Raw genomic sequence first — 57,671 nt, forward strand, 5'->3', positions numbered from 1 at the left:
GCACGCCCTCGCCGTCGGCCTGTCCGTGCTGTGCGCGGTGCTGGCGCTGATCCTCGTCGTGCGCCCCGCGGTGGTCGTGCTCGCCGCGGGGGTCGTGGCGGCGACGGTGCCGGCCGTGGCCCATGCCTACGGCGGCTCGTTCTCCGACGCCGCCCTGCCGAGGGCGGTCGACCTGGCGCTCGCGCCGGACTGGCTCGCCACCTCGGCCGCGATCGCGGCGGCACTGCTGGCCCTGGCGGCGCTGGTGGTCCGCGTGGCCGCCCCGGCCCCGGGCAGTCGCTGGTCCCCGTGGCCCCCGGCGGAACCGCACCACGCCGCGGACTGACCGGACCGAGCCGTCACCGGCGGTGGCAGGGAGACACCCGCGGCGTCACCCACGGCGTGCCCCCTTCCACCGCCCGGCGCCATGCCGTGGCGCCAGGGTCACCGCTTGTCCGAAGGCTCCGCCTCCGGCTCGGGCGCCGGGGCCGTCTCCTCCTGGGAGGACCGTCCGCGGCGGGACACGCCCGGCTTCAGGCGCTCCAGCGTGCGGGTCAGCTGCTGGAGCGGGGCGGGGGTCCGCGGCCGGGGAGGCTGAGCGGCCGGGGAGGGCGCGGCGATCCCCGTCTCCCGGTAGGCGGCCAGCGCCTCGTGGGCGCGTTCGGCGGCCTCGCGGTACAGATCGCGGGACTTCGTCATGGCGTCCAGCGCCTCGGCGTACATCGCCACCAGCGCCCGCTCCCGCTCCAGTTCCTCGGCGAGGGTGAGCAGGTGCCAGTCCTCGCGCAGTGCCGTCAGCGCCTCCTCGGCCCGCTCCGGCAGCTCCCTCGGCAGCGCGTCGTGACGCAGCACCGCGTCCACCAGGTCCGTGGGCTCCGTGCCGTCGAGGAACACCGCGCGCACGGCGAAGGCGTCCGGTTCGTACCCCTCGGGGACCGGGCGGCCGGGCAGCACCGCCGCGCCGCCCCGGGGGACCTCCACGCCGAACTCCCGCAGCGCCCAGTTCGTCACCCGCGCCTGCTGCGGGGTGGCCCGGTGCTCGACGACCCGGTGCCGCAGCCCCGGCGGCAGCCAGTGGGCGAGCGGGACGTACCCGCGCTCGTCCGGGGTCATCGCCTCGTGGACGACGACATGGACGTACCAGGGGTCACGGGCGCAGTCCCGCAGCCGGCGCCGTACGTCCTTGTCGTCCTCCGGGAGCGGGTTGATCGCGCCGGGGCGCAGCCCCGACGCGGGGTCGTGGTTCCAGGCGGCGTCCGGTTCCTGCGGCCAGAACATCGTGACCGGGGACGGCCAGGAGGGGTCCCAGGGGCGTTCCGCCTCGGCGACCAGGAGCCAGTCGCGCTCCGGTCCCTTCCCCTTGGCGGGGGAGAGGGACAGGCGGGCGCGGACGGTGACGCCGTCGCCGAACCGAGCCCGGGACTCGAACACCAGGTCGGGCTTGGTGTCGTCCGCCGGAAGCTCCAGGAAGTCGTCGATGCTCCCGGCGTCCTTGAGGGCGGCAAGGCTGCGCCGGAGCGTCTCGTCGGCCCGCTCCCCGATGTGGCGGCCGCGGGTCGTCCGGACGGTGGGAGGGACGGTGGGGCGGGCTGTGGCAGAGATCGGCATGGGTCCAGTCGTCAGCGGGGGCACGTGCTGCACTCAGTATCGTCGCCCGCGCCGGACGACGGGACGCCGGGTTCCGCCGTACGGCCGCCCGGCCCGCCCGGACGGACGACACCCCGGGCCGCACGCGGCATGACCCGTGCGGGGTGTGTGCCACGCACACCGTCACGCACACGGTACCGGGGGTGAGAAGCGCGGACCTTATCAGCGTCCTGACCCCCCTGTCGCATATTCCACCGGAAAACGCCAAAGCTCTCACCCCGGTCGAGCACACACCGTAGCGTCGACGTCACGTTCGCGGTACAGCCGTGCGAGGAGGGGGATCCGGCGTGCCCGGAATCGACGAGAGTCTGTTGGAAGCCATGCGACTGCCCGGGGCGCGTGGCGCCCTGGTGGTCGACTGGATCAGCGGGCTCGCCCTGGGCGCGGTGGGGGAGGCGCCGGGCGGCGACGTGGAGGCGACCGCTGCCGAGACCGCCGAACTGGCCCGGCTGGCGATGGAGAGCGGCGCCCTCGCCCCCGCACACGCCGGCCAGGGCAAGGAACCGCCCGTCGAGGACCTGATCCTCACCACCGCGGACGCCTTCCACCTGCTGCGGTTCGTCGTCACCACCTTCGACAGCACGGTCTTCCTGTTCCTGTCGCTGGACCGCGCCGACGGCAACCTCGCCCTGGCCCGCATCCGGCTGGCCGAGATGGCGGACCGGATGGTGCTCGGATGACCGCTGCCCCCGCCCGCGCGGACGGGTCCGCCCCCGAACTGCTGGACACCCTCGCCGCCGACCGGGCCACCGGTGCGCTCACCACCCGCTCCGGGATCTTCTACCTCGCCGCAGGACACGTGGTCCACGTCGAGTCCGCCCACAGCCCCGCCCTCGGCGACCTGCTCACCCGCAGCGGCGCCCTCGCCCCGGCCGGCTGGTGGGAGGCGGTCGAGCGGGCCGGCGCCCGGCAGCGGGTCGGCCGCCAGCTCGTCGACAGCGGACGCCTCACCACCGGCGCCCTCGAACTGGCCCACCTGGGCGCGCTGTTCGACGCCGCGTACTTCGCGCTCGCCCACGACGGCACCGCCCTGCGCTTCCGCCCCGGCGTCGCGCACTGGCTCGGCGCGGTCCGCCCCGTGACCGTCGCGACCGTGCTGCGCGAGTCGTACCGCCGCCGCGCCCTGCTGGACCGCATCTGGCCCGACCCGGCCGTCGACACCGCGCCGCTCACCCGGACCCCCGACGCCGACCCGGCCGTCCTGCCGCCCCGCAGGGGACGCGCGCTCGCCCTGGTCGACGGCGGACGCACCGCGGCACAGATCGCCTCGGCCCTCGCCCACCGCACCTTCCACACCCTCGTGGAACTGCGCCGGCTGGCCGCCGACGGCCTGGTCGCCCCCGCACCCCCCGCGCCCGCCCCGCCCGTCCACCCCGTCCCCGGCGCGGGCCGCGCCGACTGGGACGAGCCCGACACAGCGCTGCTGAGACGGCTCCTGGACGCCTTGGAGGCACTGTGATCCGCACGCGCCGGCAGCGTGCCGAAAGGAGACTGCTCATGGCCGTCGAGACCGACGTGCTGGACGAACTGCGTCGGCTCCGCACCCGCGTCCCGCGGCTGGCGGGCTCCCTCGCGGCCACCGTCGACGGACTCGTCCTCGCCCACGACGTGCCCGCCACCGAACCCGAGGGGCTCGCCGCGCTCACCGCCGCCGCGCTCGGCGTCGCCCACCGGATGACGGACGCGGCCGGACGCGGGGACTTCCGCGAGCTCCTGGTCCGCGGCGCCCACGGCTACATCGCCACCTACGCGGCCGGCACCACCGCCGTGCTCACCCTCCTCGCCGACGACCGGGTCAACGTCGGCCGGCTCCACCTGGAGGGCCGGCGCAGCGGCGCCCGGATCGCGGACCTGGTCGACGCCCGCATCGGTCCCGGCGGCGGACGCCACGCCGACCGGCCCGCCGGTCGCGAGGGCGCCCCGGACCCGGCGGACCGGTCCCGGCCCATCGGCACCCTGCCCGTACGGACCCCGCAGCTCCCCGCCCACCGGCCGCGCACCGGCGGCTGACCGACACCTACCGATCCACCACCCGGCCGGACGCCCGCACACCGCCGGCGCCGGCCCGCACCACCCTTCACGATCCGGAAAGGACACCACCCATGGCGAACACCGAGACCTCGCTCAAGGAATGCCTCAGCTCCATCGACGGCGCGACGGCCGCCGCACTCGTCGACTACACCAGCGGCATGGCCCTCGGCACCCTGGGCGGCGGCAAGGACCTCAACCTGGAGGTCGCCGCCGCCGGCAACACCGACGTGGTGCGCTCCAAGCTGCGCACCATGGAGCTGCTGGGGCTGAAGGAGGAGATCGAGGACATCCTGATCACCCTCAACAGCCAGTACCACGTGATCCGCCTGCTCAAGGGGCGCGGCGGCAACGGACTGTTCCTCTACCTGGTGCTGGACTCCAGCCGGGCCAACCTGGCCATGGCGCGCCACCAGATGCGCCGCATCGAGAACGAGCTGGAGGTCTGACCCCCCGCCCGTCCGCGGCCCCGCGCACCGTCCTCCGGCGCGCGGGGCCGCGGGGCGTTCCCGCCGGACGGTCCCCGCCGGATGCGCGCCCCGCCCGATGCCGTACCGTCACCTTTGCTGGAGCGTTACCGACGCCCGCCCCCGGAGGACGCCGGGCGGGCGGTGCCGGAGTGTGGGGACAGGAGGCACACGGGTGACTGACGCCGGGCGGGACACGGACCCGGAGCGGGGCGAGAGCGCGCGCGTACGGCTGCCGCAGCTCAGGCTGGACGAACTGCTGGAGGAGCTGCAGGCGCGCATCGACGCGGCCCGCGGCACCCGCGACCGGGTGCGCAGTCTCCTCGAGGCGGTCCTCTCCGTCGGCCGGGAGCTCGAACTGGAGCAGGTGCTGCACTCCATCGTGGAGGCCGCCGCCGCGCTGGTGGACGCCCGGTACGCGGCCCTCGGCGTGATCGGCCCGGACGGCAAGCGGCTGTCCGCCTTCCACACCGTCGGCGTCAGCGACGAGGAGATCGCCCGCATCGGCCACTACCCGGAGGGCCACGGCATCCTCGGCGAGCTGATCCGCCACCCGAAGCCGCTGCGGCTGCCCAAGCTGTCCGAGCACCCCGCCTCCTACGGCTTCCCGCCGCACCACCCGCCGATGAACACCTTCCTCGGCGTCCCGATCCGCGTCCGCGACCAGGTCTTCGGCAACCTCTACCTGACCGAGAAGCGCGGCGGGGCGCAGTTCGACGAGGAGGACGAGTCGGTCCTGTCGACCCTCGCGGTCGCCGCCGGCGTCGCCATCGACAACGCCCGCCTCTACGAGGAGTCGCGGCTGCGGGAGCGCTGGCTCCAGGCCAACGCCGAGATCACCCACGGACTGATGTCCGGCAGCGGGCGCGGCGAGGCGCTGATGCTCGTCGCCGAGCGGGCCCGCGAGATCACCGGGGCCGCCCTCGCCGTCGTCGCCGTGCCCATGGAGGGCACCGACTCGCTGACCGTGGAACTCGCCCTCGGCCAGGACGCCGAGACCCACCGCGGGCTCGTCGTGCCGGTCGAGGGCAGCCTGCTCGGCCGGGCGTTCTCGCCCGCCGCCCCTGTCACCTCGGAGGACATCGCCCACGACGAACGGGTGTTCCAGGGCCCGCAGACCTTCACCGAGCTGGGTCCCGCCGTGGCGGTGCCGATCGGCGGCGAGCACGGCGTGCGCGGCATCCTGCTGCTGGTCCGCGCGTCCGGCGACCGCGTCTTCACGGACAAGGAGATCGAACCGCTGCGGGGCTTCGCCGCCCAGGCCGCCGTCGCGATGGAGCTGGCCGAACGCCGCCAGGACGCCGAGCACATCGCCGTGCTGGAGGACCGCGACCGCATCGCCCGCGACCTGCACGACCTGGCCATCCAGCGGCTGTTCGCCACCGGCATGACCCTGCAGAGCGCCGGCCGGTTCATCGAGCACAAGGGGGCCTCCGAGCGGGTGCTGCGGGCCGTCGACGACCTCGACGAGACCATCAAGATCATCCGCTCGACCATCTTCGGCCTGCGCTCCGGCGCCTCCGAGGGCGGCGCCGGGACCGGCCTGCGCGCCCGCGTCGTCCGGCTCGTCGGGGAGGCCGCCCCGCTGCTGGGCTTCGCGCCCAGCGTGCGGATGGAGGGCCTGATCGACACCCATGTGTCCAAGGACGCCGCCGACCACCTGACGGCCGTCCTCTCCGAGGCGCTCACCAACGTCGCCCGGCACGCCCGCGCGGGCCGCGCCCAGGTGGTCGTGGAGACCGACGGGCGCGAGGTGCGGCTGACCGTCGCGGACGACGGCGTGGGCCTGCCGTCCGGCGGCCGCCGCAGCGGCCTGCGCAACATGGCCGAGCGCGCCGGGCAGCTCGGCGGCTCCTTCGACGTCACGGAGACCCCGGGCGGCGGCACCACCCTGGTGTGGCGGGTGCCGGTGGGCGAGCAGTAGCCCTCCGTCCCCGGCGGTGTGTGGTGCGCTGCGGCCGGGGGTACTCGGTGCGCCGTTCCGGTCGCGGCGGGACCGCCCGGCCCCGCGCCCTCGCACGGGCCGCACGGCCGCGTGCGCGGCGGTCGTCGGCGGGAGGAGCGGCGAAGTGACGGGCTGGACCTGGCGGTACGAGGGCTACGACCCCGCCGAGGAGCGCCTGAGGGAATCGCTGTGCACCCTCGGCAACGGCTACTTCGCCACCCGTGGCGTCCTGGCGGAGTGCACCGCCGACGACACGCACTACCCCGGCACCTACGCGGCCGGCGTCTACAACCGGCTCGTCTCCGCGGTCGGCGGCCGACGGGTGGAGAACGAGGACGTCGTCAACCTCCCCAACTGGCTGCCCCTGCGCTTCCGGCAGCCCGGCGGCGACTGGCTCGGCCCCGACACCACGCCCGTCCTCGACCACGTGGTCACCCTGCACCTGTCCTCCGGTCTGATGGAGCGCCTCACCCGGTTCGGACTCGGAGCCGGCCGTGCGCTCCTGGTGCGGCAGCTGCGGTTCGTGCACATGGCCGACCCGCACCTCGCGGGCCTGCGCACCGAGTTCACCGCCGAGGGGTTCTCCGGGCCGCTCGAGGTCGAGGCGGCGCTCGACGGCGGCGTCACCAACGCCGGGGTGCCCCGCTACGCCGACCTCGACGGCCGCCACGTCACCCACGTGGTCACCGGCACCTCGCAGCACGACGCCGTGTGGCTGCGCTGCCGCACCCGGACCTCCGACGTCCGGATCGCCTGCGCCGCCCGGCTGACCTCGCCCGCGTCCGTCGCCGTCCGCCACGACCGGCCCCGCGCCGTGCAGACGACCCGGCTGGACCTGGCGGCCGGGAAGACCCTCACCGTCGACAAGGTCGTCGCCCTGCACACCTCCCGCGACCCGGCGATCAGCGACCCGCTGCACGCCGCCGTCGACCGGGTGCACCGGGCCGCCCCGTTCGACGAGCTGCTGGCGCCCCATCTGACGGCCTGGCAGCAGCTGTGGCGCCGGGCGGAGCCGGACGTGCCCGACGAGGCGGGGCGCATCCTCCGGCTGCACCTCTTCCACGTCCTGCAGACCCTCTCCCCGCACACCGCCGACCTGGACGTGGGGGTGCCGGCCCGCGGGCTGCACGGGGAGGCGTACCGGGGGCACGTGTTCTGGGACGAGCTGTTCGTCCTGCCGTACCTGAACCTGCACTTCCCGGAGGTCTCGCGGGCGCTGCTGCACTACCGGTACCGGCGGCTGGAGCGCGCCCGGACGGCCGCCCACGACGCCGGGCTGCGGGGCGCGATGTACCCGTGGCAGTCCGGCAGCGACGGCCGTGAGGAGACCCAGCAGCTGCACCTCAACCCGCGCTCGGGCCGGTGGCTGCCCGACCACTCCCACCTCCAGCACCATGTGGGCTCGGCGATCGCCTACAACGTGTGGGAGTACTGCGAGGCCGCCGGCGACGAGGAGTTCCTGCACACCAAGGGCGCCGAGATGCTGCTGCAGATCTCCCGCTTCTGGGCCGGCTCCGCCTCCTACGACGACCGGCTGGGCCGCCACCGCATCAAGGGCGTGGTGGGCCCCGACGAGTACCACGACGCCTACCCGGGCGCCGACCGTCCCGGGCTCGACGACAACGCCTACACCAACGTCACCGCCACCTGGGTGCTGGCCCGCACCCTGGAGGTGCTGCGCCACCTGCCCGAGCCGCGCCGCCGCGAGCTGGCCGAGCGCACCGGCCTCGACGAGGCCGAACTCGGCCACTGGGACCATGTCTCCCGTACCCTGCACGTCCCTTTCCACGACGGCGTCATCAGCCAGTTCGAGGGGTACGGCGAACTCGCCGAGCTGGACTGGCGGGGATACCGGCGCCGGTACGGCGACATCCGGCGGCTGGACCGGATCCTGGAGGCCGAGGGGGACACCGTCAACCGCTACCAGGCGTCCAAGCAGGCGGACGTCCTCATGCTCGGCTACCTGTTCTCGCCGGCCGAGCTCCAGGGCGTCTTCCGGCGGCTGGGGCTGAACCTGGACGAGCGGACCTGGCGGCGCACGGTGGACTACTACCTGCACCGCACCAGCCACGGCTCCACCCTCAGCGGCCTGGTGCACGGCTGGATCCTGGCCCGGGCGCGCCGCAGGGACGCCTGGAAGTTCTGCCAGGAGGCCCTCCAGTCGGACATCGCCGACATCCAGGGCGGCACCACGGGCGAGGGCATCCACCTCGGCGCCATGGCCGGCACCCTCGACCTGGTGCAGCGCGGCCTCACCGGGCTGGAGACCCGCGGCGGGGCGCTGTGGCTCGACCCCGTGCCGCTGCCGGAGCTGTCCTCCTACGGCTTCACCGTCCGCTACCACGGCCACTGGGGTGTGCGGCTGCGGCTGGAGTGCGGATCGCTGGAGATCACCGTGCCCTCCGCCGGCCGCTACCCGATCGAGGTGCACCTGCCCGGACACCGCGCGGTGCGCGTGGACCCGGGGGAGACGGCCCGGCTCGCCCTGCTGGAATGACGATGCCGGACGCCCGGCCGGTGCGGAACCGGCCGGGCGTCCGGCGGACTGGCCCCTGCCCGGGGCCCGGCGATGTCAGGCGCCGCTCTCGCGGAGCATGTCCTCGCGCTCGACGATCTTCACGCGCTCACGGCCCTGCGGCTCGCCCAGCGCCTTCTCCGCCGCGTCCAGGCGGTACCAGCCGTCCCAGGTGGTGTAGCGGATGCCGCGCTCGGCGAGGAACGCGTCCACGGCCTCCGGGTCCGGGGACCCGGGCGTGCCCAGCCGCCCGCCCGCGTAGTCGGCCAGCAGGTTCGCGACGGTCTCGTTGGCGTCGCCCTTGGTGTGCCCGATCAGGCCCACAGGACCGCGCCGGATCCAGCCGGTGACGTACGTCGACGACAGGTGCTCGCCGGTCTCCTGGATCACGCGGCCGCCCTCGTCCGGGACGGTGCCCGACTCGATGTCCCAGGGCAGCTTGGGCAGCTTGTCGGAGAGGTAGCCGACCGCGCGGTACACCGCGGTGACGTCCCAGTCCTTGAACTCGCCGGTGCCCTTGACGTTGCCGGTGCCGTCGAGGGCGGTGCGCTCGGTGCGCAGGCCCACGACCTTGCCGTCCTCGCCGAGGATCTCGGTGGGCGACTCGAAGAAGTGCAGGAACAGCTTGTGCGGACGGTCGCCGACGTCGCGGATCGCCCAGTTCTCCAGGGTCTTGGCGACCATGTCGGCCTGCTTGTTGCCGCGCCGGGTGGCGATGGAGCCGTCGTCGTAGTCGATGTCCTCGGGGTCGACGACGACCTCGATGCTGGGGGAGTGGTCCAGCTCCCGCAGCTCCATCGGGCTGAACTTCGCCTGCGCCGGGCCGCGGCGGCCGAAGACGTGGATCTCCATCGCCTTGTTGGCCTTCAGGCCCTCGTAGACGTTCGGCGGGATCTCGGTGGGCAGCAGCTCGTCCGCCGTCTTGGCGAGGATGCGCGCCACGTCCAGGGCCACGTTGCCGACGCCGAGGACCGCGACCTTCTCCGCCTCCAGCGGCCAGGTGCGGGGCACGTCCGGGTGGCCGTCGTACCAGGACACGAAGTCCGCCGCGCCGTAGGAGCCGTCCAGGTCGATGCCCGGGATCGGCAGCGCGCGGTCGGCCGTGGCGCCGGTGGCGAAGATCACGCCGTCGTAGAAGGCGCGGAGGTCGTCGAGGTGCACGTCGGTGCCGTAGTCCACGTTGCCGAACAGCCGGATCTGCGGCTTGTCCAGCACCTGGTGCAGGGCCGTGATGATGCCCTTGATCCGCGGGTGGTCGGGGGCGACGCCGTAACGGATCAGTCCGAACGGCGCCGGCATCCGCTCGAAGATGTCGATGGACACGCCGGGCTCGGCGGCCACGTCGGACTTGAGCAGGGCGTCGGCGGCGTAGATCCCGGCGGGGCCGGATCCGACGATGGCTACCCGCAGGGGGCGGGGCATGGTCAGGTTCCCTTCGAGCGATGACAAGCGTCTCGTGGGGAAGCCTAAACTGAGGCTTGCCTTACCTTGTACGCGGGTCCGGTCTATGAGCCCATAAGCCGACCTTATGCCATGTGCCGAGGTGATCTTATAGCACGGCGTCGGACGTGCTAGGGCAGATTCTGCTCCGCCCAGATCACCTTGCCCGCGGGCAGATAGCGGGTGCCCCAGCGCTCGGCGAGCTGCGCGACCAGGAACAGCCCGCGCCCGCCTTCGTCCGTCATGGTCGCGTACCGCAGGTGCGGGGCGGTGCTGCTGCTGTCGTACACCTCGCAGATCAGATGGCGCTCGTACAGCATCCGCACCTGGATGGGGGCGCCGCCGTGCCGCATCGCGTTGGTCACCAGTTCGCTGAGGATCAGCTCCGTGCCGAACGTCAGCTCCTCCAGCCCCCACTCGGCGAGCTTCCGGGCCACCGCCGCCCGCAGCTCGCCCACCGCCGCCGGGTCCGACGGCACCGGCCACTGGGCGATCCGGCCGGCGGGCAGCGCCCGGGTCCGCGCCACGATCAGCGCGATGTCGTCGGCCGCCTTCCGCGGACGCCGGTGGTCCAGCACGGTCCGGCACGTCTCCTCCGGGGACTTGCCGGCGCCGGCCAGAGCCTCCCGCAGCCGCTCCAGACCGACGTCGATGTCGTGCTCGCGGTCCTCCACCAGCCCGTCGGTGTACAGCACCAGCCTGCTGCCCTCCGGCAGCTCCAGCTCCGCCGACTCGAACGGCAGCCCGCCCAGACCCAGCGGGGGACCGGCGGGCACGTCCGGGAACTCCACACGCCCGTCCGGCCGGACCAGCGCCGGCGGCGGATGACCCGCGCGCGCCAGGCTGCAGCGTCGCGACACCGGGTCGTACACCGCGTACAGGCACGTCGCCCCGATGACCGGGGCGACGTGCTCGTCCTGCGCCTCGTCCTGGTCGATCCGGCCGACCAGCTCGTCCAGCAGCGCGAGCAGTTCACCCGGCGGCAGGTCGAGCGCGGAGAAGTTGTGCACCGCCGTGCGCAGCCGGCCCATGGTGGCCGCCGCGTGCAGACCGTGCCCGACGACGTCGCCGACCACCAGCGCCACCCGGGCGCCGGACAGCGGCAGCACGTCGAACCAGTCGCCGCCCACCCCGGCCTGCGCGGGCAGATAGCGGTAGGCGATCTCCAGCGCGTTCTGCTCGGGCAGCGTGCGCGGCAGCAGGCTGCGCTGCAGCGTCACCGCCATGCTGTGCTCGCGCGTGTAGCGGCGGGCGTTGTCGATGGACACCGCGGCCCGTGCCACCAGCTCCTCCGCCAGCGCCAGCTCCTCCTCGTCGAACGGCTCCGGCTTGCGTGAACGCCAGAAGCTGACCACGCCCAGAACCAGCGAGCCGGCCCGCAGCGGCACCGTGATCAGCGAGTGGATGCCGTACTCCACGACCTGCGCGGAGCGCTCCTTGTCCTGCGCCTGCCAGCCGGGCGCCTCGTCGAGCCGGGGCTCCAGCACCGCCTGGCCGGTGGCCAGGCTGCGGCCATGCGGGGACGACTCGACGAAACGGATCTGCTGCTCCCGCGGATACAGCGGGGCGTCGTCGGCGATGCCGGTCCTGGCCGTGCGGCGCAGCGCGGCGGCCGCGTCGGGGTGCCCGCCCGCCAGCACCGACTCGAACAGGTCCACGGTGACGAAGTCGGCGAACCGGGGCACGGCCAGGTCCGACAGCTCCTGCGCGGTCCGCGCCACGTCCAGGCTGGTGCCGATGCCCACGCCCGCGTCGTAGAGCATGTTGAGCCGCTCGCGGGACTCCTCCGCCCGGCCGGACAGCGCCCGCAGCTCCGTGGTGTCGCGGACGGTGGCGACGCTGCCCCGGTGCCGGCCCGCCGGGTCGGTGGGGCGCTGGTTGACCGCGAGCAGCCGGTCGCCCACCGGAAGCACCTCGTCCGTGGCCATGCGGCCCGACGACAGCAGCTCCGTCGTGGCCGGATCCAGACCCAGGTCCCGGGCGTGCCGGCCCTCGGCGTCCTCCGGGAGGCTGAACAGACGGCGCGCCTCGTCGTTGGCGAGCAGCAGGGTGCCGTCGCCGTCGAGGATCATCACGCCCTCGCGCACCGCGTGCAGCACGGCGTCGTGGTGTTCGTACATCCGGGTCATCTCGTGCGGGCCCAGACCGTGGGTCTGGCGCAGCAGACGTCTGCTGATCAGGGCGGCGCCGCCGGTCGCCAGGGCCAGCGCGGCGAGCCCGGCGCCCAGCACCAGCGGGAGCTGTGCCTCGGCCGCCCCGCCGACGTTCTCCAGCGTGATGCCGGCCGACACCAGGCCGACGACCTCGCCGTCCGGGTCCTCCACCGGCACCACGGCCTGCACGAGCCGCCCGATGGTCCCGTCGATCTCCTCCACGACCGGCTCGCCCGCCAGCGCGGGCTCGATGGTGCCGACGAACTGCTTGCCGATGCGGTCGGGGCGGGGGTGCGTGTAGCGGATGCCGTCGGTGTTCATGACCACGACGAAGTCGACGTGCGACCGCTCACGGGCGGCCTCGGCACGCGGCTGGAGCACGGCCGTGGGGTCGGGGGAGTCCAGCGCCTCGACCGTGCCGGGGGCGTTGGCGAAGGTCTCGGCCACGGCGAGTGAGCGGTTGCGGGCCTCCTCGGCGCTGTCCCGCTGCGCCTGGAGCACCAGCGCCACGACGGCGGCGACCACCAGCAGCAGCACCATCACCAGGAGCAGGACGAACACCTGTCGGGCGACACTGCGTCCGCCGAGCACCGACCGCAGCCCCGCCGTCGGATGCCACCCGGAGCGGCCGCTCTCCTGCCCCCGACGCCGCACGGAAGCCGCCGCGCCGGACCGCTGGGGCGACCGGGTCCGGGATCGACCCATGAGTCGGACCATGTGCCCTGTCTACACTGCCGCGCGAAGGGAGGCGAGAGTAGGCCGCTGGGGCGGCACCTCATGCCCGGATGGGGCCGCGGCCGCCCCTTCACCGTAGGCGGCAGCCTCCTGGGCGCACGCGCCGAACATCGATGCGAGGAAGCGTGCGGCGCCGTGGGGGTTGTCCGCGCAGTTCCCCGCGCCCCTGACGGGGCGCGTACGCGGGTCGCGCGCGGCCTTCCCCCTCGGCCGCGCGCGACCCTCCCCCCGACGCGCGACTCGTCCCCCGAGCAGTCGCGCGTCTTCTCGGCCGGGCCCGCCCCGAGCGGGGGGCGTCCCGGAGTGTGCGGAACCGTGCCGCAAAGGACGGGTCCCTTCGCAGTCCGGCGGCGGCCGCCGGCTCAGTCGGCCAGCGCCCGGGCCAGCTCCGTGCTCGCACGGGCGATCTCCGTGTCCGGCTCGGCCAGCAGCCGGTTCAGCTCACCGCGCCGGGCGCGCACCGCCTGCCGCGCGGCCCGCTCCCACACCACCGGGTTCTCCCGGCGGTTCAGCAGCTTGGGGTACGCCGCGGCCGTGCTCTCCCACTGCCGGGCGTCGGCGATGGCCCTGAGCAGCTGGATGATCCCCGCCCGCACGGTGACGTGCGGCAGCTGCGCCAGCTCCCAGAGGAACGGCACCGTCGCCGCGGTGGCCTGCTCCGTGACGAAGCCGTACTGGCAGATCCGTTTCCGCAGATCCTCGAGGGCGGCCCGGGCGGTGTCCGGGTCACCCCAGGCGATGCCGTTGAGGAGCAGGGGAATGGCGGCCGCCGATCCGGTGGAGTCCTGCATCTCGGCCCACGGCACCTGGGACAGGGCCGCGAGGGGCGTGGACCGTGCCACTCCGGTGGGGGACGTGTGGCGCACTGGGCGCTCGCTGCTCGGCTGTTCCGTAGAAGCGCTGCGCATGGCGTGGGTGCCTTTCCGCGGCAGTCGTGTCAGGTGGGCGGGCGGGTGGACAACCGGGCCCACACCGTCTTGCCCGCCGGGACGGCGGGGAACCAGCCCCACGCCTCGGACAGGGCGTCGACGATGCGGAGCCCCCGGCCGTGCTCCTCCAGGTCGGCTTCGCCGCCGGGAGGCTGCCGCACGGGCGGGCGGTCGTCGGGGTCGGTGACCGTGAGCAGCAGGTGCGCCGGCTCCAGACGGAACCCCAGCCGCACGTCCGGTTCGTCCGGGCGGTGCGACGCCGCGTGCGTGACGGCGTTGGCGGCCAGCTCGGTCATGACCAAGGTGGCGTCGTCGCTGCACCGGTGCAGCGACCAGTCCCCGAGGGTGGCGCGGGTGAAGGACCGCGCTCGCGCGAGGCCCTCCCTGCTGCAGGCGATGCTCACCGCCGCGTGGGGGGCGGCGGCGGGCACCGTCTGCAGTGGGGACCCGTCCTCGTGCGGCACCGCGGGCAGCGGGCCGAACGACCCGGCACCGCCTGCCGGTAAGACGGCCGGGACCGGGGGCCGGAGCGTCAAGTGCACAGGTGATGACACGGCATCTCCTCGATGCGACGTCAGGACGGGGCGCTCCCACGGGGGTTGACGCCACGGCTATTATCCACGCTGTCAGCGCTCCCGTGCAATTGCACGGGAAATTGCGCGAGAATTTTTCGCCATGTGCGGCGACGGCCGTGCGGGGCGGGACGAGATCAGCAGCAAGGAGACAGCGGTGCCTGGAGTGCGGAACGGAGTGCGGGCCAGCCAGTTGGACGCCCGCTGGATCAAGAGCCGGCACAGCAACGCCGAGGGCAACTGCGTCGAGGTCGCGCCGCTGTCCGGCGGCGACGTCGCGATGCGCAACTCCCGCGACCCCGACGGCCCGGCCCTCGTGTACACCTCCGCGGAACTGGCCGCCTTCCTTGCGGGCGCCAAGGACGGCGAGTTCGACCACCTCGTCCGATGACGGGCCGCCGCGCCCGCTGACCGCCGCGCGGCCGGCGCCGCCCCCCCCCGTGGACCCGGCGCCGGTGAAGCGGAGTCCAACTGCCCTACTTCGATCGGCGTTTCGTAACCGGATGCGATGAGGCAGTGTCAGATGCGATAGTGTGAATCGCCCTTGTGCCGGTCTGCTGGGAGTCAGGATGTCCGCCGCGTCGCATCGCATCTCCCGTCTGGAACCCTACCTGGACAGGCCCGAGCCCGCGCCGACCCTGCTCAAGATGCTGGTGGGCGTGCAGCTGGCCGGTTTCCGTGAGGACGCCGGACTGTCCCAGGACCAGGCGGCCCGCTCCGTCGGCTTCAGCGGGGCCAAGCTGTCCCGCATCGAGTCCGGCAAGGGTCGCCGTCCGCCGGCCGAGACCGACGTACGGGCGCTGCTCGAACTCTACGGCACCGACGACTACGAGGCCTCCGTCCTCCTGAAGCTGCTCCAGCGGGCCGGCGAGCCGGGCTGGTGGCAGCGGTACGACAAGCGGCTGATGCCCGAGTGGTTCGACCGCCTGGTCGGACTCCAGGAGGCCGCCGCCACCATCCGTACGTTCGAGATCCAGTACGTCCCCGGGCTGCTGCAGACCGCCGACTACACCCGCGCGGTCGTCGAGCGCGGACTGCCCAACGCCCCGGCGAGCGAGGTGCAGCGCCGGGTCGAGCTGCGCATGCGCCGCGCCCAGCTGCTGCTCCGCGAGGACGCCCCGCAGCTGTGGGCCGTCATCGACGAGTCGGTCCTGCTGCGCGTCCTCGGCGACCGCGCCGTGATGCGCGACCAGCTCGACCATCTCGCGAAGATGGCCGCGCGGCCCAACGTCACGCTGCAGATCGTCCCGCTGAACGTCTCCAACGCCTCGGCCCCCGCCATCCCGGTGACCTATCTGCGCTTCGGTGGCCTCGACCTGCCCGACGTGGTCTACCTGGAGCACATCAGAAGCGCCAACTTCCTCGAGGACCGCGACGAGACCGAGGAGTACCGGATCGTCCTCGACCGTCTCGCCGACGAGGCGCTCACGCCCCGCGAGTCCGTCGAGATGCTGCGCGGCACGATCGAGGAACGCTACGCGCTCCCCTCCTGACGCACGCCCCGTACACGTCACGTACGGAGGAAGCCCAGGACGCGACCGACGCCCCTTCCCGGCCCCACGAAGTCCGGGAAGGGGCGTCGCGGTGTCGGGGGGCTACGCGGGTATCCGGCCCACGCCGCCGAACTCGATCCACTCCTGGGTGAGCTGACGGGGCGCCACCTCCGTGTCCGGACGCCAGGTGGACACCTCCACCAGACCCGGCTCCAGTATCTCCAGCCCCTCGAACAGCGCCTCGACGTCCTTCTCCTGGCGGACCCGGCCCCAGTGCCCCTGGGTCACCTGGTCCATGAAGCCGGTGACGAACTCGCGGACCTTCTCGTCCTCGCTGACCAGCTGGCACATCACCATGAAGCTGCCCGGCGCGAGCCGCTCCCGCACGCGGTTGGCCACGGCCAGGGGGCCGTCGGTGTCACTGTCCGGGATGCAGTGGAAGACGGAGTTGAACAGCACGCAGACGGGCTCGTCGAAGTCGATCAGCCGCTGGGTCTCGGCGTGGCCGAAGATCCCGTCGGTGTCACGCAGGTCCGCCTGTATGACCACCGTGCGCTCGTCCTGCTCCAGCAGGGCCCGGCCGTGCACCAGCACCATCGGGTCGTTGTCGACGTAGACCACGTGGGTGGTGGGGTCGATGCGCTGGGACACCTGGTGCACGTTGTCCTGCGTGGGCAGGCCGGAGCCGTGGTCCAGGTACTGCCGGATGCCGTACTCCTGGGTGAGCGTGCGGACCACGCGCTGGAGGAAACGGCGGTTGTTCAGGGCCAGGCGGCGGGTGCTCGGCACCACCTTGTCGAGCTCCTCGACCGCGGTGCGGTCCGCCGCGTAGTTGTCCTTGCCGCCGAGGTAGTAGTCGTACATACGCGCGGCCGTCGGCACGGTTGCGTCGATCTCGGTGGACAGCTGCTTACCGGTGTGCATCGTTCCCCCTGCGGAGTGCCGCGCCAACTGGACTGGCTGGACAGGAAATACATCCTAGGGAGGGCCGTACGGCCCTTGCCAGCCCGTCGGCGAACATGGCCCCGAAGGAATGGTGAAGGTGTGTCAGGTGATCACGCCGAGTGGCGCGGTGTGTGTGGGGCGTGATGGTCTGGCCGGTGGAGGGTCGGGTACCCGCCCCCTGACATCCCCGTACCGTGGAGGTCGGACCACCGTGGACAGTTCACCGGACCGCATCGCCAACCCCTGGGGTGAGCGCACCCCTTACGCGCCCGGCGACCCCTGGCCGGTCCGCACCGACCTGCACCTCGCGGACGGGGTGGCTCAGGAGGACGTCGAGCGGTGGGTGCTGTCCGCCTCGATCCTGCACTCCAACGGCGACGCCATGGACATCGCCGTACGCGGCGGCCGCATCGTCGGCGTCCGCGGCCGCGCCGCCGACCGGGTCAACCGCGGCCGGCTCGGCCCCAAGGACCTCTACGGCTGGCAGGCCAACCACGCCCCGGACCGCCTCACCCGCCCGCTGGTGAGGGAGAACGGCCGCCTGGTCGAGACCGACTGGGACACCGCCATGGACCGCGTCGTCTCCCGCACCCGGACCCTGCTCGACGAGCGCGGTCCCGGCTCCGTCGGCTTCTACACCAGCGGACAGCTGTTCCTGGAGGAGTACTACACCCTCTCCGTCCTCGCCCACGCCGGCGTCCGCACCAACCACCTCGACGGCAACACCCGGCTGTGCACGGCCACCGCCGCCGAGGCGCTCAAGGAGAGCTTCGGCTCCGACGGCCAGCCCGGCTCGTACGAGGACATCGACCACGCCGACACCCTCGCCCTGTTCGGGCACAACATGGCCGAGACGCAGACGGTGCTGTGGATGCGCGTCCTGGACCGGCTGGAGGGCTCCGACCCGCCCCGGCTGCTGTGCGTCGACCCCCGGTACACCCCCGTCGCCCGCCGCGCCGACGTCCATCTGGCGCCGCGCCCCGGCACCAACGTCGCGCTGCTCAACGCCCTGCTGCACGAGATCATCCGCACCGGCCGCGTCGACCGCGCCTACCTCGACGCGCACACCGTCGGCTACGACGAACTCGCCGCCGGCGTCGAGCGCTGCACCCCGCGCTGGGCCGCGGAGATCTGCGGTGTCCCGGCCGCCGAGATCGAACGCGCGGCCGACCTCCTCGGCGACGCGAAACGGCTCACCTCCACCGTCCTCCAGGGCGTCTACCAGTCCCACCAGGCGTCCGCCGCCGCCGTCCAGGTCAACAACCTGCACCTCATCCGCGGCATGCTCGGCCGCCCCGGCTGCGGACTCATGCAGATGAACGGCCAGCCCACCGCCCAGAACACCCGCGAGTGCGGCGCCGACGGCGACCTCCCCGGCTTCCGCAACTGGCAGAACGATCAGCATGTGACCGAACTGGCCGAGATCTGGAACGTCGAACCGGACGGCATCCCGCACTACGGCCCGCCCACCCACGCGATGCAGATGTTCCGCTACGCCGAGCAGGGCTCGCTGCGCATGCTGTGGATCTCCGGCACCAACCCGGCCGTCTCCCTGCCCGAGCTCGGCCGGATCCGGTCGGTCCTCGCGCAGGAACGCCTGTTCGTGGTGGTGCAGGACCTGTTCCTCACCGAGACCGCCCAGCTCGCCGACGTCGTCCTGCCCGCCGCGACCTGGGGCGAGAAGACCGGTACCTTCACCAACGCCGACCGCACCGTCCACCTCTCCGAGAAGGCCGTCGAACCGCCCGGCGAGGCCCGCGCCGACCTCGACATCTTCCTCGACTTCGCGGCCCGCATGGACTTCCGCGACAAGGACGGCGGCCCGCTGATCCCCTGGCGCGACCCGCAGGGCGCCTTCGCCGCCTGGCAGCGGTGCAGCGCCGGCCGCCCCTGCGACTACACCGGCCTCAGCTACGACAAGCTGCGCGACGGCGGCATTCAGTGGCCCTGCACCGAGGACGCCCCCGACGGCACCGCCCGCCTCTACACCGACGGCTTCGACCACGCCCACCCCGACCGGTGCGAGAGCTACGGCAAGGACATGGTCACCGGCGCCACCGTCACCCCCGTCGAGTACCGCTCCCTCAACCCGGACGGCAAGGCCGTGATCAAGGCCGCCGAGTACCTCCCGCCGCACGAGGACGCCTCCCCGCAGTACCCGCTCCAGCTGATCACCGGGCGGACCGTCCACCACTTCCACACCCGCACCAAGACCGGCCGCGCACCCGAGCTGAACGCCGCCGCCCCGGACGTCTGGGCGGAGATCTCCCCGGCGGAGGCCGCCGCGCAGGGCCTGGCCGCCGGCGACCTGGTCCAGGTGACCACCCCGCGCGGAGCGATCCGGGCCCGGCTGCGGACGGTGGCGATCCGCGACGGCGTGGTGTTCGTGCCGTTCCACTACGGCTACTGGGACACCCCCGAGGGCCACCGGCCGCCCGACGGCCGCCCCGGCCGCGCCGCCAACGAGACCACGGTCACCGACTGGGACCCGCTGTCCAAACAGCCCCTGTTCAAGACCGCGGCGGCCCGGGTCACCCTGGTCGCCCGGCGCGGAACGCCCCAGCCGCAGGACACGGACGACGCGAGGACGGGGAGCACGGCATGAACGGCATCGGCATCACCCTGCGCGCCCTCCACGACGGCGAGCGCGACCTGGAGACGGACCTCCTCGCCGTCGCCGAGCGGCACCGCACCGAGCACGAGGTGCACCACGTCGCCACCGACGTCGCCCGCTGGTCCCGGGAGCACGCCGCCCGGCTGGCCGCCCTCGGACCCGATCACGGCGTCGAGCTGTCCGGACCCCGCGACCACGGCGCGCCCGGCGCGCTCACCGCCCTGCGCGAGAAGGCGGCGCAGGCCCTCGGGCGACGCCCGGAGACCGGGCTGCTCGTCCTGGAGGACCTGCGCGACCTGCATCTGGCCGCCGTCCGCAACTCCCTCCACTGGGAGATGCTCGCCCAGTCCGCACAGGCGACCCGCGACCGCGCCCTGCTCGACCTGGCCGCCGACTGCCATCCGCAGACCCTGCGGCAGATGCGCTGGACCAACACGATGATCAAGGTGCTGTCGCCGCAGCTCCTGGTGAGCGTCTGACCTGCCCCGGGACGGCTTCCCCGGCGCGCCTGCGGGACCGACCGTGCCCCGCTATCGTCGGTTTCGTCCCCACGGGACGTCGGCCGCCGGCGGGCGGTGGCCGGCCCGGCCGGAACCCCGGGAGGCGGGCACCATGGATGGCTACTACGACCTCGGCTCCTACGGACGGCCCGTGTCGACGACCTCCCCCGAGGCCCAACTCTGGTTCGACCGCGGGCTGATGTGGACCTACGCCTTCAACCACGAGGAAGCGGTCGCCTGTTTCCGGAAGGCCGCCGACGCCGACCCCGGCTGCGCGATGGCCCACTGGGGCATCGCCTACGCCCTCGGCCCCAACTACAACAAACCCTGGGAGGCCTTCGACACCGAGGACCTCACCCGCACCGTCGAGCGCACCCACGCGGCCGTCGAGCGCGCCCACCAGGCGGCCGAGGCCCGCGCCACCCCCGTCGAGCGCGCCCTCGTCGGGGCACTGCGCGCCCGCTACCCCCAGGACCGCCCCCAGGAGGACTGCTCGGTCTGGAACGAACCGTACGCGGACCGCATGCTGGCCGTGTACGAGGCCGCCCCCGGAGACCCCGACGTGGCCGCCCTCTGCGCCGACGCCCTGATGAACCTCACCCCCTGGCAGCTGTGGGACCTGAGGACCGGACGCCCCGCCGACGGCGCCCGCACCGCGGAGGCCAAGGAGGTGCTCGACGGCGCCCTCGCCACCGAGGCGGGCGCGCACCACCCCGGCGTGGTGCACCTCTACGTCCACCTCATGGAGATGTCCCCGACCCCGGAGGCCGCCCTCACCGTCGCCGACCGGCTGCGCGGCGCGGCGCCCGACGCCGGGCACCTGCTCCACATGCCCTCGCACCTCGAGGTGCTGTGCGGCGACTACCGCCGCGTCGTCTCGGACAACACCGCCGCCATCGCCGCCGACGAGAAGTACCTCCAGCGGGCCGGCGCGATGAACTTCTACACGCTCTACCGCTGCCACAACCACCACTTCCGGATCTACGGCGCCATGTTCGCCGGACAGTCCCAGGTGGCCCTGGACGCCGCCGCGCGGCTCGAGGCAGCCGTGCCGGAGAAGCTGCTCCGGGTGGAGAGCCCGCCCATGGCGGACTGGCTGGAGGCGTTCCTGGCGATGCGCTTCCACGTGCTGGTCCGCTTCGGCCGCTGGGACGACATCCTCGCGCTGCCGTTCCCGGACGACCCCGAGCTGTACTGCGTCACCACCGCGATGCTGCACTACGCCCGCGGCATCGCCCTCGGCGTGAAGGGCGACACGGACGGCGCCGACGCCGAGCGGGAGAAGTTCCGCGCGGCCGTGGCCCGCGTTCCCGGCAGCCGGATGCTGTTCAACAACACCTGCCACGACGTCCTCGCCATCGCCTCCGCGATGCTGGACGGCGAACTCGCGTACCGCAAGGGCGACCACGACGCCGCCTTCACCGCGCTGGAGCTGGCCGTCGAACGGGACGACACCCTGCCGTACGACGAGCCGTGGGGCTGGATGCAGCCCACCCGGCATCCTCTCGGCGCGCTGCTCCTCGAGCAGGGCCGGGTCGCCGAGGCGGAGGCCGTCTACCGGGCCGACCTGGGTCTTGACGACACCCTGCCCCGGCCGCTCCAGCACCCGAACAACGTCTGGGCGCTGCACGGCTTCCACGAGTGCCTGCTGCGCACCGGCAAGACCGGTGAGGCCGCGATCGTCGCCCGGCAGCTGCGGCAGGCGGCGGCGTCGGCGGACGTACCGATCGAGGCGTCGTGCTTCTGCCGGCTCGACACGCACACCCTGGAGGCGGGGCAGCACGCCTGTCACTGAAGCGGCGCCGGCGGACCCGGGTGGCGCCCGGGCCCGCCGGCGCCGGCGGGGGCGGTCGTGGCTCTCAACGGGACGCCACGACGGCCTGGAACGACTTCATGCAGGTGAAGCAGTGCCGGTCCGTCGTGTCGCGTCGTGGCGATTCCTCCTCCTTCTCCACCCCGCACAGCGTCGAGGTCTTGTCCGGGGTGAGAACGTGCCAGACCGGCTCCCCCGAAGTGTCTGCACCGCACCACATCTCGTGCATTCCCAGCTCCCTCCGGGTAGGCATGGAGGCCGCTTCCATACCAGCACGGCGGGCGTCCGTCCGGCTCGTCCGGCGGGCCAGTCGGGTGACAGCCGGTCCCGGCATGCATACGCGACGGCACGGACGGATCCTGGAGGGATGAGGAAGCCTCCGATCGTCGTACACCCGCCGCTCGGCTCGGGCGGCCGGCGCGTCACCGTGCGCGGAGAGATCGTCGGCCTCGCCCACTCCGACCGGGACGTCGTGGAGTTCCTGCGCCGCGTCGGACTGCCGGAGGGCGAACAACTGCTGGACGACGCCGCCTGGGTGAAGTGGGTCGGCGGCCGGGCCCACGTCTACGACGCCGCATAGACAGAGCGACGGCGCCCCGGAAGCCGGAGCGCCGTCGACGCCTCCGTCGGCGCCGACTCCGACGGTGACCGTGCCTGACCGGGTACCCCGGTCAGGCATACCCATGCGGTCCTCTTCATCCCCCGGTGCAGGGAACCCCTCAGGGCAACACCCCAGGGGCGCGGGGAACTGCGCGCCCAGCCCCCACCGGCCCCGCGGTGAACCACCCCGCACGGCACCCCCTCCCACGAGACCGGTGATTTCACCGATCCCCGACCACCCCCTCCCCGCCGACAGTGGCACCGCCAGTCAGAAGGCGCCGCCCCCGGCCGCAGCACGGCTCCCCAGCCCACGCGGTGATCCCGTGCACCGGCCGGCCGGGCGGTCCGCCGTGACAGAGAGGACCACTCGTCGTGCAGCAGCACCCCCACACCAGCAGGCGAAGGACCGGCCGCCTGGCCGGCCTGACCGCGGCGCTCGCAGCCGTCGTCGGCCTCAGCACGCTCACCGGCCCCGGCGCCCACGCCGCCGACAACCCCTACGAGCGCGGCCCGGCGCCCACCGAGTCCAGCATCGAGGCCCTGCGCGGCCCGTACGCCGTCTCGGACATCTCCGTGTCCCGGCTCTCCGCGACCGGCTTCGGCGGCGGCACGATCTACTACCCCACGACCACCGCCGACGGCACCTTCGGCGCGATCGCCATCTCGCCCGGTTTCACCGCTCTCGAGTCCTCCATCTCCTGGCTGGGCCCGCGCCTTGCCTCCCAGGGCTTCGTGGTGTTCACCATCGACACCCTCACCACCGTCGACCAGCCCGACTCCCGCGGCGACCAGCTGCTGGCCGCGCTGGACTACCTCACCCAGCGCAGCTCCGTCCGCAACCGCGTCGACAGCAGCAGACTGGGCGTCATGGGGCATTCCATGGGCGGCGGCGGCTCCCTGGAAGCCGCCAAGGACCGGCCGTCCCTCCAGGCCGCCATCCCGCTGACGCCCTGGAACCTCGACAAGACCTGGCCCGAGGTCCGGACCCCCACCCTGATCTTCGGCGCCGACGGCGACACCATCGCGCCCGTCTCCAGCCACGCCGAGCCCTTCTACGGCAACCTGCCCTCGTCGCTGGACCGCGCGTACCTGGAGCTCAACAACGCCACCCACTTCACCCCGAACTCGTCGAACACGACGATCGCGAAGTACAGCATCTCGTGGCTGAAGCGCTTCATCGACAACGACACCCGGTACGAGCAGTTCCTGTGCCCGCTGCCGCGGCCGAGCCTGACGATCGAGGAGTCGCGGGGCAACTGCCCGCACACCTCCTGACGACCCCTCCCGGTGGCGGTCCGCGCACGGCGCGGGCCGCCACCGCCGTTGTGCGCGGGCACCACGGCCCGCCGCCGTACTTGGGCCGCGGCACAGTCCGAGGCGCAGGTCACGAGGCAAAAGCCGCTGGTGACCCGGCCGTTCACCGTTCACCGACCTACGTCCGTATACCTTCCGCGTGACCTTACGCGTGAGTAAGGTCGCGGGAATGACCGGACACACGACCGCGCGGCAGCGGCTGACCGCCGAGCTGCTGGACGCGCTGCGCACCGACGGCGGCGTCCGCGTCGTGACCGGTGAACCCGGTTGCGGCCGCAGCACGTTCCTCGACCACGCCGCCCGCCTCTTCCGCGCCGGACCGGTGCGGCACGTCCGCGCCGACCGCGCACACGAGCTGGACCACGCCCTCCGGACGGCCACGGCGTCCCGTCCGCTCCTGCTCTGCGTGGACGACGCCGACCTGTGGGACGCCCCGTCACGCGCCGCGCTCGCCCGTGCCGCCGCGCGCATACGGGAGACCGGCGTACGCACGACGCTCCTGCTGACCGTCGCCGGCCACCGGCCCCCGCCGCCCGAGCTGTCGGACCTGCCCGTCCTGCGCCTCGGCCCGCTCACCCCCGCGGAGGCGGCGCCGCTGATCCGGGAGCGAGCGGACAGCGAGGTCGCCCCCGCCGTACGGGAGGAGCTGATCACGGAGGCGGAGGGCAACCCCGCGCTGCTGCTGGCGCTGGTCCGGCGCCTGTCGCCGGCCCGGCTGAGCGGGCGACGCGCCCTGCCCCGGCCGCTGGTCGACGGTGAGGTGCTGGCCGACGTGGCCGGCGACCGCCTGCCCGACGACCCCGGCGGCCTGCTGCTCACCACGGCGGCCGCCGCACGGGCGACGGGGGAGGAGGACGCGGACGCGGACCTCGTCCTCCGTGCGTGCCGCGCGGCGACGGACGCGCCCCTGCCCGACCTGCTGACCCGTGGCGAGGGCCGGCTCCGCTTCCGCAGCGCGCTGATGGCCCGCGCGGTCCACGCCCTCGCTGCCCCGGAACACCGCCGCGCCGCGCACCTCGCCCTGGCCGAGGCCGCGAGGGAAGCGGAGGACATCCTCCCGCTCCTTCACCGCTCATGGGCCGTGCCCGACCCCGCCCTGGCGGCCTCGCTGGCCTCGGCGGCGACCGACCCGGCGTCCACGACTCCTCCCGCCCTCCGCCGCACGGCTCTGGTCCGCGCGGCCGAGCTGACCCCGGACGGTGCGGAGCGCGCCCGGCGCCACCTCGCCGCCGCCGAGCAGACACTCCTCGCCGGCGGCGTCGCCGACGCCCTGCGCCTGCTGGACCAGGCGCGCGGCCCTTCCGCCCCCACGCCGGTACGCGGCGGCGCGGAACTGCTGCGAGGCGCGGTGCTCCTTGCCGACGGTCCGGTGGAGGACGCCCGGGAGTCCTTCCTGCTGGCGGCGGACCTCCTGCCCCCGCACGCGGCGGCCCGCGCCACCCTCGGCGCGGCAGACGCAGCCTGGTCCGCGGGCGACCCCGCCTCCTGCCTCTCGGCCCTGGCCCCCACCCGCACACCCCCCACGCTCCCCTTGGCACAAGCCTGCGTCCGAGTCCCGCAGGAACCCGCCGCACCCGACGAGCACCGTGGAGGGGTGGCACAGGTGGGCGCCACGGCACCCCGCCCGGAGGGCGTCACCCCCGTGGGCGACGTGTCCCGCGACCACCGCGACGGCATGCGCGCCGTCCTCCTGGCCCGCTTCGACCTCGCCGCCGCCCCCCTCCGCCGCGTGGTGGAGAACGGCCTCCAAGGAACGGACCCCGACCGCCTCCTCCGCTCGGCCGCCGCGGCGCTGATGCTCGGCGACGTCACCTCCGCCCGCCGCGCGGGCGCCCGCGCCCTCGCCGCCGCCCGTACCCACAGCTCCGCCGCCCTCGAACCCCGCGCCCTCGAATACCTGGCCTACGCGGAACTCCGCGCCGGCCGCCACCAGCTCGCCCGCACCCACGCCGAGGAGGGCCTGCGCACCGCCGAACGCACCGGGCAGCGCAACACCGCCGCCCACCACCACGCCGTCCTCGCCCTCGCCGCGTCCATCGAGGGCGAGGCGGACCTCGTGACCGAGCACGCCGAGGCGGCCCTGCGCACCGCCCGCCGTCACGGGCTCGCGCAGGCCGAGACCCTCGCGCACTGGGCCGCCGCCCGCGCCGACCTCGGCGCCGGCCGCCCCCGCGAGGCGGCGCAGCGGCTCGGCCCGCTGGTCCGCCCCGGCCCCCGCCGCGGCCACTTCGCGGTGTGGATGCTCGCCGTCCCCTGCTTCGTGGAGGCCGCCGCGTCCGCCGGACGACCCCAGTTCGCGGCGGGCGTCGTGGAGGACTTCACCCTGTGGGCGGCCTGCGGCGCCGACCCGCAGGCCCCCTCCCAACTCCTGCGCTGCCGCGCCCTGCTGGCCGCCCCGGACACCGCCGACGAGCTGTACCTGCGCGCCCTCGACCGGCACGACGACACCGCGGGCGACTTCGAACGCGCCCGCACCGAACTCCTCTACGGCAAGTGGCTGCGCCGCAGACGCCGCCTCCGTGAGGCCCGCACCCGCCTGGAGGAGGCCCGCCTCGGCTTCGAACGCTGCGGCGCCCCCCTGTGGGCACAGCAGGCCGCCGCCGAACTCCGCGCCGGCGGCGCCGCCCCTACCACGGCCCCCGCCGCCTCCTCCGGCGCCGGCGACCTCGCCCGCCTCACCCCGCAGCAACTGCGGATCGCCCGGTACGTCGCCGAGGGCGCCACCAACCGGGAGGTGGCCCTCAGCCTCTCCGTGAGCACCCGCACCGTCGACTACCACCTGCGGAACGTGTTCGCCACGCTCGGCCTCCGTTCCCGGGTCGAGCTGGTGCGTCTGGTCGAGCAGGAGGAAAAGACCGGTGCACGACTCTAGGGACCGACCGGACGGTATGCCATCCTTCGGGGCAGGACGAGTCCGACGGCGGCCGGCCCGCGGGCTCCCCGTACCTGCCGGGCGCCGGTACGGGGCCGCCGCACGGGCACCGCCGGGAAGCCCGACCCTGGGGGGAATGCGCGATGCCTCAAGCCGTACGGCCACGTACCCTGCTGCGTCCCGGACCCGTGCCCGCACCCCGGTCGCGGACGCCACGCGTGCGGTCGCTGATCGACGCCGACGCGCTGCGCGTGCTGCACCGGGCCGCCCGCGTCCTGCTGGACGACCTGCCGCAGCTCACCGACCGGCTGGTCGCGGTGCTCCAGGAGCAGGAGCCCGCCTACCGCACCGCCGTCGAGGGCGACGCCGTCGCCACCTGGCAGGAGGTGCACCGCTCGCTGCGGCACAGCATCTCCTCGCTGCTGGACCCGCGGGGCGCCCGTGACGGGGCCCGCCGCTGCTCGTGGAAGATCGGCGCCACCCGTGCCGAACAGGGCCTGCCGCTGGACGCGGTGCTGCACGCCTTCCGGCTGGGCGGCTCGCTGGTGTGGCAGGGCCTGGTCGACGAGACGTCCCGGGCGGCGCCGGAGGACGTACGGCTGCTGGTGCATGTCGCCTCCGACGTGTGGGACTTCGTCGACGAGCACAGCACGATCGTCGCGGACGCCTACCGGCAGACCGAGCGGCAGCTGGCGTGGCGGAGGGAGAACAGGGTGCGACTGCTCGCCGCGGCCCTGCTGGACGGCACCAGCCGGATCGCCGACCTGCCCGAGGCGGCCGAGGCGCTGGACCTGCCCGAGCACGGCCGGTACGTCGTCGTCGCGGTCGAGGGGACGCGGTCCGCGGGTTGTACGGGCGCCCAGGCAGCCGTCGCCCCGGGTGTGCGCGTGCACTGGCACACCGGTGTGGACGCCGACCACGGCATCGTGCTCGTCGAGGGCGACGCGGCGGCCATCGTCCCGGACGAGCAGCCGCCCGGCGTACGGGTGGGCGTCAGCAGCGCGGTCGACGGACTGGCGGCCGTGGGGGAGGCACGACGGCTGGCGGACACGGCGCTGCGGCTGTGCCCCGGGGCGGGCGGCACGGTCCGGCTGACCGAGCACCTGCCGGCGGCGCTGGTCGCGTCGAACCCCGACCTTGCCGCGGCGCTGGCCGACCGGCTCCTCGGCCCGCTGGCCGGCCTGGAACCCGCCGACGCCGAGGTTCTCCTCGACACCCTCGCCACCTGGCTGGCCTGTGACGGCTCCGCCCAACGGGCAGCCCGTCGCCTGTACTGCCACCGCAACACCGTCCTCAACCGCCTCCGCCGCTACGAACAACTCACCGGCCGCAGCCTCTCCCGCCCCACCGACCTGGTCGAAACCGCCCTGGCCCTCACGGCCCGCAACCTCCTTGACCCCCGGCCGTAGCGGCACCCCGAAGGGGCGCGGGGAACTGCGCGACCGACCCCCACCGGCCCGCACCTGGACGCGCCCGAAGGGGCGCGGGGAACTGCGCGACCGACCCCCACCGGCCCGCAGCCGCGACACGACGCGAACCCCCCGCCCCTGGCGCCGGACGACGGGCCGCCCGCATGGGCACCCGCACAACCCGCCCCCACCCCCGTTGGTACACCGCAGCGTGCGGCGCCACACCGCTGTACCCCCTCCGCACCCCCGTGCTGTCGTAAGCACCCCTTCCCCCGAAGCCGTCGCCGCCCCGCGCGACGACCCCGAGGAGTCGTGATGCCCGAAGCACCACCGGACGGCGCGCCCGCCCTGCACGTCGAGGACGTCGACGTGACCTACGGCCGCGCGCTGTCCGCCCTCCGCTCCGTGTCCCTCACCGTGCCCCCCGCCGCGGTCGTCGCCCTGCTCGGCGCGAACGGCGCCGGCAAGACCACGCTGCTGCGCGCCGTCTCCGGCACCCTCCGCCTGCACCGCGGCGCGGTCACGGCCGGGAGCATCCGCTACGGCGACACGGTGCTCGACGGCAGGGACCCGGTCGCCGCGGTCCGCGCCGGCGTCGTCCAAGTACCCGAGGGACGGCGGGTGTTCGCCGGGCTGTCCGTCGACGAGAACCTCCGCTCCGGCGGGCTCGGCCTCGGGCGGCGCGGACGCGCCCAGGTCCAGGAGGCCCGCGACCGCGTCTTCACGCTCTTCCCGCGGCTCGCCGAACGCACCCACCAGCAGGCCGGGCTGCTGTCCGGCGGCGAGCAGCAGATGCTCGCCATCGGCCGCGCCCTGATGGCCGCGCCCCGCCTGCTGCTCCTCGACGAGCCCTCCCTCGGTCTCGCCCCGCAGATGGTGCACCGCATCGCCGAGGTGATCCGCGAGATCAACGCACAGGGCACCGCCGTGCTCCTGGTCGAGCAGAACGCCGGCATGGCGCTCTCCCTCGCGAGCCACGCCCACGTCCTCGAGGTCGGCGAGACCCGCCTGTCCGGCCCCGCCGGAGAACTCGCCCGTACCGACGCCGTACGCCGCCTGTACCTGGGCGAGTCGGCGCAGGACCAGGGGGCCGCGTGAACGACCGCACCACCAACGACCGCACCACCACCGCCCCGCCCGAGCTCGCCGTCCGCGACGTCACCGTGCGCTTCGCCGGGCTCACCGCGCTCGACGGGGTGTCCTTCACCGTCGCCCCGGGTTCGGTGCACGCGCTCATCGGCCCCAACGGCGCGGGCAAGTCCACCTGCTTCAACGTGCTGTCCGGACTGTGCCGCCCCGCCTCCGGCACCGTCACCCTCGGCGGAACGGAGCTGACCCGGCTCGCCCCGCACCGTATCGCCGCGCTCGGCGTGGCCCGCACCTTCCAGAACATCGTCACCACCCAGGGCACCGTCGCCGACAACCTGATGCTCGGCCGGCACGCCCTCACCCGCGCCGGGTTCACCGCGAGCGCCCTGCGACTGCCGGGCGCCCGGCGTGAACAGCGCGAGCACCTCGCCCGCGCCCGGGAGATCGCCGGACTCACCGGCCTCGGCGCCCACTTCGACACGCCCGTCGGCCTGCTGTCCTACGGCGACCGCAAGCGCGTCGAACTCGCCCGCGCCCTCTGCCTGGAGCCCCGTGTGCTGCTGCTCGACGAACCCGTGGCCGGCATGAACGCCGCCGAACGCGCCCGCACCGCCGAGGTGGTGGCCGGACTACGGGCCGAACTCGGCCTGTCCGTGGTCCTCGTGGAGCACGACATGGGTCTGGTGATGCGTCTCGCCGACGAGGTCACCGTGCTGGACTTCGGCCGACCCATCGCGCACGGCGCCCCCGACGAGGTCCGCCGGGACCCGGAGGTCCTGCGCGCCTACCTCGGCACCGACGCGACCGGGGAGGACGCGGCATGACGGATCTCCTGGACAGCCTGCTGGGCGGTCTGGCCCTCGGCGCGGTGTACGCGCTGGTCGCCCTCGGCTTCGTCGTCATCTTCAAGGCCTCGGGCGTGCTCAACTTCGCCCACGGCTCCCTGCTGCTGCTCGGCGGCTACCTGGTCGCCGTCCTCCACGACGACCTGGGCTTCGCCGGGGCGCTCGCCCTCGCGGTGATCGTGACGGCCGCCCTGGCCGGGGCGCTGGACCGGTTCCTGCTCCAGCGCGGCGGCCACGACGCCCACTCCGCGCATGTGCAGACCATCGTCACCATCGGCATCGACATCGTGCTGCTCACCGAGCTGGCCCGGCGCATCGGCGGCGACCTGCTGACGCTCGGCGACCCGTGGGGCGACGCGGTGACCGAACTCGGCCCGGTGACCGTCGCGGACAGCCGGCTCGCCGCCATCGTCGTGTCGGCCGTCGTCATCGGCGGAGTCTTCGCCCTGTTCCGGTTCACCTCCTGGGGCCTGTCGCTGCGTGCGGCGGCGGAGGACATGGAAGCCGCCGCGCTGATGGGCGTACGGCTCGGCCGGGTGCGGGCGGGGGCCTGGTGCCTGGCGGGCGCGCTCGCCGCGCTGGCCGCCGTGTTCCTCGCCGCGTTCCCCGCCCCCGGTCTTGAGCGCACCACCGGCCAGATCGCGCTCAACGCCTTCCCCGCCGCCATCCTCGGCGGGCTGGCGTCCCCGACGGGCGCCCTCGCGGGCAGTCTCGTCATCGGGCTGACCGAGGCGCTCGTCGTCGGCTACCAGTCCGAACTGCACGTGCTCGGCGAGGGGTTCGGCGACGTCGCCCCGTACGCCGTGATGCTGCTGGTGCTCCTGGTACGGCCCAACGGGCTGTTCGGCGCGAAGGGAGCGGCCCGTGTCTGACCGGATCACCGCGCTCCTCACCCGCCGCCGCGCCACCCTGCTCACGGTCGCCGTGCTGCTGTGCCTGCCGCCGTTCTACCTGGACGCCTTCTGGCTGCGCATCGGCCTGTTCTCCATGGCGGCGGCCATCGGCGCCGTCGGCCTGGCCCTGCTCAGCGGCACCGCGGGACAACTCTCCCTCGGCCACGCCTTCTTCCTTGCCGTCGGCGCGTACGGCTACACCTGGCTGGCCGGCGACCCGGGTCCTGGGCTGCCGACCGTCGTCGCCGTGCCCCTCGCGGTGCTGATGGCGGGGCTCGCCGGCGGGCTGTTCAGTCCCGTCGCCGGCCGGGTCAAGGGCATCTACCTGGGCATCGCCACCCTCGCCCTGGTCTTCCTCGGCCACCACGTCCTGCTCACCGCCGAGTCGGTCACCGGGGGCTTCAACGGCCGCTCCGTGCCCCCGCTCTCCCTCGGCGGCTTCACCTTCACCGCGAGCGACCCCGAACTCACCGTGCTGGGCGTGCCGTTCGGCGCGGAGGAACGGCTGTGGTTCCTGGGCCTCGCCCTGTTCGCGCTCACCTGGTTCACCGCCCGCGGCCTGCTGCGCTCCCGCCCCGGCCGGGCGCTGGCCGCCCTCCGCGACAGCGAGACGGCCGCCGCCGTGATGGGCGTCGACGTGGCCCGGCACCGCTCCGCCGCGTTCGTGGTGTCGTCGATGTACGCGGGCCTCGCCGGGGTGCTGCTGGCGCTCGCCTTCCGCCGGGTGGTGCCCGACTACTTCGGTCTTGTGCTGTCCGTCGACTACCTCGCCATGATCGTCGTCGGCGGTCTCGGCTCGGTCGCCGGAGCCACCGCCGGCGCCGTCTTCGTCACCGCGCTGCCGCTGCTGATGACCCGGTACGCCGACCAGCTCCCGCTGGTCGCCGCACCCGGCTCCGCCGAGGGCGCCGTCGGCCCCACCGAGGCCGCCCGCTACCTCTACGGCGCCGCCATCGTCCTCGTCCTGCTGTACGCCCCCGACGGGCTGCACGGCCTGGCCCGCCGGGCCCGCGACCGCCTGCGGCGCCGCCGCACCACCCCGACCTCCGCCCCGGACCCCGCCGTTCCCTCGCCCCCGCCGCCGGCCGCGGCCGCACGACCCAAGGAGCACACCCCGTGACCACCAGACACACCCGCCGCCCCCGCGCCCGCGCCGCCGGGGCCGTCCTCGCCGGCACCCTCGCCCTGCTGCTCGCGTCCACCGGATGCAGCTCCAAGGCGGAGGGCGACGGCAAGGGCGACGCCGCCGACGGCGTCCGCACCGGACCCGGCGTCGACGACGACACCATCAGGCTCGGCGCCCTCACCGACCTGACCGGCCCCTACGCCACGCTCGGCAAGAGCATCGTGCAGGCCCAGCAGATGTGGGCCGACGAGACCAACGCCAAGGGCGGCATCTGCGACCGGAAGGTCGAGATCGTCGTCAAGGACCACGGCTACGACGTGCAGAAGGCCGTCACCGCCTACGCCGACATCGCCCCCGACGTGGTGGCGCTGCCGCAGGTCATCGGCTCGCCGGTGGTGGCCGCCCTGCTGGACGACATCGAGCGGGACACGATGCTCACCTTCCCGCAGGCCTGGGCGGCCTCCCTGCTCGGCAAGGACGCCGTCCAGGTGCTCGGCACCACCTACGACGTCGACATGATCGCCGCCGTCGACTTCCTCACCCGCACCAAGGGCCTGAAGAAGGGCGACACCATCGGCCACGTCTACTTCGAGGGCGACTACGGCGCCAACGCCCTGGAGGGCTCCACCTGGGCGGCGGAGCGGGCCGGGATGAAGGTGGCCGGGCAGAAGATCCAGGCCACCGACACCGATCTGTCGGCGCAGGTGTCGGCGCTGCGCAAGGAGGGCGTCAAGGCCGTCTTGATCAGCGCGGGACCGGCGCAGACGGCGTCCCTGGTCGGCGTCGCCGCGTCCCGCGGCCTGAAGGTCCCGGTGGTCAGCAGCGCTCCCGGCTTCGCGCCGCAGCTCATGGAGACGCCGGCCGGGCCCGCGCTCGCGGCCCTGCTGAACGTGGTGAGCGCGGCGCCCGCCGTCAGCTCCGAGCTGCCCGGGGTGAAGACCATGGTGGCGTCGTACAAGAAGAAGTACCCGGACTCGCCCGTCGACTCCGGCGTGCTGTCCGGCTACAACGCCGCGGAACTCATCGGTCAGGACCTCGCCAAGGCGTGCGAGGCGGGCGGTCTGACCAGGGAGGACGTCGTCAAGGCGCACCGCTCGCAGAGCAACGCCGACACCGGTCTCGGCACGCCGCAGGACTTCTCCGACATGAACCGTCCCGCGAGCACCGAGACGTACGTGCTGAAGCCGGACGCGAAGGCGGTCGGCGGTGTGGTGAACGCCGAGGACGCGCACACCGCCCCCGGCGTCGAGGAGTACCTGTCCTCCCGCTGAGGCACGCATGACGCCCCGGCGCGCCTCGCACGAGGAGCGCCGGGGCTCAGCCGGCCGCCGCCTCCGGATCCCGGTCGGACGACGGCCAGAAGTACGGCAGGTCGTCCGGCTCGTCGGGGAACAGCTCCCGGTACACGTCCGGGTCCTTGCGCACCAGCGCCGAGCGGTGACTGCGGTGCACGGCCTCGTCCCCGAGCCACGGCGGCAGCTCACCGGCCCGCGCCAGCTCGTCCTGGTCGCGCACCGGCGCCCCGGGGCGGACCGTGGCCAGGTCGGCGACCAGGGTGGCCGCGCAGCTGTCCTGGTGGCCCTGCTCGCGCCAGACCCGGCAGATCTCCAGGCCGTAGCGCACCAGCGCCTCCTCGTACCCCGTCCACATGCGCACGGCGGGATGACGGCGCCAGCCGTAGCCCGGCACGATCAGCCCGCGCAGCACCTGGAGCGCCTCCACCCGCTGCTTGCCGAGCCGCTTGCGGTCGAGGACCAGCGCGGTTCCGCAGAAGTCGGGGTAGGGGAGGAAGGTCTGCACGGGGGCCGTCCGGGAGCTGGGGGGCCGAGCGGGTCTGCAAGCACCTCAGTTCCCAGAACCGGGCGGGGCACACCTCGCCCGGCCCGGCACGGGGGTCAGCCGAGCGCGCCGAGGCGGGCGTCCCGCCACAGGTCCACGCCGCCGTCCGTCGCGTACGTGTCGATCTCGGCGAGCTCCTCGGCGGTGAAGTCGAGGTTCTCCAGCGCGGCCACGTTCTGCTCCAGCTGCTCGGTGCGCGAGGCGCCGATGACCAGCGACGTCACCCGGAGGTCGCGCAGCGCCCAGGCCAGCGCCATCTGCGCCAGGGACTGCCCGCGCCGGGCCGCGATGCCGTTCAGCGCCCGCAGCCGGCGCAGCATGTCGTCCGTCAGCCAGCCCGCGTCGAACGAGGTGCCCGCCGCGGCCCGCGAGTCCTGCGGCACGCCGTCGAGGTAGCGCCCGGTGAGCAGCCCCTGCGCCAGGGCGGTGAACCCGATGACTCCAAAACCCTCCTCGTCGGCCACGTCCAGCAGCCCGTCCGTCTCGATCCAGCGGTTCAGCATGTTGTACGACGGCTGGTGGATCAGCAGCGGGGTGCCCAGGTCGCGCAGGATCTCCGCGGCCTGACGGCTGCGCTCGGCGTCGTACGAGGAGATGCCGACGTACAGCGCCTTGCCCTGGCGCACCGCGGTGTCCAGGGCGCCCATGGTCTCCTCGAGCGGCGTGGTGGCGTCCAGCCGGTGCGAGTAGAAGATGTCCACGTACTCCAGCCCCATCCGCTTCAGGGACTGGTCCAGGGAGGCCAGCAGGTACTTCCGGGAGCCGCCGCCCTGGCCGTAGGGGCCGGGCCACATGTCCCAGCCGGCCTTGGTGGAGATCACCATCTCGTCCCGGTACGGGGCCAGGTCCTGCCTCATCAGCCGGCCGAAGTTGATCTCGGCGGAGCCGTAGGGCGGGCCGTAGTTGTTGGCCAGGTCGTGGTGGGTGATGCCCAGGTCGAAGGCGCGCAGCGCGATGGCCCGCTGGCTCTCGAAGGACCGGTCGTCGCCGAAGTTGTGCCAGTAGCCGAGTGACAGCAGGGGCAGGTCGAGCCCCGAGCGCCCGGTGCGCCGGTAGCGCATGGTGCCGTCGTAGCGGTCGGGGGCGGCGAGGTGGTTCATCGGTGCGGTCTCCGGTGGTGCGAGCGGCGTGTCCCGTGGGACGGTGTTGATCCTGGGCCCACAGTGCCCCCGAGTGATCCGGAAGTCCAACCGGTACGTCGCATGGGATTGAGCAGCGGGACTTCTGAATCGCCGGGCCCGGTGATTGACCGGCCGGGCGGCGGGAAGCCGCTCCGGAGCGGCACTTCGACCGCCGCGTTTCCCCCACAGGAGGTCGACCATGCGGATCCGTACGCTCACCGGCGCCGTGGCCGCCGTGCTCGTCCTGTCCGGGCCCGTGGCGGGCGGACAGGCCGAGGCCGTCAGGCCCGCGGCCACGGCGGCGCCTCCGGGGGACACCCGGGTGCTCACCTACGACGCGGGCCGGGCGGGGGAGTTCGCATCCGCGGTCGACCGGGGAGCGGCGGTCTGGAACGACAGCGTCGACGCGGTGGAGCTGCGGCCCGCGGCGTCCGGCGAACCCGCGGACATCCGCGTCGTCGCGGTCGACGGCTGGCCGCGCACCGTGCCCGGGGGCCTGGGCAGCGGCACCGTGTACTTCGGCCGGGAGGCCGTGGCGGACGGGCACTCCACGGTCCGGATCGCCGCCCACGAACTGGGCCACGTCCTGGGCCTGCCGGACCGCAAGCCGGGCCCGTGCTCCGAACTGATGTCCGGGGCCAGCGCCGGGCCGTCCTGCGCCTCCGCCCGGCCGAACGCGGCCGAGCGGGCGGAGGTCGAGGAGAAGTTCGAACGCGCCCCGGCCGGGCTGTCCATGGGGCCGATGTGACGGGTGAGCCCATCTCCGCTATGGTTTTCTCAGGTCACGGCGAGGACGAACCTCCGCCGCCCGACTGTGCGTTGGTCGTCTAAGGAAAGACGCCCCGCTTCCTGCGGGGAAATGCAGGTGCAAGGCCTGCCCGGCGCTCCGCTCATGAGCCCCGTCCCGCAGCTGCGGGACGGGGCTCATGTTATTGCCGCCTGCTCACGGCTGCGCGGGCATGGTCCAGCAGTTGGAGCTCGTGGCCTTGCCCTTGAGCCGGTCGGCCAGCCAGTCCACCGCGTCACCCTGGTCGGTCAGCAGCGGCGCCAGGTGGTTGGTGAGCAGCTTGTCGCCCAGGTTCGGCAGCCTCACCGCCTTGTAGGTGACGTCGCCGCCCTTCTTGCACCAGTCCACGGCCAGTTGCCGCGCCTGCGCGTGCGGCACGATGTCGTCCTGCGTCCCCGTCACCACGCGGACCGGGCCGGTGGGCTTCAGCCGGCCGAGACGCTGGTCGTCCAGGACGGCCTGGGCGGCGGGCTCTCCCGCGATGATCTCGCCGACGGACTTCCCGTTCTTCGTCCACGTGGTGCTCCTCGTGAAGCCGTAGCCCAGGATCGCGTCGCCCACGCAGGTGGTGGAGATGTCCTTCAGCGCCTTGCGCCCGGCGTCGTTCAGGTTCGCCTCGACGACGTCCCGCAGCGCCGGCGACGCCTGCGCGAAACCGTTGATGGACCAGCCGAGCGCACCGGCCAGCGCGCTGCCGTCGATGCCCTTCGTCACCTCCGTCAGATCGGCGGGCGGCGCGCCGCTGTAGGTGCCGACGAGCGGGACGTCGGGCGCGTAGCCGCGCTGGAGCTCGGCCGCCGCGGCGCTGGCCCCGCCGCCCTGGCTGTAGCCGTACATCCCCACCCGGGAGGCGGCGGTGACGGACGCGCCGGGCACCGAGCGCGCCGCCCGGGCCGCGTCGAGCATGGCGTGGCCCTCGTCGACGCGGTTGACGTAGGTGTGCAGCCGGTCGGTGACGCCGAGGCCGACGTAGTCGGTGACGACCACCGCGGCGCCGGTGGCGAGCAGCCGGTAGACCGCGAGGGTCTCGTAGCCGAACGACACGGTCTGCCCGGTGAGGGTCAGCGGGTTCTCCAGGGCGAGGGAGGGCGCGCACTGGTCGCCCTGGCCCATGGTGCCGGAGCCGACGACGACCAGGGGGCGCGGTCCCGCGCCCGTCCAGTCGGCGGACGGCTCGATGTAGGCGCCGGTGACGGCCACCGGCTGCCCGTTCGAGTCGGTCGAGGTGTACATCAGGCGGGTGGCCGTGCCCGGCAGCCGGCGGCCGTCCAGGCCGGGCAGGCTCAGCCCGAGGCTGAGGGGCTCATGGCGGATCAGCTTGCCGTTGCCCGAGGGGAGTTCGGCGGGCGGGGTGTAGAAGGCGGGGATGGTGACACCCCGCGACACGACGGGGTCGGTCGCCGCGGCGGGCGACGCGGACGCGCACACACAGGCCGTCGTCGCGACGACGGTGGTCAGCACGCTGCTGATACGGCTCACGGCTCTCTCCTTGCTGCGGCTGCAGAAGATGAAGTCGAAAACTAACAGCGCTCACTTACCGCCGGTAACCCGCCAGTAAGTTACGGACCGGTAACTTTTGTGGACGTCAGGACGTGCGGGATCCAGACAGCACAAGGAGCGGGCCCCGCCGAGGAGTTCGACGAGGCCCGCTCGGGTGCGGAAGGAGAGCTGTCAGGCCGTGTGCAGCGTCAGCCCGTAGCGGTTGAGGATCTCGTTGACCGGCTGGAACCAGGTCTCGCCCCCGCTGGAGCAGTTGCCCCAGCCGCCGGAGGTGACGCCCTGCGCCTGGTCGCCGCTGATGAACGACCCGCCCGAGTCACCGCCCTCGGCGCACACGCTGGTCTTCGTCATCTGGTGCACCGAGCCCTGGGCGTAGTTCACGGTCTCGTTCTTGGCCAGCACGCGCCCGCAGTGCCAGTGGGTCGTCGAGCCCGAGCGGCAGATCGAGGCGCCGACCGGGGCCTCGGCCGAGCCGCGCACCAGCTGGTCGGAGACGGTGCCCCAGCCGAGCACCACCGGCACGGTCCACCAGCCGCTGCCCACGTTCACCCAGGCGTAGTCGTTGTCCGGGAACGAGGAGCCCTGGAAGTTGCCGATGTACGAGCCGTCCCAGCCGCGCACCTGCTGGCCGGCGCCGCCGCAGTGCCCGGCGGTGACGAAGCCCCCGTGCACCGAGAAGCCTATGGAGCAGCGGACGTTGCCCGTGTAGTACGGGTCGCCGCCGACCGTGCCCGCGGCGAACGTGGACGGCGCGTCCGCGACCGTCCGCACGGTCACCGGACCGGCCGCGCGCGCCTTCCGCACGAAGGCGCGGACATCGTTGTCGGCCCGCCGGTCCTCGACCACGTTCACCACGACCGTGTTGGCGGCCGGGTCCACGGACCAACTGGCCACGCCCGCGGGGGCGTCGAGCCGGTCGAGGCGTGACTTGGCCGTGTTCAGCAGCCGTTCGGTGTGCTCGACGGTGCGGACGGTGGCGCCGGACTCCCGCAGGGAGCGTACGGTCGTGGCGTCGGCGTCCGGGGTGACGGCGACCGTCAGCCTGCCGCTCCGGGCGTCGAACCAGGCGCCCCCGTAGGCGGATCCGGCGGTCTTGCGTGCCTGGGGCGCCAGCGCGGTGGCCCGGCGCTCGGCGGCCAGCCGCTCCTCCGCCTCGGCGCGGGTCAGGCCGAGGTCGCGCCGCATCGCGTCGAGCAGTCCGGGGGAGGCGGGTGCGGAGGCGTCGGCCGCGGCGGAGGCGGGGGTCTCCTGTGCGGAGGCGGGGAGCGTGCCGGCCGCCGCCCAGCCGCCGATCAGCAGGGCGGCGGCCATGGCCGCCTGTGTGAGTCGGGTGCGTCGTCTCATGGAAGGTCGCCCTTCGTCGTTCCAGCAGAGGTGGGGGTGGAACACACACGTCTGAGAGCGCTCTCGAACGAGTCGGGGCGAAGCCTAGCGACTTGATCATGGCAGGTCTATGCCAAGTTTCCGGCCGTGTGGCCGACGGCAGGTCCCGGGGCCCTTACTCCACGGGTACGCGCACGGTGAGGAGGGCGACGTCGTCGTCGTTGCCGGCCGGGCGGGTGCGCTCCAGCACCAGGTCGGTGAACCGGCCCGGCGGGTGGTCCGCCAGCGCGGCCGCGTGCCCGCGCAGCAGCTCCAGGCCCTCGTCCAGCGACCGGCTCGGCTCCTCGATCAGACCGTCCGTGTAGAACAACAGCGTGGCCCCGGGCGGCACTTCGGCCTCACCGTCGGGGCGCGGACGGTTCAGGGCGGTGCCGAGCAGCAGGCCGTGCCCGCCGGTGAGGAACCGCGCCTCGCCGTCCCGGGTGACCAGCAGCGGCGGAGGGTGCCCCGCGTTGGTCCACGACAGCGACCACCGCCCGTCCTCCGCACGGGACATGCGGGCGAACAGCAGGGTCGCCATGGTGACGTCGGTGATGTGCATGGCCGCCCGGTCCAGCCGGGACACGATCACGCTGGGAGGATCCTGCTGGAACCAGGCGTACGCCCGCAGCACGTTGCGGATCTGCGCCATGCCCGCCGCCGCGTCCAGGTCGTGCCCGACGACGTCGCCGACGGCCAGCGCCGTCGCCCCGTCCGACAGTACGAACGCGTCGTACCAGTCGCCGCCCACCTGCGACGCGTCCGGGGCGGCCAGGTACCGGGCGCTCATCTCCAGGCCGGGCACCTGCGGAAGCTGCGGCAGCAGATGGCGCTGCATCGTCTCGGCGACCGTGCGCTGCCGCTCGTAGAGCCGGGCGTTGTCCAGCGCCAGGCCGGCCCGGCGGCAGATGTCCTCCAGCAGCGGCAGGTCGTCCGCGGTGAACGCCTCCCGCTGCCCGGTGCGTCCCAGGGTCAGGGCGCCCAGCACCTCGCGCACGCCCCGGATCGGCGCGACGACCGCCGAGTGGATGCCGGACTCCGCGAACAGGCGGGCCTGCACCGCCCCGAGCGGGGAGTCCGCCGCCAGCCGCGGGGAGGGCCCGGCCAGTGCGGGGGAGACCCCGCGCAGCGCCCGCGCCAGCGGCACCGGCGAGTCCTCCGGGACGGGGGAGAGGGAGCCCTCGAGGTCCTCGCGCCGTACCAGGTCACCGCCCTCCGCGTGGACCACGGTCGACCGGCGCACTCGGCCGCGCTCGGTGACCAGGTCGACGGCCGCCCAGTCGGCGAGCAGCGGCACGACCAGCCGCACCAGCCTGCGCAGCGCCTGCTGGACGTCCAGGGTGGCGGTCAGCTGCGTGGTGGTCTCCGCCAGCAGGGCCAGCCGCTCCAGCTCGGGCAGCGGACTGCGGAACCGGTCGCCCGGGGTGCGCGTCTCCTCCGGGTCGTGCGGCGTGTGGAAGAGCACCAGCGTGCGGGCCGCCCCGTCGTCCGTGCGGCACGGGGTGACCAGCCAGGACACCTGGAGGAGCGACCCGTCGCCGCGCTCGAACCACTCCTCCTCCGACTGCACCGTCCGGCCCGCCATGTACGCCTGCCGCATCCCGCACTGGGCGCGCGGCAGGGTGGCGCCGTACCGGCTGCGGTGCAGCAGCTCGTGCGCGTCATGGCCGACGAAGTCCCCGGCCGACCGCCCCAGCAGCTTCTCGGCCTCCGCGTTCACGGCCATGACCGTGCCCTGCGCGTCCACCACGTACGCGCCGGCGTCGAGGGACGCCAGCAGCGAGGTCAGCGACGCCGGCCCGGGCCGGGCGGCACCGTCCGCCGTGTCCCGCGGGTCGTCGCGCGTCATGCCGCACCACCCGTCCGGCGGGCGGCCCGTTCCCGCTCCGTCACGTGACGCACCTCCCGTGCTCCGCTCCGGCCCGGCGCCTCCGCCCGGTCACCCTTGCGGACGGATGCAGGCCCCGGGTACCCGGGGCACCGCGTCCGTCTCTCCCCGCTCCGCCGTCTCCCGTGCTGCCCGGTCACGTGCCGTCCCTCTCCGCCCGTCCTGCCCGGCGCGCGGCGGAGGCCGCCTCGCGCTCCGCCTCCGCCAGTTCCTTCGCGGCCGCCCGGTCGCGCTCCCGCGCCTCGCCGAGTGCCGCACGTGTCCGCTCCCGTTCCGTACGGGCCCGCGCGAGCTGTTCCTCCAGGGCGGCCTCCCGCTCACCCGCCTTCCGCTCCTGCTCATCCGCCCGTTCCAGCGCCGCCGCGGCCTCCTCGCGGGCCGCGCGCCGCTCGCGCAGCCGCGCCTCGGCGGTCCGCGCCTCCTCCCGGGCCCGGGCGGCGCGCTCCTCCCGCTCGGCGCGCCGCCGCTCGGCCGCCTCGTCCTTCTTCTTCCGTGCCGCCTGGTCCGTACCGGACGTCCGGGCGCGTGCGGGCTCCCGCCGGGCCGGCGCGGCGGCGACCGCCTCCGCGCCGAACTCCGACGGAGGGGTGAGCACACCCTCCACCCGCCCCGCCTCCCACACCGCGGCGGCCTCCGGGTCGGCGAGCACGGCCCGCAGCGTCGTCTCGACGTCCCGCTGCACCGTGTCCGACAGCGGATGACCGGCCTCCCGCGCCAGCGCGGCGGCCTGCCGCGACATCTCCGAGACGATGCGCCGCCGCTGCGCCGACAGCTCCTTCAGACCGCTCGGGTCGAGCGTGGCGTAGGCCTCCCGCAGCGCCCGCCCCAGCTCCAGGAACCGCCGCGCCTCGTCGGGCCGTGACCGCCGCAGCAGGTTCGCGGCCCATCCGGCGAGGGTGGGACGGCGCGCGGCGTGGATGCGGCGGGCGTCCTGGGCGCGGCGCCGCGTCCGGGCCCGCGCCGCGCGTTCCTCCCTGCGGGCGACGAACTCCGACGGCGGCAGCGCGTACAGCTCGTCGAGGACCGCCTCGACGTCGTCCCCGGGGCCGGGCCGCCCGTCCACGCGCCGCATGATCCCCACACAACACCGAACCCGGCGCGGCCGCACATCGGGACGGGCCGCTCGTCGGACGGTCATGGCCGGAGGGTTCACAGCCGCTCGCCGGCCACTTCGTGGTCGTCGGGGGCCGGCCCGGCGCCGTTCGCCCTGGCGCGGTGCAGCCGCAGCCGGTCCAGGCGGGAGATGACGGGCGTGGCGCTCACCCCGTGCAGCACCACCGAGGCCACCACCGTGAACGTCACCACCGCCCACAGCACCTCGGGGGGCACCCCGAAGTCGTGGGAGTCCAGCGCGTACGCCAGGTAGAACAGGGAGCCGATGCCGCGGATGCCGAAGAAGGCGGTGACCACCCGCTCGCGCGGGCCCGCCGCCGCGCCGAACTGGGCGGCCCACCCGGTCAGCGGGCGGACGACGAGCAGCAGCAGCACCCCCACCGCCGCGCCCTGCCAGGTGAGCGGGCCCAGCCAGCCCTGGGCGACGAACGCGCCCAGCAGGAACAGCAGGACCGCCGTCAGCAGCCGCTCGATCTGCTCCACGAAGTCGTGCAGCACCGCGTGGTAGCCGTGCGCGCGCTCCGCCGCGCGGATGCGGCAGGCGGTGACGAACACGGCGAGGAAGCCGTAGCCGTGCACCAGCTCCGTCACCCCGTACGCGAGGAACGTCGCGGCGAGGGCGACGAACCCCTCGCTGTGCTCCGACAGCCGCATCGCCTGCCACCGGGCCCGGAAGAACAGCCGGCCCAGCAGCGCCCCGACGGCCAGCCCCGCGGCCACGCCCGCCGTGCACTTGTACAGCACCTCCACCAGCAGCCAGTGGCCGACGCCGCCGCCGGTGATCTGCCCGCCCGCGGCGGCGAGGGCCGTCGCGGCGGCGACGAACGGGAAGGCGAGCCCGTCGTTCAGCCCCGCCTCACCGGTCAGGGTGAAGCGGACCTCGTCCTCGTCGTGCTCGGCGTCCGTGGGCTCACCGACCCGCACCTCGGAGGCGAGCACCGGGTCGGTCGGCGCGAGCACCGCCGCCAGCAGCAGCGCGGCGGCCGCCGGCCAGTCCAGCAGGCCCCAGGCGAGGGCGGCGACGGCGGCTATGGTCAGCGGCATCGTGATGCCGAGCTGCCGCCACACACCCTGCCAGCGGAGGCGGCCGAAGGGCCGGTTCAGGGCCAGGCCCGCGCCCATGAGCGAGAGGACCACGCAGATCTCCGCGAGGTGCTCCACCCACACCCCGTCCGCCACCGGGTCGATCTCCGGCAGCGGGAGCGGCAGCAGCTGGACGGCGGCGCCCAGCGCCAGGAACACCAGGGGCAGCGACAGCGGCCTGCGGGCCAGCAGCCGCGGGAGCACGGCCGCGCCCAGGGCGACCGCACCGAGGAGGGCGAAGAGGAAGTCTGCTGTGCTCACCGCTCACGTGTGCCCCCGCCTCCCGTGACGTACGCCCGTGTCGGTACGCGGGGTTACTCCCGCCGTGGGATGTCCGGGCCGGGCGGACCCGGCACCGTGGACGGCGTGACACTCGACCGTCCCGCACGCCGGGTCTTCCTCGTCGTCCATGTCGTCGCCTCCGCCGGCTGGCTGGGGCTCTCCGCCGGGCTGCTCGCGCTCGGCCTGGCCGCGAACACCACCGGGTCGGCCGCCACGGTGGAGGCGGCCGTGCGGTCCATGCGGCTGTTCGCCGACTGGCTGCTGCTGCCGATCGCGCTGCTGACCCTGGCCAGCGGTCTGGTCCTGTCCCTGGGCACGCCCTGGGGGCTGGCCCGGCACCGCTGGGTGTGGACCAAGTTCTGGCTGACCCTCGCCACCACCACCGCGACCGCCTTCGTGCTGCGGCCGGGCGTGAACGAGGCGGTGGCGGCCGTGTCCGCCGGACACCCGCTGCCCGACGGCGGCGACGTCCTCTTCGGGCCGGTGGTGTCCCTGTCCGCCTACGTCTTCATGACGGTGATCTCGGTCCTCAAGCCCTGGGGCCTGACCCGCCGCGGCCGGCGGCTGCGGAAGACGGCCCGAGAGCGGACGCCCGCCGAACCCGCCCGCGTCTGACGGGCGGGGACGGCGGGCGGCGCCCCCGCGGCCGGGCGGCGTCACCTCACAGCGTGCGCTCCAGCCGGTCCGCCATCAGCCCCACGAACCGCGCCGGGTCCTTGGGCCGGCCGCCCTCCGCCACCACGGCCAGGGTGTACAGCAGTTCGGCGGTGTCGGTGAGCTCCGAGCGGTCCTCCCGCTCGGAGTACGCCTCGTTCAGCCCCTTCACCAGGGCGTGGTCCGGGTTGAGCTCCAGGATGCGCTTGCTGTGCGGCACCTCCTGGCCCATGGCGCGGTACATGTTCTCCAGCGCCGGAGTGAGGTCGTCCGCGTCGGCGACCAGACAGGCCGGGGACCGGGTGAGCCGCGTCGACAGACGCACCTCCTTGACGTCGTCGTCCAGCCGCTCCCGCATCCAGCCGAGCAGCCCCGCGTACGACTCCGCCTGCTGCTTCTGCTCGTCCTCGCTCTTGTCGTCCTCACGGGCGTCCAGGTCGATCTCGCCCTTGGCGACCGACCGCAGCCGCTTGCCCTCGAACTCGCCGACGGCGTCCACCCACACCTCGTCGACCGGGTCGGTGAGCAGCAGCACCTCGATGCCGCGCTCCCGGAACGCCTCCATGTGCGGGGAGTTGTCGATCGCCTCGCGGGACTCGCCGGTGATGTAGTAGATGTCGTCCTGGCCCTCCGGCATCCGCTCCGTGTACTGCTTGAGCGTGACCGCCTCGCCGTCCTCGCGCGAGGAGGCGAACGACGCCACCGCGAGCAGCGCGTCCCGGTTGTCTGGGTCGGTGACCAGGCCCTCCTTCAGCACCGCGCCGAACTCCCGCCAGAACGTCGCGTACTTCTCCGGGGCCCCGGTCATCATGCTCTTCACCGAGGACAGCACCTTCTTGGTGAGCCGGCGCTGCATCATCCGGATGTGCCGGTCCTGCTGGAGGATCTCGCGGGACACGTTGAGCGAGAGGTCCTGCGCGTCGACCACGCCCTTGACGAACCGCAGGTACGCCGGCAGCAGCGCCTCACAGTCGTCCATGATGAACACGCGCTTCACGTACAGCTGGAGGCCGTGCCGCATGTTCTGCCGGAACAGGTCGTGCGGGGCGTGCGACGGGACGAACAGCAGGGCCTGGTACTCGAACGTGCCCTCCGCGTGCAGCTGGATCGTCTCCAGCGGCTCCCGCCAGTCGTGGCCGATGTGCTTGTACAGCTCGTGGTACTCGTCCTCGGACACCTCGTCGCGCGGACGCGCCCACAGCGCCTTCATCGAGTTCAGCGTCTCGGGCCCGGCCGCCCCGCCCTCGTCGTCCTTCCCGTCCTTCTCCCCGACCAGCCGGACCGGCCAGGTGATGAAGTCCGAGTAGCGCTTGACGATCTCCTTGAGCTTCCACACCGAGGTGTAGTCGTGCAGCTGGTTGTCCGGGTCGGCGGGCTTGAGGTGCAGCACGACGGAGGTGCCCTGCGGCGCGTCGTCGACCCGCTCCAGCGTGTACGTGCCCTCGCCGCGCGAGGACCAGCGGGTGCCCTGCCGCTCGCCGGCCCGGCGGGTCACCAGGGTCACCTCGTCGGCGACCATGAACCCGGAGTAGAAGCCGACGCCGAACTGCCCGATCAGCCCCTCCGCCCTGGCCGCGTCCTGCGCCTCCTTCAGCTCCTGCAGGAACTGCGCCGTGCCGGAGTTGGCGATGGTGCCGATCAGCCTGCCGACCTCGTCGTACGACATGCCGATGCCGTTGTCCCGCACGGTGAGCGTCCGGGCGTCCCGGTCGATCTCCAGCTCGATGTGCAGGTCGGAGACGTCGGCGTCGAGCGTGTCGTCGCGCAGCTTGGCCAGCCGCAGTTTGTCGAGCGCGTCCGAGGCGTTGGAGACGAGCTCACGGAGGAAGACGTCCTTGTTCGAGTAGACCGAGTGGATCATCAGCTGGAGCAGCTGACGAGCCTCTACCTGGAACTCAAACGTTTCGGTCGACATGGTTCGCGATTACCTCACTGGTCCATGAAACGCCGGATACTGGCGCGATCACTCTAGTCAATGCGGTGTCAGTTCCCGGCGGTTCCGCCGGGCCCGCCGTCCGTCGCGGGCCGGGTCACCGCCGCGTCCAGCAGGGGGCCGAGTTCGCGGGCCGCCGTCGTCAGGGCGCGGACGCTGCGCTCGGCCCGGGCGATCAGGATCGCCCCTTCGAGGGAGCTGATCATCAGCGTGGCGAGCGGACGGCTGCGCTCCTCGGGCACGCCCATGTCCGTCAGGGCGCCGGCCACCGCGCCGGTCCACCGGGCGAAGGCGGCCTCCGCGGCCTGCCGCGTGGAGTCGGCCGTACGGGCGCGGTCCACCGTGGCCGCCGCGACCGGGCAGCCCCCGTCGAACCCCTCGGTCTCGTACTCGTCGGTCCACTGGCGGACCATCTCGGCGAACAGACCGGACGGCGTCGGCTCGGGCAGCGCGGCGAGGAACCGCGCCACCCGGTTCCCGGCGTACCGGCCGGCCCAGCCGACGGCCTCGTTGACGAGCTGTTCCTTGCCGTCGGGGAAGTAGTGCTGGAGCGAGCCGCGCGGCGCCCGCGCGTGGGCGGCCACCTCGCGCAGGCCCGTCGCGCCGACCCCCTCGCGCCGGATCAGCTGGGCGGCGCTGAAGACCATCCGCTCCCGTGGTCCCCGCCCGGCCCCTGCCATCCCGGCCTCCCGCACGTCGTCCCGTCCTGCGGATCTCATCCTATGACGGCCGTCATAGCAGCCGCTACTATGACGACGGTCATAGTCGAGGGCCGGTCCACCGGACGGGGCGGCCCCGGGGAACGGTGGTGCGACATGCGCGTGGGCTTCGTCGGACTCGGGGTCATGGGCCGGCCCATGGCGCTCAACCTCGCGCGCGCCGGGACCCCGCTCGTCGTGGGGAACCGCACCCCGGAGCGGTGCGCGCCCCTGCGCGACGCCGGCGCCGAGGTGGCCGCGAGCCCGGCCGAGGTCTTCGAGCGGGCGGACACCGTGCTGCTGATGCTGACCGACGAGGCGGCGGTCGACGCGGTGCTCGGCCGCGGCACCCCCGGCTTCGCCGCCCGCGTGGCCGGACGCACCGTCGTCCACATGGGCACCACGTCCGCCGAGTACTCCGCGGCGCTGGAGAAGGACGTACGCGCCGCCGGAGGCGCCTACGCCGAGGCCCCCGTCTCCGGCTCCCGGGTCCCCGCCGAGGAGGGCCGGCTCGTCGCGATGCTGGCGGGCGACGACTCCGTCCTCGCGGACCTGCGCCCGCTGCTCGCCCCGATGTGCCGGGAGAGCTTCGACTGCGGTCCTGTGCCGGGCGCGCTGCTGATGAAGCTCGCCGTCAACCTCTTCCTGATCACCCAGGTGACCGGGCTCACCGAGGCGTTCCACTTCGCCGACCGGCACGGACTGGACCGCGCCCGCTTCCTCGACGTGCTGGACGCGGGGCCCCTGGCCAGCTCCGTGTCCCGGATGAAGGCGCCCAAGCTGCTCGCCCGGGACTTCGCGGTCCAGGCCGCCGCCACCGACGTGCTGAAGAACAACCGCCTGATCGCCGAGGCCGCCCGCGCGGCGGGGGTGGCCTCCCCGCTGCTCGACGTGTGCCACGCCCTCTTCGAGGAGACCGTGGCGGGCGGGCACGGCGGCGAGGACATGGTGGCCGTGCTGCGCGCCCTGGAGGCCCGCACCGACGTGGCTCCCGAGCCCGGCGACGGTGACCGCGCCCGGCGTGCGAGCATGGGCGGATGAGCGTTCGCCGCAGGAACAACGTCCGTGTGACCGGAGCCACCACCGGGCGTCCTGTCGTCCTCGTGCACGGTTTCGGCTGCGACCAGAACATGTGGCGTCTGCTCGAGCCGCTTCTCGCCGAGGACCACCCGGTGGTGCTCTTCGACTACGTCGGGGCCGGCCGCTCCGACCTGTCCGCCTGGCGGGAGAATCGTTACTCCTCCCTCGACGGCTACGCCCGCGACCTGGTGGAGGTCTGCGAGGAGCTCGACCTGCGCGACGCGGTCGTCGTCGGCCACTCGGTGAGCGCGATGACCGGCGTGCTGGCCGCGGCCGCGGCCCCGGAGCGCATCGGCGCCCTGGTGATGGTGTGCCCGTCCCCCCGCTACATCGACGAGGAGGGCTACCGCGGCGGCTTCTCCGCCGAGGACATCGACGAACTGCTGGAGTCCCTGGAGTCGAACTACCTCGGCTGGTCGGCGGCCATGGCCCCGGTCATCATGGGAAACCCGGACCGTCCGGAGCTCGGCGAGGAACTGACCAACAGCTTCTGCGCGACCGACCCGGACATCGCCCGGGTCTTCGCCCGCACCACCTTCCTCTCCGACAGCCGCAAGGACCTCGAGACCGTGACCGTCCCCACCCTGATCCTGGAGTGCGAGCAGGACGTCATCGCGCCCCGCGAGGTCGGCGCGTACGTCCACGCCGCCGTGCCCGGAAGCGAGCTGGTCACCCTGGACGCCGTCGGCCACTGCCCGCAGCTCAGCGCACCCGAGGCCACCGCCTCGGCGATCCGCGCGTTCCTGTCCTCAGGAGTCCGTTGAGCCCGGGCGGCGCGGACGACGCCGGCGCGGAGGCCCCCGACATCCGCCCCGCGTTCAGCTCCCTGCTGGAGGACTCGGCGGAGGACCTGTACGAGTCGGCGCCGTGCGGCTACCTGTCCACCCTGATGGACGGCACCATCGCCAAGATCAACGCCACCCTGCTCGGATGGCTCGGCCTGTCCCGTGAGGACGTCGTCGGCCGCAAGCGGTTCAGCGACCTGCTCACGGTCGGCGGCCGGCTCTACCACGAGACGCACTTCGCCCCACTGCTGCGCATGCAGGGACACCTCGGCGGCGTCGCGCTCGAGATGCGCACCGCCGCGGGCCCCCGTCTGCCGGTGCTGGTCACCTCCACCCTCAAGCGCGGCGCCGACGGCGAACCGCTGCTGATCCGGACCACCGTCTTCGACGCCACCGACCGGCGCGCCTACGAGCAGGAGCTGCTGCGCGCCCGCCGGGCCGCCGACGAGGCCCGTGAACAGGCCGAGGCCGACCGCGTCCAGCTGCGCGAGGCCCTGGCCGTGCTCCAGCGCAGCCTGCTGCCCGACACCCTGCCCGACCTCCCCGGCGTGGAGACGGCCGGCTACTACCACACGGCGTCCCCGATGGAACTCGGCGGCGACTTCTACGACCTGTTCCCGCTGGACGACACCCGGACCGCCTTCTTCCTCGGCGACGTCTGCGGCAAGGGCCCCCAGGCCGCGGCCCTGACCTCGATCACCCGCTACACCCTGCGCGCCGCGATGATCCAGGACGCGGACCCGGTGGACGACCTGCGCATCCTCAACCGGGCCCTGCTGGAGCGCTACACCGGCGACGACCCCCGCTACTGCACCGCTGTGGCCGGTGTGTTCGAGCGGGTGGGAGACACCCTTCGGGTGCGGCTCGCCTCCGGCGGCCATCCCCCCGCGCTCGTCCTGCGTGCCGACGGCACGGCCGAGTACCTGAGCACCCGCGGCGGCATGCTGGTCGGCGTCCTCCCCACGGCGCAGTTCGTCGGGGTGAGCACCGTCCTGCGGCCCGGCGACACCCTGCTCCTCTACACCGACGGCCTCACCGAGGCCCGGGTCGGCCCCGACCGGCAGCTCTACGGCTACGACGCCCTGCTGTCGTTCGCCGCCGCGCGCGCCCCGGCGGGCAGCCGCGCGCTCGTCGACGCCGTCACCGGTCTGCTGCGCTACTTCGGCGACGGCCTCGACGACGACACCGCGCTCCTGGCGATCGGCGTCCCCGCCGCCCCCTGATCCCCGCCACCCCCTGACCCCGCCACCCATCGACGCACCAGTTTCACGGAACGAACAGAGCGACCCCCATGAAACCCCTGACGATCGTCTCGTCCCGCACACCCGCCGGCCCCCTGCTGGAGGTGGCCGGCGATCTCGACCACAGCAACGCGCACGACTTGCGCGGGGCCGCCGTCGGCGCGGTTCTCCCCGCCGGGTCGGTGCTCGTGGTGGACCTGGACGAGCTGGGCTTCTGCGACTCCAGCGGCATCACCGCGCTGATCGCCGTCCGCAACCACGTGGTCGCGGCGGGCGCCGGACTGATCCTCGTGGCCGTGCCCGAGACGCTGCGCCGGCTGCTCCACCTCACCGGCCTCGACCAGGTCTTCGAGCTGCGCGACAGCCACCGCCTGCAGACGAACTGACCTCCCGACCCTGCCGGGCCGCGCCCCCGCCGTCCAGCTCCGTGCCCCGTTGACGAGGGCTGTTCGATTGCTCCTGCGCCATCCGGGGCACCCGGGATGTGCCGAAAGCGCCGCAGGTGGCTCCTGAGCCGCCGCGGGGCCGGCACAGGACTAGGGCAAGGGGAAACCGGCGGTGACGGTGCGTATCGGAGCAGAGGAAGAATTCCACGTCCTGGACGCGGAGAGCGGGCGACTCGTGCCACGGGCCGGACTGCTGTTGGAAAGACTCGGCACCAAGGGTTTCAGCAGCGAGCTGCAGCAGTCCGCGGTGGAGAGCAACAGTGAGGTCCACGACACCCTCGACGGGCTCTACGCCGACCTGTCGGGCACCCGGAGCCGTCTGGCCGCCGCGGCCGCCGCGGAGGGCCTGGCCGTCGTCGCCGCCGGCACCGTGCCGCTGGCCCGGGTGACCCCGCGCGACGTCACCGCCGACCCCCGCTTCCGGCGGATGGCCGAGGAGTACCGCCGGGTCGCCGACGAACAGCTCATCTGCAGCGCCCAGGTGCACGCCGACGTGCCCGACCGCGACACCGCGGTCCGGGCCATGTGCCTGGTGTCGCCCTGGCTGCCGCCGCTGCTCGCGCTGTCCGCCAGCTCCCCGTACTGGCTGGGTTCCGACACCGGCTACGCCTCCTGGCGCACCATGCTCTGGCAGCGCTGGCCCACCGCGGGCCCGGCCGGCTGCTACCGGGACGCCGCCGAGTACGACGCCGCCGTCGCGGAGCTGATCGGCTCCGGCGTCATCAGCGACAGCGGCATGCTCTACCAGGACGTACGCCCCTCCGCCCACCAGCGCACGCTGGAGCTGCGGATCGGCGACGCCTGCCCGCGCGCCGAGACGGTCGTGCTGATCGCCGGACTGTTCCGGGCGCTGGTGCGCGACGCCTGCCACCGCCTGGAGCGCGGCGCCGACCCGCGCTGCGACGGCCACCACGAGTGGCTGCGCGCCGCCGGCTGGCGCGCCGCGCGCTCGGGCCTGGAGGGCCCGCTGGTCGACCCGTGGACCCGCCGCGCCGCCCCCGCCCACCTGGTGCTGCGCCGCATGCTGCACCGGCTGCGCCCGGCCCTGGAGGCGTCCGGCGACTTCGCCACCGTGCGCGACCTGCTCGACGAGACCCTCGCCGCCGGCAGCGCCGCCGACCGGCTGCGCCGGACGGTCCGCGAGGCCGACCTGCCGACCGGCATCGACCTGCTCGTCACCGAGACGCGTGGCGGCCGCCTCCCGGCCCGCGCCGGCGCCCGCCGCCCGCGCCCCCGGGCCGCCGCCCCGCACGCGGGCGGCCGCTCCCGCGCCCCGCTCCACCCGGTCGTCACCCCGGGCACGCCGGGCTGATCCCGCGCACAGGCCCGCGCCGCGTCCGGCGACGGGCCCGCCACCCGATCCCCGACACAGGAGAGTGATCACTACCCCATGTCCAGGACCAGCCACGCCGCCACCCAGCAGGACACCGCCCCGAGGGACCGGGAACCGGGGGAAGGGAGGAACCACTGATGTGCGGCCTCAGCGGGGAGATACGGTTCGACGGCGGACGGCCCGACATCGCGGCGGTGGAGCGCATGACCGACCGGCTCGCACCGCGCGGCCCGGACGGACGCGGCCTGTGGTCCCAGGGCCCGGTCGCCCTCGGACACCGCCGGCTGAAGATCATCGACCTGTCGGAGTGCGGCGCCCAGCCCATGACCGACCCGGGCGCCCGCCTCACCGGCGTCTTCAACGGCTGCGTCTACAACTACCGTGAGCTGCGCGACGAACTGCACGCTCTGGGGCACCGCTTCTTCTCGCACTCCGACACCGAGGTGGTGCTCAAGGCGTACCAGCAGTGGGGCGCCGACTGCGTGGACCGGTTCCGCGGCATGTTCGCCTTCGTGATCGTCGAGCAGGACACCGGACGCGTCGTCCTCGCCCGTGACCGGGTCGGCATCAAGCCGCTCTACCTGTCGGCCACCTCGGAGCGCCTGCGGTTCGCCTCCTCGCTGCCCGCCCTGCTGGCGGCCGGCGGCGTCGACACCTCCCTCGACCCGGTCGCCCTGCACCAGTACCTGAGCTGGCACGCCACGGTCGTCGCGCCCCGCACGGTCCTCAACGGCGTCCGCAAGCTCCCCCCGGCCACCGTGCGCGTCGTCGAGCCCGACGGCACCCAGCACGACCGCCGCTACTGGCACCCCCTCCACACCCGCCGCCCCGAGTTCGCGGACCTCACCGCCGACGACTGGACCGACGCAATCCTGGACGCGCTGCGCACCGCCGTGCGCCGCCGCATGGTCGCCGACGTGCCGGTGGGCGTACTGCTCTCCGGCGGCCTGGACTCCAGCCTGATCGTGGCCCTGCTCGCCGACGAGGGGCAGCGGGACATGGCGACCTTCAGCGTCGGCTTCGAGTCCGAGGGCGACGAGGACGGCGACGAGTTCCACTACTCCGACCTGGTGGCCCGGCACTTCGACACCCGCCACCACCAGCTGATGGTGCCCTCCGACCGGGTCGCCGGCGCCCTCGACGGAGCCGTCCGCGCCATGAGCGAACCCATGATGAGCCACGACGTGGTCGCCTTCCACCTGCTGTCCGAGCAGGTCGCCAAGGAGGTCAAGGTCGTGCAGAGCGGGCAGGGCGCCGACGAGGTGTTCGCCGGCTACGACTGGTACCCGGCGATGGCGGGCGCGCCCCGCGAGCGGGCCGCCGAGGCGTACGTCGACACCTACGCCGACCGCTCCCACGCCGACATGGCGGACGTGCTGCGGCCCGAGATGCTGCCCGACCGGGACACCTCGGCCGAGTTCATCCATGAGCACATGGCGCAGGACGGCGCCGACACCGCCCTCGACGCGCAACTGCGCCTGGACACGCTGGTGATGATGGTCGACGACCCGGTCAAGCGGGTCGACAACATGACCATGGACTGGGGCCTGGAGGCCCGGGTGCCCTTCCTCGACCATGAGCTCATGGAACTCGCCGCCGCCTGCCCGCCCGAGCTGAAGCTCGCCGACGGCGGCAAGGGCGTTCTGAAGGCCGCGGGCCGCCGGGTGCTGCCGCGCGAGGTCGTCGACCGGCCCAAGGGCTACTTCCCGGTCCCGGCGATCCGGCACATGGCCGGACCCGTCCTCCAGCGGGTCCGCGACACCCTGACCGCGCCCGAGGCCCGGGCCCGCGGCGTCTTCCGTGAGGAGTACGTCGAGCGGCTGCTGGCCGCGCCCGACGCCCACCGCACCCGGCGCGGGGCCAACTCCCTCTGGCAGATCGCCCTGCTGGAGACCTGGCTCCAGACCCACGGGATCCGATGACGGCGACCCGGAACCCCGGCAGCGCGCTGTACGCCCCGGAGCCCGCCCCCCTGGCCGACGCCTCGGCGCCGTACGACCTGCCGCCCCCGGCGGTGCACGGCTGCTGGTACCCCTCCGCCGACCCGAGCGGCCGGCACGTGGCCTTCATCTGCGACCGGGCCGGGGTGCCGCAGCTGTGGACCGGCCCGGTCGACGGCGCGGAGGTGCGCCGGCTCGACGCCGATCCGCACCCCGTCACGGAGGTGTCCTGGTCGCCGGACGGCCGGTGGATCGCCTACACCACGGCGCCCGGCGGCGGCGAGCTGACCCGGGTGCTGTGCGTACGCCCCGACGGCAGCGGCCGGCACCTGCTGGCCGGCGGCGAGTCGGGCACCTCCGCGCGGCTCGGCTGCTGGCAGCACGACGGCTCCGCGATCGCGGTGACCGTCACCGAGTCCGCCCCGCCCGGACAGCCCGACCGCCCCCACGCGGAGGCGCCCGGACCGCCCGGCACCGAGCACGCCCCGCAGTGGGCGGGCCGCGACGGCCGTGCCGTCCTGCTCGACCCGGCCGGAGGACGGCTCCGGCCGGCCGACGGCGGGGTGCTGCCCGGCTCCGGCCGGGAACTGGAGGAGCGGACGCTCTCCGCCTACCTCGTCGACCCGGAGGGCACCGCCGCGCCCGTCCTGCTGTTCAGCGAACGCGGCGCCGCCAACCAGCGGGTGTGCGACCTCAGCCGCGACGGCCGCCTCGCCCTGGTCTACCGGGGCCCGCGCGGACGCCGCGAGGCCCTCGTCGTCCGCACCGAGGACTCCGCCGTGACCTGCGCCTTCCCCGTCGCCGACGGAGACCCCTGGGTCGGCGGCTTCTCCCCGTCCGCGGGCACGCTCTGGCTGCGCAGCGACGCCGGACGCGAGTACGCGGCCCTGCTCGCCGCCCATCTCGGCCCGCGCGGCGAACTGCGCACCACCCGCGTCGTCGCCGAACGCGAGGACTGCGGCCTGGAACTCCTCGCCCTCGGCCGCGACGGCCGCCGCGCCGTGCTGGCGTGGAACCGGCACGGGGTCAGCGACCTGGAACTGCTCGCGCTGCGGTCCGCCCCGCCGCACGGCACCGGGACGGGCGCCGCGCCGCCGCCCTCGGCCGGCGACGCGCGCCGCGTCGACCTGCCCCACGAGGTCGTCACCCGGATCGCGCCCACCGCCGACCCCGACGCGCCCGTGGTCGCGCTGTCCGGGTCACGGCGCCACCCCGGCGTGTGGTGGCTGCCGCACGGCGCGCCCCTGCGCACCCCCTGGTCCTCCCGCGACGAGGACGCCTTCCCGCCCGGCCTGACCCCGGTGCGCCCCACATCCGTGCGGCCCGTCGCCCGGGACGGCCTCCAGCTCGGCGGCTGGTACTACCGTGCCCCCGGCCGCTCGCCCGGCGAACCCGCGCCCTGCGTCCTGCATCTGCACGGAGGGCCCGAGGAACAGGAACGCCCGGTCCTCGAACCCCTCTACCTGGAACTGCTCAGCCGCGGCCTGGACGTGTTCGCCCCCGACGTCCGCGGCTCCTCCGGCCACGGCCGCAGCTTCGTCGACGCCGACCTGGGCGCCGGACGCTTCTCCGCGATCGACGACGTCGCGGACTGCGCGGCGCACGTCATGGTGCACGGCCTCGCCGACCCCCGGCGGATGGCCGTGATGGGCCGCTCCTACGGCGGCTACCTCACCATGGCGTCCCTGGTGTGGCACCCCGACCTGTTCCGCACGGGCGTGGCCGTGTGCGGCATGTCGGACCTGACCACCTTCTTCGCCGGGACCGAGCCGTGGATCGCGCAGTCCGCCGCGCACAAGTACGGCCATCCGGAACACGACCGGGACCTGCTGCGCGCCCTGTCGCCCATGAGCCGGGTCGACGCCCTGCGCGCCCCGCTCCTCGCCGTGCACGGCGAGCACGACACCAACGTGCCGCCCGGCGAGTCCGAGCAGTTCGTGCGGGCCGCGCGGGAACGCGGTCTTGAGGCGGAGCTGCTCCTGCTGCGTGACGAAGGTCACGACTTCCGCCGCGCGGACAACCGCCGTCTCTTCCGGCGCACCGCAGGTGACTGGCTCGAGCGGCACCTGGCGCACTGACCTGTCGGACGTACCTGTCACACTTCTTGGGCGTGCGGGGGAGCGATGCGGGTAGTCGCGCGGTGTGATCGAGTAAAGGCGGACCGGATGGATTCAGTTCCTGTCGACGAGGGGAAGACGGTGACGGACGCACCCCGGCTGAGGGCTTCCTACGCCCTGGACGCCGAGGGCGCGTGGATAGCGCAGGCACGCCACCTCGCGGCCGAGTTCCTCGGCCGGGCCCGGACGGAGGACGGTCTGCCGGTGCCGGAGCGCGTGGTGGAGATCACCCAGCTCGTGGTCAGCGAGCTGGTGACCAACGCCCGCAAGTACGCGCCGGGCCCCGTCGGACTGGACCTGCGGGTGTTCGGCGACGCCGTCGAGGTGGTCGTCCACGACGGCAACCCGGAGGCGCCGCGGCCCCGGGACGCCGACCCGGGCCGTGTGGGTCAGCACGGCCTCGAGATCGTCATGGCCGTCGCCGAGGCCCTCGACGTGCGCCAGGAGGCGGAGGGCAAGAGCATCACCGCGCGCATCGCCCTCTCCGCCTGACCGTTTCCTCTTCGCGGTTCTCCCCCTTCCGGCCCCTCAGTTCTCCGCCCGGTCCCCCGGCGCCGTCCCGCACCCGCTCCAGGTGGACCAGGGCGCTCGCCCAGTCGCCGCTCGGCAGACCGAGATCCAGCCCGTACTCCGTCAGCACGGTCGCATGGTGCACCGTGCCCGTCGCCGTGTCCCGGAAGCGCGCGCCCGGCGGCAGGCCGCGCAGCCGCAGCGGCACCCGCGGGGCGCCGTGCCGAGGGCTGGCGCGGAAGGCCAGCACCACCGCCTCACTCCCGTCGGAGGCCGCGTACTGCACGGCCGACGGGCCGTCGCCGTACGGGTCGCCGAGCCGGTACTGGTCGCCGTGCTGCACCAGGTGCCGGATCTCCTTGTAGCGGGCCACCAGCTCGGCGGCCTCGGCCAGCTCCCCCTCGCTCCAGCGGGTGAGGTCGCCGCCGAGACCGAGCAGCCCGGCCATGGCCGCGTGGAACCGGAAGCGCAGCGGCACGGACAGCCGGGTGAGCTGGTTGGGCACGTCGGTCACCCAGGCCGACATCACCCGCGCCGGATACACCTGGCTGAAGCCCTGCTGAATGCCCAGCCGGTCCACGGCGTCGGTGTTGTCGGACGTCCACGCCTGGTCGGTGCGGGCCAGGATGCCCAGGTCGACCCGGCCGCCGCCCCCGCTGCACGTCTCGATCCGCAGCTCCGGGTGCGCCTCCCGCAGCCGGTCCAGCACGCCGTACAGATGGTGCACGTAGCGTGTCCACAGCCGGTCGTTGCCGTCCTCCGTGCCCGGCCAGCCGGACTCGCCGAAGACGCGGTTCATGTCCCACTTGAGGAAGTCCACCCGGTGCTCGGCCACCAGCCGGGTGAGCCAGTCGAAGGCCCAGTCGGCGACGTCCCGCCGGGCGAAGTTCAGCACGAGCTGGTTGCGCAGCTCGGAGCGCGGCCGGCCCGGCAGGTGCAGCACCCAGTCGGGGTGCGCCCGGTAGAGGTCGCTGTCCGGATTGACCATCTCCGGCTCCACCCAGACGCCGAACCGCATGCCGAGCCGGTGCACGGCGTCGGACAGCGGCCGCAGCCCCCGCGGGAAGCGGTCCGGCGTCGGCGTCCAGTCGCCCAGGCCCGCCCGGTCGCTGCGGCGGGCGCCGAACCAGCCGTCGTCGACGACGTACAGCTCCACCCCGAGCCGGGCCGCCCGCTCGGCGAGCGCGAGCTGGCTCGCCTCGTCCACGTCGAAGCCGGTGGCCTCCCAGGAGTTGTAGAGCACCGGCGCCGTCTCGCCGGCGTGCCGCAGCACATGGGTCCGGACGTACGCGTGCCACGCCCGGCTCGCCGCCCCGAAACCGCCGTCGGTGAACAGCCCGGCCGACACCGGAGCGGTGAACTCCTCGCCCGGCCCGAGCGGCACGCGCGTCCCCTCGTGGCCCACGCCGCCGGTCAGCCCCGCCCGCCCGTCCGGAGTGCGCTGCACGGTGATCCGCCAGCTGCCGCTCCACGCCAGGGCCGTGCTCCACACCCGGCCCCGGTTCTCGTCCGCGGTGCCGTCGTCGAGCATGGTCCAGGGGTTGGCGTGGTGGCTGGTGATGCCGCGCCGGCTGGTCAGCACGGTCTCCCCGTGCGGCAGCCGCTCCCGGCGCAGCCGCGTCTCCGCCGACCACTGGCCGGTGACATGGCTCAGCCGGTAGTCGGCCAGCGGCGGCAGCGTCCACGCGGCGGAGTCGGCGCGCAGCAGGTCCACCCGCTGCTCGCCGTCGTTGCGCAGCACGGTCCAGCGTTCGATCACGTCCGTGTCCGCCCGGACCCGGTAGTGCAGCGCGACCGACAGCGGGACCACCCGGTCCCGGAACTCCAGGACCAGCTCCTCACGGCCCGGCACGGAGTCGTCCACCCGGTGACCCACGGGCTCCCACTCGAAGGCGCGGGAGCCGTCCGCGTACCGCACCTGGAGGGAGGGCGGCCCGTAGCGGGTGCCGCCGTCCACGGGCAGTTCCTCGCCCACGGCCGGCCGTCCCTCGAAGCTGTTCGACGGCTCCGTGAAGGGCGCCGCGAGCGTGTCCGCC

General features: G+C 74.0%; 48 protein-coding genes (2 of these 48 only partly in view). 31 read left to right on the forward strand and 17 right to left on the reverse strand.

Annotation, left to right across the window (positions count from 1 at the left end):
* Positions 1–325, forward strand: the 3' end of a protein-coding gene (locus tag ACP7TJ_RS30795) for a hypothetical protein (RefSeq protein WP_390920111.1). It extends 1,082 nt beyond the left edge of the window; 325 of the gene's 1,407 nt are visible here — the last part of the coding sequence; its start codon lies beyond the left edge, outside the window; the stop codon is at positions 323–325.
* 98 nt (positions 326–423) lie between these two features.
* Here ACP7TJ_RS30795 and ACP7TJ_RS30800 read toward each other — a convergent pair whose 3' ends face one another.
* Positions 424–1,587 carry a hypothetical protein gene (locus ACP7TJ_RS30800; protein WP_367489036.1) on the reverse strand — a complete coding sequence of 388 codons (1,164 nt, stop codon included), beginning with the start codon at positions 1,585–1,587 and terminating at the stop codon, positions 424–426.
* 326 nt (positions 1,588–1,913) lie between these two features.
* On the opposite strand from ACP7TJ_RS30800, the gene ACP7TJ_RS30805 reads away from it, so the two are divergent.
* The 6 genes from ACP7TJ_RS30805 (at position 1,914) to ACP7TJ_RS30830 (ending at position 8,563) form a co-directional block, all read left to right on the forward strand.
* The gene (locus tag ACP7TJ_RS30805; protein ID WP_019527252.1) at positions 1,914–2,306 is read left to right on the forward strand and encodes a hypothetical protein; all 393 of its coding nucleotides are present in this window, start codon (positions 1,914–1,916) and stop codon (positions 2,304–2,306) included.
* Positions 2,303–3,085: a hypothetical protein gene (locus tag ACP7TJ_RS30810; protein ID WP_093768720.1), complete on the forward strand. Its 783-nt coding sequence runs from the start codon at positions 2,303–2,305 to the stop codon at positions 3,083–3,085. The genes ACP7TJ_RS30805 and ACP7TJ_RS30810 overlap by 4 nt, the downstream gene beginning before the upstream one ends.
* A 38-nt stretch (positions 3,086–3,123) precedes the next feature.
* Positions 3,124–3,636: a roadblock/LC7 domain-containing protein gene (locus ACP7TJ_RS30815; RefSeq protein ID WP_266403537.1), complete on the forward strand. Its 513-nt coding sequence runs from the start codon at positions 3,124–3,126 to the stop codon at positions 3,634–3,636.
* Positions 3,637–3,728: 92 nt separating this feature from the next.
* A complete protein-coding gene (locus ACP7TJ_RS30820; RefSeq protein WP_093768722.1) occupies positions 3,729–4,103 on the forward strand; it encodes a hypothetical protein in 375 nt (124 codons plus the stop codon).
* A 193-nt stretch (positions 4,104–4,296) separates the two neighbouring features.
* Positions 4,297–6,045 (forward strand): GAF domain-containing protein, encoded by a 1,749-nt coding sequence (locus ACP7TJ_RS30825; RefSeq protein ID WP_427766898.1) that lies wholly within the window; start codon positions 4,297–4,299, stop codon positions 6,043–6,045.
* 145 nt (positions 6,046–6,190) lie between these two features.
* Positions 6,191–8,563 carry a glycoside hydrolase family 65 protein gene (locus ACP7TJ_RS30830; RefSeq protein WP_427766901.1) on the forward strand — a complete coding sequence of 791 codons (2,373 nt, stop codon included), beginning with the start codon at positions 6,191–6,193 and terminating at the stop codon, positions 8,561–8,563.
* Between the two features lie 75 nt (positions 8,564–8,638).
* On the opposite strand, the gene ACP7TJ_RS30835 is transcribed toward ACP7TJ_RS30830, so the two are convergent.
* The 4 genes from ACP7TJ_RS30835 to ACP7TJ_RS30850 all read right to left on the reverse strand — a co-directional run bounded on the left by ACP7TJ_RS30835 (position 8,639) and on the right by ACP7TJ_RS30850 (position 14,374).
* Positions 8,639–10,003 carry an FAD-dependent oxidoreductase gene (locus ACP7TJ_RS30835; RefSeq protein WP_093768725.1) on the reverse strand — a complete coding sequence of 455 codons (1,365 nt, stop codon included), beginning with the start codon at positions 10,001–10,003 and terminating at the stop codon, positions 8,639–8,641.
* Positions 10,004–10,152: 149 nt separating this feature from the next.
* Positions 10,153–12,891: a SpoIIE family protein phosphatase gene (locus ACP7TJ_RS30840; protein WP_427766905.1), complete on the reverse strand. Its 2,739-nt coding sequence runs from the start codon at positions 12,889–12,891 to the stop codon at positions 10,153–10,155.
* Positions 12,892–13,271: 380 nt separating this feature from the next.
* The gene (locus tag ACP7TJ_RS30845) at positions 13,272–13,817 is read right to left on the reverse strand and encodes a hypothetical protein (RefSeq protein WP_167741565.1); all 546 of its coding nucleotides are present in this window, start codon (positions 13,815–13,817) and stop codon (positions 13,272–13,274) included.
* Between the two features lie 29 nt (positions 13,818–13,846).
* Positions 13,847–14,374 (reverse strand): ATP-binding protein, encoded by a 528-nt coding sequence (locus ACP7TJ_RS30850; protein ID WP_370166547.1) that lies wholly within the window; start codon positions 14,372–14,374, stop codon positions 13,847–13,849.
* A 193-nt stretch (positions 14,375–14,567) separates the two neighbouring features.
* Between ACP7TJ_RS30850 and ACP7TJ_RS30855 the strand changes: the two genes are divergently transcribed.
* A complete protein-coding gene (locus ACP7TJ_RS30855) occupies positions 14,568–14,801 on the forward strand; it encodes a DUF397 domain-containing protein (protein WP_189911320.1) in 234 nt (77 codons plus the stop codon).
* Positions 14,802–14,979: 178 nt separating this feature from the next.
* Positions 14,980–15,903, forward strand: a complete 924-nt coding sequence (locus tag ACP7TJ_RS30860; protein WP_093768729.1) for a helix-turn-helix domain-containing protein — start codon at positions 14,980–14,982, stop codon at positions 15,901–15,903.
* Positions 15,904–16,005: 102 nt separating this feature from the next.
* On the opposite strand, the gene ACP7TJ_RS30865 is transcribed toward ACP7TJ_RS30860, so the two are convergent.
* A complete protein-coding gene (locus ACP7TJ_RS30865; protein WP_167741567.1) occupies positions 16,006–16,827 on the reverse strand; it encodes an SAM-dependent methyltransferase in 822 nt (273 codons plus the stop codon).
* Positions 16,828–17,059: 232 nt separating this feature from the next.
* Here ACP7TJ_RS30865 and ACP7TJ_RS30870 point away from each other — a divergent pair, with 232 nt between their 5' ends.
* From ACP7TJ_RS30870 to ACP7TJ_RS30880, 3 genes are all read left to right on the forward strand, one after another.
* Complete coding sequence (locus ACP7TJ_RS30870) at positions 17,060–19,453, forward strand: molybdopterin oxidoreductase family protein (protein ID WP_427766911.1); 2,394 nt, start codon at positions 17,060–17,062, stop codon at positions 19,451–19,453.
* Positions 19,450–19,941, forward strand: a complete 492-nt coding sequence (locus ACP7TJ_RS30875; RefSeq protein WP_367547886.1) for a hypothetical protein — start codon at positions 19,450–19,452, stop codon at positions 19,939–19,941. The genes ACP7TJ_RS30870 and ACP7TJ_RS30875 overlap by 4 nt, the downstream gene beginning before the upstream one ends.
* Before the next feature lie 133 nt (positions 19,942–20,074).
* Positions 20,075–21,757, forward strand: coding sequence for a hypothetical protein (locus tag ACP7TJ_RS30880; protein ID WP_427766914.1), 1,683 nt, complete (start codon positions 20,075–20,077; stop codon positions 21,755–21,757).
* Positions 21,758–21,821: 64 nt separating this feature from the next.
* On the opposite strand, the gene ACP7TJ_RS30885 is transcribed toward ACP7TJ_RS30880, so the two are convergent.
* Positions 21,822–22,004, reverse strand: a complete 183-nt coding sequence (locus ACP7TJ_RS30885; protein ID WP_242590836.1) for a hypothetical protein — start codon at positions 22,002–22,004, stop codon at positions 21,822–21,824.
* Between the two features lie 138 nt (positions 22,005–22,142).
* Between ACP7TJ_RS30885 and ACP7TJ_RS30890 the strand changes: the two genes are divergently transcribed.
* From ACP7TJ_RS30890 to ACP7TJ_RS30930, 9 genes are all read left to right on the forward strand, one after another.
* Complete coding sequence (locus tag ACP7TJ_RS30890; RefSeq protein ID WP_093768734.1) at positions 22,143–22,355, forward strand: hypothetical protein; 213 nt, start codon at positions 22,143–22,145, stop codon at positions 22,353–22,355.
* 392 nt (positions 22,356–22,747) lie between these two features.
* Positions 22,748–23,650 carry a dienelactone hydrolase family protein gene (locus ACP7TJ_RS30895; protein ID WP_176710909.1) on the forward strand — a complete coding sequence of 301 codons (903 nt, stop codon included), beginning with the start codon at positions 22,748–22,750 and terminating at the stop codon, positions 23,648–23,650.
* A 208-nt stretch (positions 23,651–23,858) separates the two neighbouring features.
* Entirely contained in the window at positions 23,859–26,561 is a 2,703-nt protein-coding gene (locus ACP7TJ_RS30900; protein ID WP_427766919.1) for a LuxR C-terminal-related transcriptional regulator, read from the forward strand.
* 143 nt (positions 26,562–26,704) lie between these two features.
* Entirely contained in the window at positions 26,705–27,970 is a 1,266-nt protein-coding gene (locus ACP7TJ_RS30905) for a helix-turn-helix domain-containing protein (protein WP_427766922.1), read from the forward strand.
* A gap of 315 nt (positions 27,971–28,285) precedes the next feature.
* Entirely contained in the window at positions 28,286–29,068 is a 783-nt protein-coding gene (locus ACP7TJ_RS30910) for an ABC transporter ATP-binding protein (RefSeq protein WP_427766925.1), read from the forward strand.
* Positions 29,065–29,883, forward strand: a complete 819-nt coding sequence (locus ACP7TJ_RS30915; RefSeq protein WP_093768738.1) for an ABC transporter ATP-binding protein — start codon at positions 29,065–29,067, stop codon at positions 29,881–29,883. The genes ACP7TJ_RS30910 and ACP7TJ_RS30915 overlap by 4 nt, the downstream gene beginning before the upstream one ends.
* Positions 29,880–30,776: a branched-chain amino acid ABC transporter permease gene (locus ACP7TJ_RS30920; RefSeq protein ID WP_367453088.1), complete on the forward strand. Its 897-nt coding sequence runs from the start codon at positions 29,880–29,882 to the stop codon at positions 30,774–30,776. Before ACP7TJ_RS30915 ends, ACP7TJ_RS30920 begins: the two co-directional genes overlap by 4 nt.
* On the forward strand, positions 30,769–31,917 hold the full coding sequence (locus ACP7TJ_RS30925; protein WP_093768740.1) for a branched-chain amino acid ABC transporter permease: 1,149 nt from the start codon (positions 30,769–30,771) through the stop codon (positions 31,915–31,917). Before ACP7TJ_RS30920 ends, ACP7TJ_RS30925 begins: the two co-directional genes overlap by 8 nt.
* On the forward strand, positions 31,914–33,194 hold the full coding sequence (locus ACP7TJ_RS30930; RefSeq protein ID WP_093768741.1) for an ABC transporter substrate-binding protein: 1,281 nt from the start codon (positions 31,914–31,916) through the stop codon (positions 33,192–33,194). Before ACP7TJ_RS30925 ends, ACP7TJ_RS30930 begins: the two co-directional genes overlap by 4 nt.
* 46 nt (positions 33,195–33,240) lie before the next feature.
* Here the strand turns inward: ACP7TJ_RS30930 and ACP7TJ_RS30935 are convergent, their stop codons facing one another.
* A complete protein-coding gene (locus ACP7TJ_RS30935) occupies positions 33,241–33,723 on the reverse strand; it encodes an MSMEG_6728 family protein (RefSeq protein WP_167741576.1) in 483 nt (160 codons plus the stop codon).
* A gap of 95 nt (positions 33,724–33,818) precedes the next feature.
* Positions 33,819–34,862: an L-glyceraldehyde 3-phosphate reductase gene (gene mgrA, locus ACP7TJ_RS30940; RefSeq protein WP_427766932.1), complete on the reverse strand. Its 1,044-nt coding sequence runs from the start codon at positions 34,860–34,862 to the stop codon at positions 33,819–33,821.
* Between the two features lie 220 nt (positions 34,863–35,082).
* Here mgrA and ACP7TJ_RS30945 point away from each other — a divergent pair, with 220 nt between their 5' ends.
* Positions 35,083–35,631, forward strand: a complete 549-nt coding sequence (locus ACP7TJ_RS30945; RefSeq protein ID WP_093768744.1) for a snapalysin family zinc-dependent metalloprotease — start codon at positions 35,083–35,085, stop codon at positions 35,629–35,631.
* A gap of 195 nt (positions 35,632–35,826) precedes the next feature.
* On the opposite strand, the gene ACP7TJ_RS30950 is transcribed toward ACP7TJ_RS30945, so the two are convergent.
* The 5 genes from ACP7TJ_RS30950 to ACP7TJ_RS30970 form a co-directional block, all read right to left on the reverse strand.
* Positions 35,827–37,149, reverse strand: a complete 1,323-nt coding sequence (locus tag ACP7TJ_RS30950) for a lipase family protein (RefSeq protein WP_189911328.1) — start codon at positions 37,147–37,149, stop codon at positions 35,827–35,829.
* A 192-nt stretch (positions 37,150–37,341) separates the two neighbouring features.
* Positions 37,342–38,514, reverse strand: a complete 1,173-nt coding sequence (locus tag ACP7TJ_RS30955; RefSeq protein ID WP_266403577.1) for a S1 family peptidase — start codon at positions 38,512–38,514, stop codon at positions 37,342–37,344.
* A gap of 154 nt (positions 38,515–38,668) precedes the next feature.
* Positions 38,669–40,381 (reverse strand): SpoIIE family protein phosphatase, encoded by a 1,713-nt coding sequence (locus ACP7TJ_RS30960; protein WP_189911330.1) that lies wholly within the window; start codon positions 40,379–40,381, stop codon positions 38,669–38,671.
* Positions 40,382–40,556: 175 nt separating this feature from the next.
* Positions 40,557–41,492, reverse strand: coding sequence for a hypothetical protein (locus ACP7TJ_RS30965; protein WP_266551113.1), 936 nt, complete (start codon positions 41,490–41,492; stop codon positions 40,557–40,559).
* 77 nt (positions 41,493–41,569) lie between these two features.
* A complete protein-coding gene (locus tag ACP7TJ_RS30970; RefSeq protein WP_427766938.1) occupies positions 41,570–42,877 on the reverse strand; it encodes a cation:proton antiporter in 1,308 nt (435 codons plus the stop codon).
* Positions 42,878–42,946: 69 nt separating this feature from the next.
* Between ACP7TJ_RS30970 and ACP7TJ_RS30975 the strand changes: the two genes are divergently transcribed.
* Positions 42,947–43,513 carry a DUF2269 family protein gene (locus ACP7TJ_RS30975; protein WP_189911333.1) on the forward strand — a complete coding sequence of 189 codons (567 nt, stop codon included), beginning with the start codon at positions 42,947–42,949 and terminating at the stop codon, positions 43,511–43,513.
* Between the two features lie 46 nt (positions 43,514–43,559).
* Here ACP7TJ_RS30975 and htpG read toward each other — a convergent pair whose 3' ends face one another.
* Together htpG and ACP7TJ_RS30985 are read right to left on the reverse strand one after the other, a co-directional pair.
* Positions 43,560–45,467 (reverse strand): molecular chaperone HtpG, encoded by a 1,908-nt coding sequence (gene htpG / locus ACP7TJ_RS30980; RefSeq protein WP_427766942.1) that lies wholly within the window; start codon positions 45,465–45,467, stop codon positions 43,560–43,562.
* A gap of 68 nt (positions 45,468–45,535) precedes the next feature.
* Positions 45,536–46,165, reverse strand: coding sequence for a TetR/AcrR family transcriptional regulator (locus ACP7TJ_RS30985; RefSeq protein WP_093768892.1), 630 nt, complete (start codon positions 46,163–46,165; stop codon positions 45,536–45,538).
* 135 nt (positions 46,166–46,300) lie between these two features.
* On the opposite strand from ACP7TJ_RS30985, the gene ACP7TJ_RS30990 reads away from it, so the two are divergent.
* The 8 genes from ACP7TJ_RS30990 to ACP7TJ_RS31025 all read left to right on the forward strand — a co-directional run bounded on the left by ACP7TJ_RS30990 (position 46,301) and on the right by ACP7TJ_RS31025 (position 55,617).
* Entirely contained in the window at positions 46,301–47,224 is a 924-nt protein-coding gene (locus tag ACP7TJ_RS30990) for an NAD(P)-dependent oxidoreductase (RefSeq protein WP_390920095.1), read from the forward strand.
* Positions 47,221–48,027 (forward strand): alpha/beta fold hydrolase, encoded by an 807-nt coding sequence (locus ACP7TJ_RS30995; protein WP_093768752.1) that lies wholly within the window; start codon positions 47,221–47,223, stop codon positions 48,025–48,027. The genes ACP7TJ_RS30990 and ACP7TJ_RS30995 overlap by 4 nt, the downstream gene beginning before the upstream one ends.
* Positions 48,024–49,271, forward strand: coding sequence for a PP2C family protein-serine/threonine phosphatase (locus ACP7TJ_RS31000; RefSeq protein WP_189911338.1), 1,248 nt, complete (start codon positions 48,024–48,026; stop codon positions 49,269–49,271). The genes ACP7TJ_RS30995 and ACP7TJ_RS31000 overlap by 4 nt, the downstream gene beginning before the upstream one ends.
* 68 nt (positions 49,272–49,339) lie before the next feature.
* Complete coding sequence (locus tag ACP7TJ_RS31005) at positions 49,340–49,675, forward strand: STAS domain-containing protein (protein ID WP_189911339.1); 336 nt, start codon at positions 49,340–49,342, stop codon at positions 49,673–49,675.
* 172 nt (positions 49,676–49,847) lie between these two features.
* Positions 49,848–51,047, forward strand: coding sequence for a carboxylate-amine ligase (locus ACP7TJ_RS31010; protein WP_266403594.1), 1,200 nt, complete (start codon positions 49,848–49,850; stop codon positions 51,045–51,047).
* 158 nt (positions 51,048–51,205) lie between these two features.
* Positions 51,206–52,990, forward strand: a complete 1,785-nt coding sequence (locus ACP7TJ_RS31015; RefSeq protein WP_427766948.1) for an N-acetylglutaminylglutamine amidotransferase — start codon at positions 51,206–51,208, stop codon at positions 52,988–52,990.
* Entirely contained in the window at positions 52,987–55,086 is a 2,100-nt protein-coding gene (locus ACP7TJ_RS31020; protein WP_093768757.1) for a S9 family peptidase, read from the forward strand. Before ACP7TJ_RS31015 ends, ACP7TJ_RS31020 begins: the two co-directional genes overlap by 4 nt.
* Before the next feature lie 87 nt (positions 55,087–55,173).
* The gene (locus tag ACP7TJ_RS31025) at positions 55,174–55,617 is read left to right on the forward strand and encodes an ATP-binding protein (RefSeq protein ID WP_167741590.1); all 444 of its coding nucleotides are present in this window, start codon (positions 55,174–55,176) and stop codon (positions 55,615–55,617) included.
* Here the strand turns inward: ACP7TJ_RS31025 and ACP7TJ_RS31030 are convergent.
* Positions 55,589–57,671, reverse strand: the 3' portion of a protein-coding gene (locus ACP7TJ_RS31030; protein WP_427766953.1) for an alpha-galactosidase. The gene runs 134 nt beyond the window's last position; only the last 2,083 of its 2,217 coding nucleotides appear in the window; its start codon lies off the right edge, out of view; its stop codon occupies positions 55,589–55,591. The genes ACP7TJ_RS31025 and ACP7TJ_RS31030 overlap by 29 nt on opposite strands.

It is taken from the genome of Streptomyces sp. DSM 41931 (genome assembly GCF_050271085.1).
GTDB lineage: Bacteria > Actinomycetota > Actinomycetes > Streptomycetales > Streptomycetaceae > Streptomyces > Streptomyces albogriseolus.

What these genes read in the sequence shown, in the direction of transcription:
- ACP7TJ_RS30800 (WP_367489036.1), bottom strand. Translation starts at nt 1,587, where the DNA reads ATGCCGATCTCTGCCACAGCCCGCCCCACCGTCCCTCCCACCGTCCGG.
- ACP7TJ_RS30810 (WP_093768720.1), top strand. Translation starts at nt 2,303, where the DNA reads ATGACCGCTGCCCCCGCCCGCGCGGACGGGTCCGCCCCCGAACTGCTG.
- ACP7TJ_RS30815 (WP_266403537.1), top strand. Translation starts at nt 3,124, where the DNA reads ATGGCCGTCGAGACCGACGTGCTGGACGAACTGCGTCGGCTCCGCACC.
- ACP7TJ_RS30820 (WP_093768722.1), top strand. Translation starts at nt 3,729, where the DNA reads ATGGCGAACACCGAGACCTCGCTCAAGGAATGCCTCAGCTCCATCGAC.
- ACP7TJ_RS30835 (WP_093768725.1), bottom strand. Translation starts at nt 10,003, where the DNA reads ATGCCCCGCCCCCTGCGGGTAGCCATCGTCGGATCCGGCCCCGCCGGG.
- ACP7TJ_RS30840 (WP_427766905.1), bottom strand. Translation starts at nt 12,891, where the DNA reads ATGGTCCGACTCATGGGTCGATCCCGGACCCGGTCGCCCCAGCGGTCC.
- ACP7TJ_RS30845 (WP_167741565.1), bottom strand. Translation starts at nt 13,817, where the DNA reads ATGCGCAGCGCTTCTACGGAACAGCCGAGCAGCGAGCGCCCAGTGCGC.
- ACP7TJ_RS30860 (WP_093768729.1), top strand. Translation starts at nt 14,980, where the DNA reads ATGTCCGCCGCGTCGCATCGCATCTCCCGTCTGGAACCCTACCTGGAC.
- ACP7TJ_RS30865 (WP_167741567.1), bottom strand. Translation starts at nt 16,827, where the DNA reads ATGCACACCGGTAAGCAGCTGTCCACCGAGATCGACGCAACCGTGCCG.
- ACP7TJ_RS30875 (WP_367547886.1), top strand. Translation starts at nt 19,450, where the DNA reads ATGAACGGCATCGGCATCACCCTGCGCGCCCTCCACGACGGCGAGCGC.
- ACP7TJ_RS30880 (WP_427766914.1), top strand. Translation starts at nt 20,075, where the DNA reads ATGGATGGCTACTACGACCTCGGCTCCTACGGACGGCCCGTGTCGACG.
- ACP7TJ_RS30885 (WP_242590836.1), bottom strand. Translation starts at nt 22,004, where the DNA reads ATGCACGAGATGTGGTGCGGTGCAGACACTTCGGGGGAGCCGGTCTGG.
- ACP7TJ_RS30890 (WP_093768734.1), top strand. Translation starts at nt 22,143, where the DNA reads ATGAGGAAGCCTCCGATCGTCGTACACCCGCCGCTCGGCTCGGGCGGC.
- ACP7TJ_RS30900 (WP_427766919.1), top strand. Translation starts at nt 23,859, where the DNA reads ATGACCGGACACACGACCGCGCGGCAGCGGCTGACCGCCGAGCTGCTG.
- ACP7TJ_RS30905 (WP_427766922.1), top strand. Translation starts at nt 26,705, where the DNA reads ATGCCTCAAGCCGTACGGCCACGTACCCTGCTGCGTCCCGGACCCGTG.
- ACP7TJ_RS30910 (WP_427766925.1), top strand. Translation starts at nt 28,286, where the DNA reads ATGCCCGAAGCACCACCGGACGGCGCGCCCGCCCTGCACGTCGAGGAC.
- ACP7TJ_RS30920 (WP_367453088.1), top strand. Translation starts at nt 29,880, where the DNA reads ATGACGGATCTCCTGGACAGCCTGCTGGGCGGTCTGGCCCTCGGCGCG.
- mgrA (WP_427766932.1), bottom strand. Translation starts at nt 34,862, where the DNA reads ATGAACCACCTCGCCGCCCCCGACCGCTACGACGGCACCATGCGCTAC.
- ACP7TJ_RS30945 (WP_093768744.1), top strand. Translation starts at nt 35,083, where the DNA reads ATGCGGATCCGTACGCTCACCGGCGCCGTGGCCGCCGTGCTCGTCCTG.
- ACP7TJ_RS30955 (WP_266403577.1), bottom strand. Translation starts at nt 38,514, where the DNA reads ATGAGACGACGCACCCGACTCACACAGGCGGCCATGGCCGCCGCCCTG.
- ACP7TJ_RS30960 (WP_189911330.1), bottom strand. Translation starts at nt 40,381, where the DNA reads ATGACGCGCGACGACCCGCGGGACACGGCGGACGGTGCCGCCCGGCCC.
- ACP7TJ_RS30965 (WP_266551113.1), bottom strand. Translation starts at nt 41,492, where the DNA reads ATGCGGCGCGTGGACGGGCGGCCCGGCCCCGGGGACGACGTCGAGGCG.
- ACP7TJ_RS30975 (WP_189911333.1), top strand. Translation starts at nt 42,947, where the DNA reads ATGTCCGGGCCGGGCGGACCCGGCACCGTGGACGGCGTGACACTCGAC.
- htpG (WP_427766942.1), bottom strand. Translation starts at nt 45,467, where the DNA reads ATGTCGACCGAAACGTTTGAGTTCCAGGTAGAGGCTCGTCAGCTGCTC.
- ACP7TJ_RS30985 (WP_093768892.1), bottom strand. Translation starts at nt 46,165, where the DNA reads ATGGCAGGGGCCGGGCGGGGACCACGGGAGCGGATGGTCTTCAGCGCC.
- ACP7TJ_RS30990 (WP_390920095.1), top strand. Translation starts at nt 46,301, where the DNA reads ATGCGCGTGGGCTTCGTCGGACTCGGGGTCATGGGCCGGCCCATGGCG.
- ACP7TJ_RS30995 (WP_093768752.1), top strand. Translation starts at nt 47,221, where the DNA reads ATGAGCGTTCGCCGCAGGAACAACGTCCGTGTGACCGGAGCCACCACC.
- ACP7TJ_RS31005 (WP_189911339.1), top strand. Translation starts at nt 49,340, where the DNA reads ATGAAACCCCTGACGATCGTCTCGTCCCGCACACCCGCCGGCCCCCTG.
- ACP7TJ_RS31015 (WP_427766948.1), top strand. Translation starts at nt 51,206, where the DNA reads ATGTGCGGCCTCAGCGGGGAGATACGGTTCGACGGCGGACGGCCCGAC.
- ACP7TJ_RS31020 (WP_093768757.1), top strand. Translation starts at nt 52,987, where the DNA reads ATGACGGCGACCCGGAACCCCGGCAGCGCGCTGTACGCCCCGGAGCCC.
- ACP7TJ_RS31025 (WP_167741590.1), top strand. Translation starts at nt 55,174, where the DNA reads ATGGATTCAGTTCCTGTCGACGAGGGGAAGACGGTGACGGACGCACCC.